The following is a 57,671-nucleotide window of genomic DNA, read 5'->3' as shown; positions in this document are numbered from 1 at the left end:
GCGGCGCTCATCATCGCGGCCGTCGCGATCTACAAGTTCGTTCAAATTCGCGCGCAGACCGATCCGAATGGAATCCGTGTTTCGGGCAATATCGAAATCACCGATGCGGAGGTGAGTTTCAAGATTCCCGGGCGGGTAGAAAAGCGTCTGGTCTCCGAAGGTGAGCGGGTCAAGGCGGGGCAGGTTGTCGCCTTACTGGATCAGGCTGAACTGAGTCGGGAAGTGGCCATTCGAAGGGCGGAAGAGCAGGCCGCACGTGCGTTCCTTGCCGAGCTCGAGGCTGGATCGCGAACCGAGGAAATCGCCCAGGCTGAGGCTGGTGTTCAGAAGGCCCAGGCCCGTCTCGACGAACTGCTTGCAGGTTCTAGACCTCAGGAAGTGGCCGTCGCGACGGCGGCGGCTGAAAAGGCGCAAGCCGATCGCGACCGCCTGAAAACGGATTATGAGCGGCAAAAACAGCTCTACGAAAAGGACGTGATATCCGCCCGCGAGTTTGAGGCCTCCCGGACCGCCTATGAAGTTGCCGCAGGAAAGTTGCAGGAGGATGCGGAGCGCCTGAAGCTTGTCCGGGAGGGGCCCCGCCGGGAAGCGATCGACCAGGCGCGGGCGTCCCTGAATGAGGTCAGGGAACGCTACTCCCTAGTCAAGAAAGGACCTCGACGCGAGGCCATCGATCAGGCACGGGCACGCCTGAAGCAGAGTCAAGAGGCGGTTGCCATGGCCGCGACACGGCTGGGCTATGCGACGCTGCTTTCCCCCCTTGCCGGGGTCGTCCTTTCGGAAAACGTCGAGGCGGGGGAGTATGTTGCCCCGGGTACGCCGATTGTGACCGTAGGGGATTTGGAAAACGTATGGCTTCGCGCCTATATCAACGAGACCGACCTGGGACGGGTGAAAATCGGTCAGAAGGTTCGTGTAACCACCGACACCTATCCGGGCAAGGCGTATGAAGGCCAAATCTCCTTTATCTCTTCCCAGGCTGAATTTACCCCCAAGAATGTACAGACGGAAAAGGAGCGGGTCAAACTGGTGTACCGGGTGAAAGTGGACTTCGCCAATCCCACGATGGAATTGAAGGCCGGCATGCCGGCCGATGCCGTCATCATGACGGGGAAATAGGAGCGGGGCAGGCGATGGAGGTCATCCGGGCGGAGGCCCTGACGAAATCCTTTAACGACTTGACGGCTGTTGAAGACCTCACGTTTACCGTCCAGGAGGGGGAGATATTCGGCCTCGTCGGTCCGGACGGCGCCGGAAAAACAACGACCATGCGCCTGTTGACCGCCATCGTGGATCCCACAGCGGGGGATGCCTGGGTGACCGGCCACCACACTGTAAGGGACGCCGAGGCCATCAAAGAGGACATCGGCTACATGAGCCAGCGGTTCGGCCTTTACCCCGACCTTTCGGTGATGGAGAACATCGATTTTTACGCCGACATCTATGGCGTGTCGCGAAAAGGAAGGGAAGAGAAGGTTGACCGGCTGCTTGCTTTCAGCAACCTGACGCCCTTTAAGAGACGCCTGGCCGGGAACCTTTCCGGCGGAATGAAACAAAAACTCGGTTTGGCCTGCGCCCTGATTCACATCCCCAAGGTGCTCTTTCTGGACGAGCCGACCAACGGGGTCGATCCCGTTTCACGCCGCGACTTCTGGCGGATACTCTATCAACTGCTCCGGGAGAAGGTCACGATCTTCGTCTCCACCGCCTATCTGGACGAGGCAGAACGGTGCAACCGGGTCGGCCTGATCCATAAGGGCAAGCTCCTTGCCCTGGGAACGCCGGGCGAATTAAAAACGCTCATGCAGGGAACGATCGTTGAAATCCGCGCGACCGAGCCCCGCAGGGCCGCGGCTTTGCTTCAGGACCGGTTCCCATCCGGGTCCGTGGGGCTATTCGGCAGCCGCGTTCATGTGGTGACTCACGATCCGGATACGATCATCGCCCTGTCGGCAGAAATCCTTGGCGGGAGCGGGATCAAACTGGCCGGGGCAAGGGCCGTCGAGCCGAGTCTGGAGGATGTTTTCATCTCGGTGGTCGGCGCAAAAGAGGAAAAGGGGTTGACCCATGAGTGAACCGGGGCAAGAAACGGCCGTTGCCGTCAAGGATCTTGAGCGGCGCTTCGGCGGGTTCATCGCGGTGAACCGGGTCAGCTTTCAAGTCCCGCGGGGAGAGATCTTCGGATTTCTCGGCCCCAACGGCGCGGGAAAGTCGACCACGATCCGGATGCTCTGCGGCATCCTCGCCCCCAGCGACGGCGCGGGCACGGTGGCGGGCTTCGACATCCTGACCCAGGCGGAGCAGATCAAATCCCATATCGGCTACATGAGCCAGAAGTTTTCCCTCTACGAGGACCTGACCGTCGAGGAGAATATCGATTTCTACGGCGGGATCTACCGTATCCCCGCAGAGAAAAGGGCTCAGCGAAAGGAGTGGGCCATCGTGATGGCCGGCCTCAAGGAACACCGGCATTCGAAAACCGTCACCCTGTCCGGAGGGTGGAAGCAGAGGCTGGCCTTGGGATGCGCCATTCTCCATGAACCGCCGATCATCTTTCTTGACGAGCCGACTTCCGGCGTGGACCCCATCAGCCGGCGTAAATTCTGGGAATTGATATACCAGCTTTCCGCCAGAGGGGTCACCGTATTCGTCACGACCCATTACATGGACGAGGCGGAGTACTGCGACCGGCTGGGACTGATCTATCGGGGCGAACTGATCGCCAGCGGAACCCCCGAAGCGCTCAAGACGGAACTCATGAAGGAAGACCTGCTGGAGGTCCTCTGCGAAAGGCCTCAAGACGCGATGGCGGATATCGAAAGGATCGACGGCATCAAAGAGGTGGCTCTTTTCGGCAAGGGGCTCCACGTCGTTGTCCAGGACGCCGCAACGGCCATCGCAGCCATCGGCAGGAGGCTCGAGGAACGCGCCTACAGGGTTGAACGGGTCGAACAGATCGTTCCCTCGCTGGAGGACGTTTTTGTCTCTCTGATCGAGGCCCGCGACCGGGCGGAGAAACCCCAGTCGGAGGTGCGCGGATGAAGCCTTTGCGCGTCGCAGCGGTGGCCCGAAAAGAGTTTCTCCATATCCTGCGCGATCCGAGAAGCCTCGCCATGGCCATTGCCATTCCGATGCTCCTCCTGGTCCTTTTCGGGTACGCGCTCACGCTCGACGTGGACAACGTTCCAATGGTCGTCTGGGACCAGAGCGAAACCACGGCCAGCCGGGAGTTCCTCAGCCATTTTCAGGGATCCCGCTATTTTTCCATCCGGGGATACCTTCACGACTACCGGGAGGTGGAAAAAGCCGTCGATTCGGGCCGGGCCCTCGTTGCCGTCATCATTCCGAAGAATTTCGCCGGGCGAATCGCCTCCGGGGCTGGCGCATCCGTCCAGTTGATCGTGGACGGCAGCGACTCGAACACGGCAACCATGGCGGCGGGATATGCGGACGTCGCGGCGCAAACCTACTCGCAGAATATAGCCGTCCAGAAGATTCGGAGAATGGGCGGGCGGGCCCCGGCGACGCCGCTCGAAATGCGGCCGCGGGTCTGGTACAACGCCGACATGGTTTCGAAAAACTACATCATCCCGGGGCTGATCGCCGTGATCATGATGGTGATCGCCGCGCTCCTCACCTCCCTGACGGTGGCCCGTGAATGGGAACGGGGTACGATGGAGCAGCTGATCTCGACGCCCGTCAAGGGTTCCGAACTGATCCTCGGCAAGCTCATCCCCTACTTCATCATCGGGATGTTCGACGTACTCCTCGCCGTTCTGGTGGGAGAATTTCTCTTCCAGGTTCCGTTGCGCGGGAATGTCGCCCTGCTCTTCGGCATGGCGGCGATCTTCCTGGCAGGGGCGCTGTCGATGGGCATGCTGATCAGCATCGTCACCAAGAGCCAACTCCTGGCGAGCCAGCTGGCGATGGTGCTGACCTTTCTGCCGTCGTTCCTGCTGTCCGGCTTCATGTATGAAATCCTGAACATGCCCGCGGTCATCCAGGTCCTGACTTATGTGATCCCGGCCCGGTACTTCGTGAGCCTGCTCAAGGGCATCTACCTCAAAGGCGTCGGATTGGAGGTCCTCGCCCTGGAGGCCGGGTTCCTGGCGCTCTTCGGGGTCGCCTTGACGGTTCTGGCCCATGTGAAATTCAAGAAAAAGCAGGTGTAGTCATGCTCGAACGGATCAAGCACATGCTCATCAAGGAATTCATCCAGATCTTTCGGGATCCGCGGATGAAGGGCGTCATCTTTCTGATGCCCATTATCCAGGCGCTTGTCTTCGGGTATGCCGTGACGACGGATGTCAGACACATCCGTACCGCCGTGTATGACCTCGACAACAGTGTCGCCAGCCGGGAACTCGTGACCCGTTTCGAGCGGTCGGGATATTTCGACATCACCCAATACATCGACCGGGAGAGCCGGATCCGGGAGCTCATGGATCGCGGCCTGGTCAAGGCGGTCCTGCAGATGAACCGCGGCTTCGGAGAAGCGCTTCGCACCGGTGGGACGGCCCGGTTTCAACTGATCCTGGATGGGACCGACTCCAACACGGCGGGGGTCGTTCTTAACTACGGTGCGAAGATCGCCGGACAGTTTTCCGAACAGATTCTGGTCACCCGGCTGACCCGTCTTGCGGGTTCGGGGCAACAGCCGGGCCGGGTCGACCTGCAAACCCGTGCCTGGTTCAATGAAAACCTGGAAAGCCGGAATTTCTATGTACCGGGGGTGATCGCCGTCCTTGTCATGCTCGTTACCCTGATGCTGACCAGCATGGCCGTCGTGCGGGAAAAGGAGATCGGCACCATGGAACAGATCATGGTGACCCCGATTACGCCTCTGGAATTTATCCTCGGGAAAACGGTGCCGTTCGCCCTGATCGGTTTTGCCGATGTCATTATCATCACGCTGATCGGGATTGTTTGGTTCGAGGTGCCGATCCGAGGAAGCCTGGTCCTGCTTTTTCTGGCGACGACGCTTTACCTCATGACGACGCTGGGCGCCGGGCTCCTGATTTCAACGGTCAGTCAAACCCAGCAGCAGGCTATGATGAGCGCCTTCCTCTTTTACTTCCCCGCAGTGCTCCTTTCCGGGTTCATGTTTCCCATCGCCAACATGCCGGAGCCGATCCAGTGGCTGACCTACCTCAATCCGCTGAGGTATTTTCTGGTCATCATCCGCGGCATCTTTCTCAAGGGCGTGGGGATGGGGATTCTCTGGCCGCAAATGGCAGCCCTGGCGGTCCTCGGGGTGGCGACACTCTGGTTCACATCGAAACGGTTCAAAAAATCGCTCGGATAGATTATTGAAGGAGACAGGTATGTATACGCGACTTCTCAGGCCCGGAATGTGGATCGGCGTTGTCCTCATCCTTGCCGGAACGGCTTTGGGGCAGACTGCCGGCTTGTCAACGGCGGAGACACTGAAAATCAAGGGTGATATTGCGGGAACGGCAACGGCGTCAGATTCCGCGACTCTTTCCCGCACGGGTCTTTCTCGGGGAACGGAGATGGGGCAAGCGCTGACCCTCGAAGCCTGCGTGAGGATTGCACTCGACAACAATCCGGCGATACGGGCCGTCCGGGAAGGGGTTTCCGCAGCCAAGGAAGGGGTAGGGGAGGCCAATGCCACCTATTATCCGGAACTGGCCGTGAGCGCCGGGTACAGCCGCTGGGAAAGACATGCCTTTCTGCCGAGTGGCGTGGCGCGGCCGGGAATGCCGACCGTCATCGGTCCCACGGACGACTGGGTCGCCGGATTGAAGGCGCGCTATACCCTTTTCGACAGCGGAGCGCGACGGGCAAAACTGCGGGCGGCCATCTCCGGGCAAGGGTTGGCGGAGGGGGATTTGGCCAGGGTCCGTCAGGACATTGCCTTCGACGTTCACCAATCCTATTATGGCTTCATATCGGCGTTGGAGGCGTTGGCCGTCGCCGAGAAGAACCTGGTCAGGGCAAAGGACCATCTGCGGATTGCCGGAGAGCGCAAGGCGGCCGGCGCCGTTCCGCGGGCGGATGTTGTTCGCGCCCAGGCCCGGGCAGCGGACGAAAAACTGAACCTGGTCAGGGCGGAACATCTGGTTCGAATAGCCCGGGGGAATCTCAACACCGCCATGGGACTTTCGGCGGAAATGCCCATCGACGTGGAGATCCGCAGAGAAACGATTCAATCGTTCGCGGAGACCGACCTCGCCAAGGCCTATGACCGGGCCGTCCGCAATCGCCCGGAGATCCGCACGGCCCAGCGACGGATTGAGATGGCGCAACATGCGGTCGACGGCGCAAAGAGCGCCTTTGGGCCGAAGGTGAGGGTTGAAGGGGGGTACGGCAGGCAGGATGAAAATTTCTTCCCCGATGATAAGGACTGGACGGTGGGCGTCGTCGTCGAATTGCCCATCTTCACCGGTTTCTCAAGGACGCATCGGCTGGGCAGGACAAAAGCGGAACTCCTCAAGGAGGAGGCCGAAGTCCAGCGGTTGATCCGTAATGTCCGGCGTGAGGTGTGGTCGGCAAGCTCGAAAATCACGGAATCATACGAAGAGATTCAGACCGCCGCTGTCCTGGTCAAGGACGCCGAGGAAAGCGTGCGACTGACGGAGGAGCGTTATGCCGCCGGCGCGGGCACCATCACCGAACTTCTGGATACCCAGGCCGCCCTTGCGCGGGCAGGCGCGGCCCGTGTTGAAGCACAATGGAACTACCACATCGCCAAGGCGGCATTCGATCGCTCCATCGGCAGCCTGATTGCAGAGGAAGAAGCGGCACCGCTCCAGTAATGATCTAAGTCGGTAGGCAAGGTTCGCGCCGGCCACTGGGGTGGCCGTCACGCCCCTTGCTCTTTTCCCTTGTCCCCCCTGTCATCCCCCTCAAGGGGGAATTCCCGCCCGCCACCCCATCAGGCGGAAGCAGGGGCCGCGCCAGGGCATTCCTCTGCTCCATCCCTGTCACGGCCCCTGCATTCTCCCTTCCGCGCTCGGGCAAGGGCGTCGCCGGCCATTTCCGCTGCCCCATGTCCGGCACCGCCCTTGCTCATCCTCGCGCGGTGTTTTTCTTTCCATGCCGCATGTCCTCAGCTTTTCCGTTCACCGTTTGCCGCTCCTTCGTTCCACTGATCTGTTCGGTAGGCGGCCAGCGTTGCAGTCGCCGGGGTCGCGCCGCGGCGTCGCTCCCTTCCGGCTTTGTGCACCGCCTGCCGCGCCGTTCTCCCCGGCCCTCCCTCGCGGCTGCCATCGTCCGTCGGGGCCGGGCTGCGCTCCGCCCCTCCGGCCGCTTGGCACCCGCGCCCGTCCGCCCCGGTGGGGCTCCCTCCCTGCCTCCGGGGCAGGCCTGACGACCGCTCACGCGGCGACAGGCCCGCCCCTCCGGCATTTGGTACTTCTCCGTTGCCCGGTCCCGGCAGACCTCGCTGCGCTCGGACTGCCGGTTCTCGGGCGTTGCGGCCGGCTCCGCGACCGCATAAACCCGCGGACGCTCCTCACGGCCGCAATCCGGTGGTGCTCCGGGCCGTCGGCAGACAGACGCTGCGCGCTGACTGCCTCGGCCCTCCGGTTTTCTTCTCTTTGCCCGTTCCCGGAGTGACCTCGCTTCGCTCGGACGCACCGGTTCGCGGGCTTTTGCGCAGTCGGCTCCGCGACCGCATGAAGACGCGGACGCTCCGCTCTCCTGCGCCATGGTGGCCCGCTGGCTGCCTGTCACCTCCTGCGTCGGAGACAGGCAGCCGCGGGCGATCATTTTCTATGTCGGTCGCCGTGACTCGCCCTCCGCTTCGCTCCGGACGAGACACGTCTCCCTGGTTCGCGCCCTCGCCCTCGAAACCGCTGCGCGGATTCCAGGGCGCCGGTCGGTTCCGCCCGTCCGGGCGCTCTAAAAACCCAGGGCAAAAGATGAAACATGCAATCATCGAGGCGTTGTCTTGATAGGGCGGGGCAGGTGCGCTCAATTTGCCGTGGGGGGGATTGGTATCGGCGTCCCGCCTCTTTCCCCGCTCCCGGCGTTTCCGCACCGACTCGGAGACGCCTTGCAGCGGGGCCGGATTAGGATTTGTTCACGAGTCATGAACAGTCAGGATCATAATTTTCACGTGTCGTGTATAACATCACATTTCCTTTGAGTTATCTGGACAATGGTGCTATTTATCACGGTCTGTCTGTATTTGCACGGCGCGGCGCCTCTCTAACAAATTTCCAACCTTTGGAATGGCATTCTCGGTGCCATCGAGACGGAGGGTCCGTAACAGCCTTATGCAAATCGAGCTTCTCGCAGTCAAGCGACCGAAATGCGAAACGACCTGCAAGACGGTGAATCCTGCCTCCGATCATCGGGTCGTTGCCATACCTTTCCCTGGCCTTGCGTTTGCACGTGCCATTGAGTCTTTCGTCAATCGTTTTCTGATACCCTATCGGGCGGCAACGAAAACCGCATCTTTGATTTCGATGCCGCCAAGACGCCGAAGAGAGGGACCGTCGCCGCAAGGACAATGCGGTGGCAAGGGCCTCCCCCGTGCCGCCGATCCGCTCGTTCACGAATCAACTCTCCGTCATCGATGCAAGCTGCCCTCCAGCGGCCCTACTCAGCAGAAAAGCCCTCATCACCAGGCACGGGATACGCTGCAGGGAGACGAAGGCGCTTGATATGATCCAGATCGTCATCGGCGGTGCCTTCAGGGCTGATCCCAGTTGACGGTTGACCATCCTGGCGGTCACGGCAAAAGAAAGTCACCGGAAGGCGCTGATCGCCGGACGGATCACTCCCCCGCTTCCCATCCCGGTTCACGGCGTCGCCAGGTGGAGGCGGGGCCTGCCCCGATCCTATTGAGGTACTGGGACCGGACCGGCGTCGATGGGCCTTTTGGCGGCTACGATCAGCTATCGAGCTTCGTCCTTGAACTTCCTCTCTCCGAACTGGCCCGACTCCTGCCGCAACGATTTGCCGTACGTCTCTACAACCTGGTCCGGAAGCTTTTCTTAATGCCGGAAGGGCCTCGCTTCCCCTGCACGCTCGCCGAGCTTCTGCGCAATGGATCGCTTCTGGCCGAGTTGCGACACCGGCTGACGTCGGTAAACCACCTTTCGGAACTGATCGCCGACCCACCCGCAATCGTGATCGACGAGCGGCAGAAGCTCTTCTTCTACCGAGGCCTCCCTGTCCCGTTGCGCCCGGTTTCGTTCAGCTATATGTTGCTGCTCGCGCAGAGCCCCAAGGAGGTTGTCCCGCGGGAGGAGATCTACAGCCGCCTCTGGCCGGGAGAGCTGGACTACGAAGGGACCAACAAGCCCTACGAAGGACAGGTTTCGGACCACAAGCGCAAGCTCGTCGCCGAGATCAAAAAGGGGATCGCCGGACGAATGGAGATTCGGGAGGGGGAGATGAAGGGGTTGATCGCCACGCGGCCCAAGACGGGATACATGCTGAACTGCGACCGGGAGAACGTCCTGATCCTCCGCAAGAGGGATTATCCCGTGGCTTCCTTCCTGTTCCTACTGGCTTTAGACCGATTCCTCTCCGACTGGCCCGCCTGGCTTCTCGATATGCCGGAGTTGCTATGCCTGTGCTGATGGGATCGCCGTGTTTACAGTTCCATTGAGTTTGGTCATGCGGGATTCTGCCTGTTCACGTACTTGTCGCGGTATTCCGAGAACACGCTGTAGTTGCTTTGTCCACCTGCTTTTCTATTCCTGCCCAGCACGGTCTTGTCAATGCGATCCTGAACATATGCGCAGACATCTTCAAAAAGATGCAGGGGGATCCTGTCCCAGTTGGCGCCGTATCTTCTTTTGATGGCCTGATAGAAAATCGGGTATACGTAGCCTTCCCCCTTCTCTGCCTTGGCGAATTCCTGATAGCGATCAATGAGATGCTTCAGGTAATTCCTCTTTAGGGTATCTCCGCCGATCGCGTCTGCCTGGGGTGGGATCGTGATCTTTCGGTTCGGCTTCCCGTGGAAGTGAATTTCGTTGGCAATCGTTCCCGTATTAATGCTTCCGGTGACGTTCACAATGCGAGTCATATCACCGACCTTTCCGGCGGGGCTTCCCCGGTATTGCAGAATCCGCTTTTGCAGAACGACGTCCGCTTCGGATATCAGACCGGCCGTGATCTTCCCGTGGCAGTTCTTGCAAACATAGATAAGATTCTCGGGGGCATGTGGGTTCGGTATATTCTTGCCGTGAATGTGGTGGAATTCCAATGTGGCCACATTGCTTTCCCCGCAGAAGCCGCAATTACCACCAGCCTCCTGGATAACCTGCTTCTTCGCCCTGGCTGAAATGTCCTTTGTGTTCGGCAACGGATTCCCCTTGTTCAATGGCAGCGGATCTCGGTAGGGCATGTCATTGCGGCCGTTCCTTGGCTTGCTTTGCCCCGTACGAGTGAGCGCGCCCTTGGATCAACGTTATGGCTGCATCAGAGAGTGGTCGTATATGGGAGTACTTTTCCTGACGATCGAGGAACGGCTTCAGATCGACGATCCAAAGAGCCCCTTCTTTGTGGAAAAATTTGTCTTTTCCGACCCCTGTCTTTCCATTGAATGAGGCGATGCTTCGTGTTGAAGCCAAGAGGCCGCGTTTATAACGATCGCTATTTCCCTTTTTCCAGACCTGATAATATCTTGCCAAGGCGTAGTCGTTCCACCATCCTGCAATCGCTCCCGCCACGGGCGGCAATGTGTCGGGACGCTTCGATTCGTTATTTTCATAGACTTGTCCAACATACTTGCCATTGAAGCGGTCTTCAATAAGTGTCTCTCTCCACAGACCGCTTCTCACCTGGTTACTTTTGTCATATTTGAGGCTCAGGGAGAACCCATTTCGCTTTATCGCCCAATCCCTGTTTGTTGGGGTATCTGCCGACTTTCCGAACCACCACAAAACGTCGATCCCGGCTAGCGAATAATCGGACGTTCTCCGATCCAATTCGTCCACGGTTATCGCGGAAAGCTGTATTTCATGGGCGATCCGCCATCCCATCGGGAATTCAGTGATGATGTCGGCCACCCGCATTACTTCGGGGATGGGGATCTCGTATTGGGGGCTGAAATCTGCAAAGTCCTTCATGGTCGTTAGAACCTGCTCGGCGACGTAGTATTTTCCATTGATGTGTTCAGGCGTTTCGGGATTGGATGCGTATGAGGTTGTACATGCCCGGTAATGGTAAAAATGGAATCGCACGCTATAACCGCCGCGCATGATCATTTTAGTGCCACAAAGCTGGCATTGAAACTCCTTACCTTTGAGCGTTTCGCGGGGCTCCGCAAGACGGGTGATGTCGACTCTATCATTTGTCGCTTTATCCAAGGCAATAAATGGCATTGTCAGTCTCATCGTGCGGGCATTAAACGACGCTGTGTACGGCCGTAGCTCATGCTTCCTTCAGACGTCGCTGCTGTGCCTCCATGTAACGACGGAGCGCGGCGTTGATGCTGCTCTGGTAACCCCGTCCCCCGGCCTTGAAGAATTCGACCACGTCCGGATCCAGCCGGAGGGTGATCTGCTTCTTCTTGCCCGGCCAAAGCTTCGCTTCCGTAAAAAAAGCGTCGTCGAGCTCAGGAATGTCGGACAGATCGATATCTCTATCCTTCATGGCCTTAATCTTTGCCCAGTTCGTTTTTGACAGCTTTCTCAAATCTTGTGCGCTCATTTTTCGTTGCCTTTCTCATTGAGATCATACGGATCGTTTCCTGATTTCTCTCAGTGAAGACGAAAACGACGACGATTCCGTTGGACATCATGCCGATCCCGATCCATCGGTCCTCACCGTAATCCTCGCGGTCATCCGATTTTACAAACAACGGATGTTGGAACACCTGCCAGGCGTCGACAAAATCCAGTCCGTGCTTCCGGATGTTCTCCGCGTTCTTCTTATCGTCCCATTCGATTTCCATTGTAGCTACAATAATAACTACATTCGGAGAAAAGTCAAGATGATTTCAGTTCTGCGGATGAGCTCAAGTCAGTGTGGCACTATCCTCTGGTCGGCATATCGACGGGATATCGTCCTGAAAATCAAGTGCGCTGGCTATAATATAATGAAATGGCGAGGGAATCGCGCAGAAACTGCCACTGAAAATATTTTTGACGACCGAAAAAAGACCGGTTTTTTTCCGAAACTTTTCTCATCCCTTTGTGCCACCCTATGGCAAACCGTTTTCGTCTGTAGGCCCCTTTAGGCACGATTCGTTGTTTGCCGCTGTTTCGATGTCACGGTGGTGGGGAAAGATGATGGCCCGGTCCCGGATCCTCAAACCGGAATTCTGGAGCGATGAGAAACTGGCCTTGGTGCCGCGGGAGGCAAGGTTGACCTTCGCGGGTCTCTGGACCTGCTCCGACGACTACGGTGTGACCAAAGGGCACCCGGCCTGGCTTAAAGCGCAGATCTTCCCCTACGACGTAGACCTGACCGTGGAGGATTTCCGGAAGTGGCTGGCCGACCTGGAGCGGATCGGCGTCATCGATCCCTTCATGGCCGACGGCGAATCCTTCTTTTTCATCCGGAACTTTTCCGATCACCAGAAGGTGGACCGGCCAAGCAAGATGCGCAATCCGCCCTGTCCTCGCGACATCCTCGCGCGACCCTCGCGAGTGTCTCGCGATCCACTCGCCACAGACTCGCGAGAGTGTAGCGATGAAACAGAAACTGAAACTGAAACCGAAACAGAAATACAAACTACTACTGCGGCGGCCGATCCGGATCGCCCACCGCTGGAGGAGGGGGAGCAGAGGGATGATGCCGATCTTCCAACTCCCGACGCTGGTCGCTGCCAGCCTAAACCTGCAGCACGGGTACCCAGTCCCGCGGAAGAGGAAATTCGGGAGGAGACGGCCGATCCTCTCACCCCCGAAACTGGTCGCCGCCAGCCTAAACCTGCGGCGCGGGTATCGAGTCCCGCACGGAAAGGCATCGCCTTCGATTACGACGCCGGCCGTTTCGATCAGGTGCCTCCGGATCTGGTCGAGAAGTGGCAACAGGCCTATCCCGCGTGCGATGTGCTCTCAGAACTGCGCCGCATGGAGGCCTGGGCGTCGGCGAACCCGGTGAACCGGAAATCGAACTGGCAGCGGTTCATCGTCAACTGGCTGACCCGGGCCCAGGACCGGGCTGGCCGCGGCGGACCTCGGGGCGGGCCGCCGGAAGGGGAGGGAGGGCTGGATCGATGGTTGAAAAAGTCTTCCACGCATTCGTGAAGGGGCTCTGCTTTTACTACGAACGCCGGGATCCCCGGGAGGAGACGCTTGATCTCTGGTTTCAGGGGGTGAAGCACATCCCCGACGAGCCGGTGGACTGGATGAGCGACCAGATCCGGAGCCGCCACGAGACCTTCCCCCGGAACCTTCCCCTGGTGATGCGGGAGCTCTGGCAGCAGTGGCTGGAGGATCATCCCCAGCGACGGACGTACAGGAACACCGGAGAGGAATGCCCGGATTGCGACGGTCACGGTCTGATCAGCCTCTACCGGAGCGGGAGCCGTTACCTCTTCCGCTGCGGGAGGTGTAAGCGGTCGAACCTTAACGGTGTGCCGGTGAGGCTCCTGATCGATCTGGAGGTACACGGTTATTCTATGACCAGACCAGGGAGGGAGGGGAGGCAGGCTCATGGTTGAACGGAACGATCTTCCGGAACGTCAAGATCCCGAGCAGGGCCCTTCAGCGCATCACCCGACCTGCACGCTTTTCGAGAACTGTCTTGCGCCGCTTTGCCCCCTGGATACTGTGAGCCTCAAAGGGATCTGGTACCCTGACGAGGAGATCTGCCGCTCCCGCTCCCAGGGCGGCCGTCCCTGGATCCGGTCACAGCGCCGGATTGCCAAGGTGGCGAGCCATGGCGCCGGGTACTTCACTATCGAGATGCTCAGCCGCCTGGTCGTCATCCGTAAGGGGATCACCGGCCTCGATCCGGATCTCTCAGAGGAGGCGCAGTTAAGGGCTTGGTTCCATAAACGGCCGGAAAGACGGGAGCCGTCCACGAAAGGCCAAGTTTCCCGGGCCCTCCATCTGAGGAAGTTTAGTTTCCGGAAGAAGGGCAGCCGCAAGAGGGCCGGGGGCGGTTTGAAAAAGGGTCGAGATGGCGTGTCTTAACCCGAACGGGGTGTCGAGACGGCGTCTCTTACGGGAGAAAACTTTTTGCGAGGGGTAACCCCCGTGCGCGGCCGGGGGCTGAGTCTTCCATGAACGAAAAAGTGCCCATTGTTTCCGGACTGACTACCCGGCGTTACTATCGCGTCGACGAGGTGGCCCGGTACTTTGCCGTTTCCGACCGGACCATCTACCGCCTCATCGACATGGGGGAGCTCAAGGCCATTCGTCTCCGGGATTGCGTCCGGATCCCTGTGGAGGAAATCCCGGAATTCGAAGCGCGGCGGCAGGATGATTTTCAGGTGTGACATGACCGGCAAGACACTCATGGAGGGCAAGGCCCAGGGGTATGGCGCTCCCGCGCGCAAGCGCCTCTACACCCTCAAGGAAGGGGCAACCTATCTTGGCCGTTCGGAGTGGGGAATGCGGGAGCTGATCTGGGCGGGCGTCATCCCGGTGGTCAAACCACAGGCGGGCCGCAAGATCTTCCTGGACGTCCAGGACCTGGATCGGTTTGTGGAGTCAAACAAGTCGGTTTATCGCTGATAAACACTTGAATCGTAGGCTCCCCGGTGCTACGCTTTTCCCCATGATGGGGAATCGCCTGAAAGACATTCTGACGAGGGAGGCGGCAGCGGCGCATAGGCGCGTCGGTGACCGGGGCTCTGACCCGCAGCGGGTCAAGAGCAATCGCTCCCGGAAAGGAGAGGCGCATCAGTGGGATGCATCTACAGGCGAGGAAAAAACTACTGGATCAAGTATTACCGGAACGGCAAGCCCTACACCGAGTCCACGCACAGCGACAAAAAGGAGGTCGCCAAAAAACTTCTGATCACGCGGGAAGGGGAGATCGCCCAGGGGCAGTTGCCGGGGATTTATCTGGACAAGGTCACCTTTGATGAACTGGGAAAGGACCTGATCACGGACTACCGGATCAATAAACGCAAGAGTGTGGACCGAGCGGAGTTGGCCGTCAAACACCTGACTGTGGTGTTCGGCGGCGCGAAGGTGGTTAACATCAACACGGCGTCGGTCAAGGCGTACATCGAACGCAGGATGGAGGCGGGGATGGCCAATGCCTCGATCAATCGGGAACTGGCAGCCTTGAAGCGGATGTTCCGCTTAGGTGCCCGCTGCACACCGGCGAAGGTAGGGCTGGTGCCTTACATTCCGATGCTCCGGGAGTCGAACACCCGAAAGGGGTTCTTCGAGCACGGGGATTTCCTGAAGATACGGGACGATCTGCCCGACTATCTGCGGCCCGTCGTCACCTTCGCCTACCATACGGGATGGCGGCGGGGCGAGATCCTCAACCTGACCTGGGACAAGGTGGACCTGGAGCAGGGTATCGTCCGGCTCGATCCCGGCGAGACGAAGAACGACGAGGCCAGGACCGTGTACCTGAACGAGGAACTGGCTGTGGTGATGAAGGCCCAGCACAAGAAGCGGCGGCTGGGCTGCCCTTACGTCTTCCACAACGGGGGGCAGCAGATCCGGAACTTTCAGGATGCCTGGCACCGGGCCTGCAAGCGGCTGGGCATCCAGGTCCGGAATGAGAAGAGCGGCCAGCTGCTGCCGGGCAGACTGTTTCACGATTTTCGCCGGACCGCGGTTCGCAACATGGTCCGGGCCGGTGTGCACGAACGGGTGACGATGGCGATTTCGGGCCACAAAACCCGGTCGGTCTTCGACCGGTACAACATCATCAACCAGGACGACCTGAGAGAGGCCGCCCGCAAGCAGGAAAGCTACTTACGGTTACAAAATGGTTACATTTTAGGCACACCGCCAAACAAAAAGGCCCCCGTCAAAAAGGGCCTCTTTGTAAGCATCTGAAATTATTGGCGGAAGTGCATGGGAATCGAACCCACCTGGGAGGGTACTAGCCCCCCACTCCGGATTTGAAGTCCGGGAAGCCCACCAGCGACCTAAGCACTTCCGTTGCGGTCTATAACACACCTTTTCTCTGATGAAAAGTTAAGATTGCGGATAGCCGGGATCAGCCGCCATCTGCAGCGAATTGTCGAGAGGCTGAACCGTTGCGAACTCGCCCGCTTTGGCCTTGGTGCTTTCGGGAGGCATGATGATAAGACCATTGGCCTGGACCATCGAGGTCAGGATTCCCGAGCCCTGATCGCCGGTTGTTCTGGCGGCATATCCGTCGGCGGTTTGCTCGATAATTGCGCGAATAAAATGGCGCTTGCCCGGTTTCTTGTTTATATCCTCGCTTAAACGCACCTGGATTGTTTTCCGGAAGAGATTTTTGTGCCCCATCATTTTAAGGATGGCGGGACGGGCGAATTGTTCGAAAGAAACCATCGAGGAGACGGGATTTCCCGGAAGGCCGATGATCGGGACATCTTCAAGGGCGCCGAAGGCAAGCGGTTTCCCCGGTTTCATCGCAACCTGCCAGAACTGCATCCGGTTTCCTTCCTGTTTCATAACATTTTTGACGAGGTCGAAATCGCCAACGGAGACGCCCCCGGAGGAGATGATCAGATCGGCCCGCATCGCGGCCCGGAATTTTTCGAGCAAATCCTCGCGCCGATCTTTGGCGATGCCCATCTGCATCGGGATCGCGCCGCATTCCAGAACAAGGGCGGCAAGCGAGTAGCTGTTCGAGCTGACTATTTTCAAGGACGGCGGTTCGTCAATATCCGCGAGCTCATCGCCTGATGAGACGATTGCGATCAGCGGTTTTTGATGCACGAGAACAAACGAGCGCCCCAGCGATGCCAGCATTCCGATATGGGCGGGGGAAAGGATTTCCCCTTTTGCAATAACCTTCTCTCCGAGTTTTACATCCTCGCCGGCAAAGCGGATGTCCCTGCCTGCCTGGACGCTTACGAATATTGCAGCCCGGTCGTTTTCCTTTTCAGTGTCTTCCACCGGGATCACCGCATCAGCTCCCTCGGGAATAAAGGCGCCGGTCATGATCCGTGCGGCCTGTCCCTTCCCGATCGTTTTTTGGGATGCCGATCCGGCGGGAAGCTCCTCGATGACCTCCAGCATGACGGGTTTTTTATCGGAAGCGCCGAAGGTGTCTGCGGAGCGCACCGCGTAGCCGTCCATTGCCGAATTATCCTTCGGCGGAATGTTTCTTCCGGAATAAATATCTTCGCCGATTACCCTGCCCAGGGCGGAGAGAATGTCCGATTTTTCCATTCCCAAAACGGCAACGGAATCCAAAATATTTTGCAGGGCATCTTCAACACTGATCATTTTTCCCATTCCCCTTGATAATTTTGTAAAACGATATCGTAGATACTCTTTGTTTGTCAACAAAAAGCGCATTTGTTTTTGCCGCTTGAATAATAGTCTGAAATAATATAGTGATCGCTCCAATCACATTAAAACTTGATGTTGGTTGAGAAGGACGGGTAAGATAAAATAATGCGTTCCGGGATGGCAGAGTTGTCCTCTTCGGTTGGAAGAGCAGGAAAAATTAAGGCAGCAGATCAATCTTCAAGGAATGACTTTGCGCAAAATAGTGGAAGTTAGAAAAAGGATAATTGATAACTCTCTGCGGGAGTTGATAGAGAGATTGGCCCGCAGGGAGGACAAACTCATTGTGCGAGGTCTGGACGGAGCGGCGCGCGCCTTTGTGACGGCAATGCTCTTCCGGCATCTGGGCTGCCCGATTACGGTAATCCGGCCTGACCAGAAGGAGGCGGAAAAATGCCTCCGGGATTTGACATTTTTCCTGGGAGAAGAGCAGGCGCTTATGCTGCCGCCGTGGGAGCTGGTGACAACGGATATGTTTGCCTTCCAGCGCGAGACGGAACTTGCCCGGATGGAGGCATTGCACCGCTTTGCCTATGGCGGGCCGGCGGTTGTTATCATGCCTGTTTCCGCCTTGATGCAAAAGACCGTTCCGCGCGACGTCCTGGAAGGTTATGTTGAAACGATCTCGATCGGCGACCTGCGCGGGCGCGATGAGCTCACGGCGAAGCTGGGCGAAGGCGGATACGTGCGCGAGTCGCTGGTGGAAGAAAAGGGAGAGTTCAGCGTTCGCGGCGATATTTTGGATATCTTCCCTCCCCACGCGGCGCACCCCCTGCGCCTGGAGTTTTTCGGCGACGAGATAGAATCAATTCGTCTGTTTGACGAAGCAACGCAGCGTTCCATTGAGGAAATTGCCGACTTTACGCTTTTTCCCGCCGCGGAGCTGATCATCACGAAGGAAAGACGCGAGTGCGCCGTCCACGCTATCCGTCGTCGTTCGAATGAGCTGGGGCTTCCCCGGACTACGAAGGAGAAGCTGACCGAGATTATTGCAACCGGCCTCGGTGTTTCTACAAATCCTCTGTTTTATTCACTTTTCTATAACGAATCCGGGGATGAAGGGTCTGGCGACGAGGGGATGGGAACGCTCTTCGACTACCTGCCCCCAGGGGGAATTCTTGTCCTTGACGACCCCCTTACCGGCTCTCTGCTGCAAGAAAAGATCGAAAACGATCTCGACGGGTTTTTCCTGAAGGCGCGCGAGCAGGGGCGGTTCTATCTGGAAAAAGAGGCGGCATATCTGGCAGCGGCGGATGTTTCCGGCAGAAGGCAGGCGATGACGCAGCTCTACCTTGCCGGTCTTGCGCTGGGCGCCGAAGCTGAAGGCAATTTTCCGATCCGGTTTCACCTCGAGGATGATATCTCCGTGGGCAGGCCGGAAGCGCAAAGGGCTGCTGAGGACGAAGGCGTTCTTTTCCCGCTTGCGCAGAAGATGCGCGGGTGGCTGGACGAGGGGAACGCCGTTGCCTTTATCTGCAGCGGGCAGGAGGGCGTTGAGCGGGCGGCGCAGTTGCTGGATAGATACGACGTTCCTACCCGAAAGGCTAAAGGTCTATTCCTCGAGGCGATCGAGGCGGAGAACTCGGTGGGGGCTGTGACCATCATGGAGGGGAGGATCAGTGGTGGATTTCACCTTCCCGAGATGAAACTGATTGTGCTTTCCGAGGAAGAGATATTCGGAAAAAAGGCATTAAGGCGGCCTGCCCGGCGGGTAAGGGAGGGATATTTTCTCAAATCGTTCGGGGAACTTTCCGAAGGGGATTTTGTCGTTCATACCGAACACGGCATCGGTCGTTACCGGGGCTTGCAGAAACTGGCCGCGGGCGGCGTTGAAAACGATTTTCTCCTGATCGAATATCAGGGAAACGATCGGCTCTACATCCCGGTTGACCGGATAGATCAGCTCCAGCGCTATATCGGCGCCGAAGGGTTCGTGCCTAAGGTCGATAAGCTGGGCGGGATATCCTGGGAGACGATGAAGGAAAAGGTTCGGGAGTCGGTTCGCGAGATGGCAGAGGAGCTTGTGGCCATTTACGCCGCCCGCGAGACGATGGAAAGGGAACCTTTTGCCCCGCCGGATCGCCTCTATGAGGAGTTTTGCGCCGCATTTGAATTTGAAGAAACCCCGGACCAGGCAAAGGCGATCGAAGATATCCATCTTGATATGAATGGCGCAAAGCCGATGGATCGGCTGATATGCGGCGACGCCGGGTTCGGAAAAACGGAAGTGGCGATGCGGGCTTCGTTTCGGGCGGCGCTGAACGGCAAACAGGTGGCGATGCTTGTGCCGACGACCATCCTTGCCGAGCAGCATTATCAGACCTTTTCCGGGCGGATGAAAAATTATCCGCTGCGCGTGGAGGTTCTCAACCGCTTCCGGAGCAAGGCGGAACAGAAGGAGATCATAGAAGGTCTGGCCAAGGGGACGGTGGACATCGTAATCGGCACCCACCGCCTTTTGCAGAAGGATGTCAATTTTCGGGATCTGGGACTGGTAATTGTCGATGAGGAGCAGCGGTTCGGGGTTGCCGACAAGGAGAAGCTGAAAAAGCTCCGCAAGCTGGTTGATGTCGTTACCCTCTCGGCCACCCCGATTCCGCGGACGCTGCATCTGTCGCTCGTGGGAATCCGGGATCTTTCGATCATGAACACACCGCCGGAGAGCCGTCTGCCTGTCAAGACTTATGTAATTGAATTCAATGAGGAAATAATTATAGACGCGATCCGCGGGGAGCTTGCCCGCGGCGGCCGGGTCTTTTTTCTCCACGATCGGGTCCGCTCCATCTTTACGATGGCCCGCCTCATCCAGAAGCTTGTTCCCGAGGCAAATATCGGGGTCGTCCACGGGCAGATGAAGCCCTCGGATATCGAGGGCGCGATGAAGCGGTTCATCCGCGGGGAAGACAATGTCCTGGTCTGCACGACGATCATCGGGGCCGGTCTGGATATCCCGTCGGCGAACACGATTATCATCAACCGGGCCGATCGTTTCGGGCTTTCCCAGCTCTACCAGATCCGGGGGCGGGTCGGCCGTTCGAAGGAAGAGGCTTTCGCCTGGCTGCTTGTTCCCCAGGGGGCGATGCTCTCCCGCGACGCCCAGAAGCGGTTGCAGGTCATCATGGACTTTACCGAAGCAGGGTCTGGTTACCGGATTGCCTCCAATGACCTCGAGATCAGAGGCGCGGGGAATATGCTGGGAACGTCTCAGTCCGGGCACGTATCCGCTGTTGGCTACGAGCTTTACACCGAGATGATGGAAAATGCGATCCGGGAGATTAAGGGGGCGCCGGCGCCGGAAGAGGAGCTCCGGCCGGAGATAAATCTGGGCATTCCCGCTTTCATTCCCGAGACCTATATGGCCGACGAGCACCAGCGGCTTGTCTGCTACAAGAAGATTTCGCTCGCTTTGACGGAAGAAGAATTGTATGCAATCCGTCAGGAATTGCGCGATTGTTACGGGAATGTCCCTGCCGAGGTTGACAACCTCATGGGGGTGATTGGAATCCGCAACCTTCTCAAGACGGTAAGGGGAAGGAAAATGGGCTACGATGGCAAGGACATGTCTTTGTTATTGCAGGACAATAGTCCGATTGAGCCAGCCCGGATCATGGAGCTGTACCGCGGCAAGCGTCGGGGGGTGCACCTTACCCCCGACAACAAGTTGACGATCCCCATGCCGGGGATTGCAGGGTCCGAGATATTGTCCCGGGCGCGGGAGTTGATAGGGGAATTGAGGGGATAAGGAGGATAAAAACGGTGCAAGCGAAGATTAATGTTTATGAAACAGGTAAACTGAAGCGTTACTTTTATAATATTTTAATTGCGGTGGTTGTTGTTTTTATTTGCGCGGCGGCGGAAGCCGGGGTAGTCGATCGGATTGTGGCCGTCGTGAATGATGAGGTAATTACCCTTTCTGATTTGAACAGGGCCTTTGAGCCGTTTATGGCGAGGTTTGAAGCCAGCTATCGCGGCAATGAGCGGGATAAAGCTCTGGACGAAGCAAAAAGAAGCATCCTCAACAGTTTGATTGATAATATGCTGATGGAGCAGGAGGCCAAAAAGACGGGGATATCCGTTCAGGATAGAGAGATCGATGCGGCCATAGCGGATATTAAGAAACAGCGTAATTTATCGGAAGATCAGTTCCGGAGGCTTCTTGAACAGGAAATGCTAACGCCGGAGACGTACAGAAAGGATGTCAGGAGGCAACTGATGAGGATGCAGCTTATCGGACGGGACATCAGGTCAAAGGCTGTTGCGACGGAAGGGGAAATTGGCGATTACTATCGCCAACATCGCGAAGAATACGATGGCAAGGAATCCGTCCGGGTCCGGCAGATACTCCTGCTCATCCCCAAGGAAGCGAGCCCCGAGGATAAGGCTAAAATTCGCGCTGATATTGAAGCCATCCGCCAGCGACTGCTCAAGGGAGAATCTTTCGTGGAGTTGTGCGCAAAGTTTTCCCAGGGGCCGGGCGCCGAAGAGGGGGGCGATATCGGCTATATAGAAAAAGGCGCGATTCTTCCCGAGATAGAGTCGGTTGCTTTTGCTCTGCCGCTGAAAAAAATCAGCGACGTCATAGAATCACCCGTTGGTTTTCACATCATCCAGATAACGGATCGCCGGGGGGCAGGCGCCAAAACCATAGAGATCGTTCGTGAGGAAATCAAGGCGAAGTTAGAAAAGGAGAAAATGGAAAAAAGGTTCGAGGAGTGGCTGAAGGAGCTGCGGGAAAAATATAATGTCGAGATCAGGCTGTAATGAATTTTATCAAGGTACGGGGCGCATCCCAGCACAATCTGAAACACATAAATATTGACATTCCCAGGGATTGCTTAGTCGTGATCACCGGGGTGAGCGGTTCAGGTAAGTCTTCCCTGGCGTTTGACACCATTTACGCCGAGGGTCAGCGGCGCTATGTGGAGTCCCTTTCCACCTACGCCCGGCAGTTCATCGGTCAGATGGACAAACCGGATGTGGAGTCCATTGAGGGACTTTCCCCCGCCATTGCGATTGAGCAGCGAATGACCTCCCACAATCCCCGCTCCACCGTGGGGACGGTGACGGAGATTTACGATTATCTGAGGCTGCTTTTTGCCAGGGCGGGCATTCCCCACTGCCCGAAATGCGGTCGGGAGATAAAGGCCCAGACGATTGACGCCATGTTGGAGACTGTTCTTGCTTATCCGGCAAACGCCCGGGTGACGATCTCGGCGCCCCTTGTCCGCGGTCGCAAAGGTGAATTTCAAAAGGAGTTCAAAAAGCTGCTGAAGGACGGCTATACCCGCGTCCGCGTCGATGGGGAGCTCAAGGAACTTTCCGAGGAGATTGCCCTCGACAAGAACCATAAGCACGAAATTGACGTGATCATTGACCGCCTTGTCATCAAGGAGGGAATCAGAGGGAGGCTCCGCGAGTCGCTGGAAGCCGCCGCTGTTCTTGCCGACGGTCTGGTACGCATCGGCCTGGCAGGAGCGAATGATCTCCTCTTCAGCGAGCGCTACGCCTGTCCTGATTGCGGCGTCAGCATGCCGGAGCTGGCCCCGCGGATGTTCTCGTTCAACAGCCCCTATGGGGCGTGTCCCGATTGCGGCGGACTGGGCACCCGGATGTATTTTGATGAAGAGCTTGTCGTTCCTGACCGCAGTCTTTCGATTCGCGAGGGGGCGATTGTCCCCTGGTCGGGGCGTCACTATCTCCATTATTTTAACATGATCGATGCGCTTTCCAGCCATTTTGGATTCGATATCAACACCCCCTTTCAGGATCTGCCGGCGAAAATCGCGGCGATGCTGCTCTACGGTTCCGGGGAAGAAAATATTCGCTTCTACGCCGATCGCGGCGGCCGGCGTTTTTTTCACACCCGGCCGTTCGAGGGGATACTCAATGAGCTCGACCGCAGGTACAAGGAGACCACGTCGCTGCATGTGCGGATGGATCTGTCCCGCTTCATCAACCTCCGGGAGTGTCCCACCTGCCACGGCGCCCGCCTGAAACCGGAGAGCCTTGCGGTGACCGTCGGCGGCAAAAATATTCACGATTTGTGTTGCCTTCCGCTTCGCGAATGCCGGGAGTTTGTGGTGGGTATTCCGTTTTCTCCGCAGGAGCTCCAGATCACCGAGCGGGTGATGAAGGAGATCAAGACGCGACTGGGCTTCCTGCTCGATGTCGGGATGGATTACCTGACCCTGGAACGGGCGGCGGGCAGCCTCTCGGGGGGGGAGGGACAGAGAATCCGTCTTGCCACCCAGATCGGTTCGGGGCTGGTCGGGGTTCTCTACGTGCTGGACGAACCGACCGTCGGTTTGCACCAGAGGGACAATGTCCGCCTGATCGCGACGTTGAAGCGGCTGCGCGATATGGGCAACACCGTCCTTGTCGTCGAGCACGACCGGGACATGATGATGGCCTCGGATCAGATCATCGACATTGGCCCGGGGGCGGGGATGTTCGGGGGCGAGGTCATCTTTCAGGGGACGCCGGAGGAGATCTGCCGTGCAGAAGAGTCGCTGACCGGACAGTACCTTTCCGGCCGGAAATCTATCCCCGTTCCCCAGAAAAGAAGGCCGCTGTCGGGACGTTTTATCGTTCTGGAGGGGGCGAACGAGCATAACCTGAAGAATATCGACATAAGAATCCCGGTCGGCATCTTTACCGCGGTAACCGGGGTTTCCGGTTCCGGGAAAAGCACGATGGTGATCGAGACGCTCTACAAGGCGCTGGCCCGGAGGATCAACCAGGAGCGCATGGGGGGCGGCAAGGTGCGGCGCATCGCCGATTTTGGCGGCATCGAGCGGGTCATCATGATGAACCAGCAGCCGATCGGACGGACGCCGCGTTCCAATCCGGTCACCTATACCGGCATCTTCTCCCATATCCGGGAGCTCTTCACCGGGCTTCCCGAAGCGCGACTCCGAGGCTACAAGGCGGGACGTTTCAGCTTCAATGTCAAGGGCGGGCGCTGCGAGGCGTGCGAGGGGAACGGTCTGATCAAGATCGAGATGCACTTCCTGCCGGATGTCTATGTGACCTGCGATGCTTGCCAGGGCCGGCGTTTCAATCCCGATACCCTCGAGATACGGTACAAGGGCAAGAACATCGCCGAAATCCTCGACATGACCGTCGAGCAGGCGCTCTCTTTTTTCGAGCATATTCCGTCGATCCGCGAGAAGCTTCAGCTTTTGCACGATGTGGGCTTAGGGTACATCCACCTCGGCCAGTCGGCGACGACCCTCTCCGGCGGCGAGGCGCAGCGGATCAAGCTCTCCCGGGAGTTGGGGAAGAGGGCCAACAGCAATACCCTCTACATCCTCGATGAACCGACGATTGGCCTCCATTTTTCCGACATCCAGAAGCTGCTCGACGTTTTGATGCGCCTCGTGGAGATGGGAAATACCATTGTCCTGATCGAACACAACCTCGATATGATCAAGGCTGCCGACTACATCATCGATCTTGGGCCGGAAGGAGGCCCCGGCGGCGGCCGAATCGTTGCCACGGGAACGCCGGAACAGGTTGCAAAAGCAAAAGACTCCCATACCGGCCGGTTTCTGCGCGAATTGCTTGCCTGATTTCTACAGCCCCAGATAGCTCTTGCGCAGGACTTCGTTCTGGAGCAGCTCCTCCGCGGTTCCCTGCGCAATGATCTTTCCTGAGGAGAGCACGTAATTGCGGGTGGACATTTTGAAGACGGTGCTCACCTCCTGCTCCACCAGCAGGATTGTTATTCCCATGCGGTTGATCTCGGATATTTTTTCAAAAACCTCCTGGCGGATCAGCGGCGCCAGCCCGGTGGATGGTTCGTCGATGCAGAGCAGCTCAGGATCGGACATGAAGGCGCGGCCAATAGCCAGCATCTGCTGCTCGCCGCCGGAAAGGGTTCCGGAAATCTGCGTCGCACGTTTTTCGAGAACCGGAAAGAGATCATAAACTTTTTGCAGGATAGCATGAATTTTTTTCTTGTCTTTCTGGAGATACGCGCCCGCCTTTAAATTTTCAAGCACGCTCATTTCCCGAAAGGGACGTCTCCTTTCGGGACACAGAACAAGCCCCCGCTGAACGATAGCGTAGGCGGGAACTTGATCGATGTATTCGCCTTTGAAAGCGATTGTTCCTTCTATGGAGATGTCTCCCGCGGTCGAACGGCGCTTGATCTCCCTTTCCCAGGCGACCAGACCGCTGATCGCCCGAAGCGTTGTGGATTTTCCTGCGCCGTTGGGCCCGACTAAGGCAACCAGTTCCCCTTTTTCAACGGAAAGGCTGACATCATTTACCAAAACGGCCTTATCATACCGCACGCTTAAATGGGAGACTTCGAGGAGCATGGCTATTGTCCTCCCCCTTTCCCCAGATAGGCCTCAATTACCAGCGGATTATTCACCACCTCGTCCGGGGTTCCCTCGGCAAGAATCGAGCCGAAGTTAAGGACGATGATCCGATCCACAATTTTCATAAGTTGCTGCAATTTGTGCTCCACGATGATCATCGCGGGCCCCTCGCTGTGCAGGCGCCCAAAACGTCCGCCCTTGTGGAGCCGGTGGATGGATTTTGCCATCAGCTCCGTCTCGGCCGGACTGAGCCCGCCGAACGGTTCATCCAAGAGCAGCAATTCCGGCTCCGTCGCCACCGCCCGCGCCACTTCCAGCCTCTTCAAGTCCCCCTGCGACAGCGTCGAAGCCTTTTCCAACGCCATATCGGAGATACCCGCGAATTCGAGGGCGTCCATGGCCTTTGCCTCCACAACCTTCACCCACTCCCCTTTTTTCATTACCCGGGGGGAGAGGCAGGAAACCATCACATTGGCGATAATGGGGAGTCGGCGAAACGGCCTCATATTTTGAAAGGTGCCCGCTATTCCCAGGTTGACGATGTCCCAGATCTTCATGCCGATGATCTGTTTCCCTTTGAAAACAACGCTTCCCGCATTAGGTTTCAATATTCCGGTGAGAAGCCGCAGCAGGGTGGTTTTACCGGCGCCATTAGGACCGATGAGGCCGATGATCTCCTTTTTCTCCATCCGCAGCCTGATGTCGTTGACCGCATGCAGACCGCCGAAACTCTTCGTTAATCCTTCCACTTCCAGAAGCGGCACGGTCATCTCAGCACTCCTCGTTTTCCTCTCGCAACTCCCGCCGCGAGACCTTGCCGACATCGGTTTTCGGCAACTCGCCCCGGAACTCGACGATCTTTGGCACCTTGTAATGGGCCAGCCGCTCACGACAAAAATCTACGATCTCCTCCTCCGAAATCTTGCCCCGGGCCTCGCTTTCCAGAACTACGTAGGCCTTGATCAGGTTTCCGAACGCGGGATCAGGAACGCCGACCACGCCGGCGGCCTTGATCTGGGGATGCTGATAGAGGACTTCCTCCACATGCCGGGCGAAGACGGAATAGCCTTTGTATTTGATCAGATCCCGTTTGCGGTCGAAGAAATGAAAATATCCCTCTGCATCCATGCTGACCAGATCCCCGGTGCGCATCCAGACGACCCCATCAATTTCGAACATGATCTCCTGCGTGCTTTCCGGCCTTCTCCAGTAACCCTGCATGATGTTTGGCCCGGATAAAATCATCTCGCCGACCTCGCCGACTGGCATAAATTCAGTCCCCTCCGGATCGATGATTGCCGCCGAGACATTCGGCAGAGGTACCCCGAACGAGCCCTTTTTGAAGCGGTTCATCGGCGAGCTGTGGCTGGCGGACGTGGTTTCCGTCATTCCGTACCCCTCGAGGATATGCGACCCGGTCCTCTTTTCCCAGCCGTCAATCGTTGATTCATGCAGCGTATCGGCCCCGCAGACAATCAGTTTCAGTCGCTTCCAGTTAACCCGGTTGGTTTTTTCATACTCCTTCAGATATTCAAACAGGGTGGGCACCCCATAGAAGCCGGAGGCCTGATAACGCTCCATTGCCGAGAGGATTTCATCAATGTCGGGGGTGGTGAACAACACAAGAGTTGCCCCGGAGGCCAGTCCCGCAATCATTACAACCACCTGTCCGTATATGTGGAACAGCGGCAAAAAGGCCATAATCACCTCTTTCCCCTCTTCAAAGATCGGCCAGAAGGCCCGGGTCTGGGCCTGCAGCGCGACGATGTTCCGATGAGTCAGCATGGCCGCCTTCGGAAGCCCGGTGGTGCCGCCCGTATAGGGCAGCGCCGCAAGGTCTTTCCAAGGGTTAATCGCGACGGCAGGCGGCTCGGGGGAATATTTTTTCAACAAGTCCTGAAATGATTTAACACCCCTTTTTTTGAGCGTTTCTATCGAAAGGCCGGATTTACCGGAAGCGTTCCGGTTGCCGCCGGCGAAGATTTTTTTCAAGGCGGGAAGATACTCGTTAATGCTGGTCAAAATTACCCGTTCCGGGCTGAAGCCTGCCTTGTCAACGTTTTCGAAGAGGATATCCTGGCAGATGACGATTTTTGCCTCGCTGTCCTCGAGCTGGTGTTTCACCTCGATGCTCGTATAGACCGGGCTGATCGGCGTTACCTTGGCGCCCAGCCGCAGCGAGGCAAAATAGGAAATGACGTATTGAGGGCTGTTCAAAAGATGAAGGGCCACGGTGTCTCCCTTTTGGATTCCCATATCCGCCAGGGCGGTGGCCATTCGGTCCACCAGCTCCTTGAGCTCGCGGTAGTTTATCTTTTTACCGTAAAAGATCAAAGCCGGGCGGCTTCCGTATTTTTCAACGATCTCATCGAAGAGACCCGGCACGGAGATCTCGGGAATGTCAATTTGGGCGGGAACTTCTTCCGGATAGCTCTTCAACCACGGTTTGGAAAGATATGCCTCTTTATGGCTCATAATTGCATCCTTTTATATTGTTGAACGGTTATCGCTTTTTATAAAAACAGCAGGATATCTTCCTTTTCTTCCCGGTCAATCCAGCGAAGCATTGCAAATTCGGCATGTTTTCCGGGTGGCGATGCTTTTCACCTTGCAGCGGGGGCACTCCTTTTCGATCTTGTCCCTTATCCAGGGCGCCAGACCCTCCGGCATGTACAGCAGGATCACCAGAACGATGACGGCAAAAATGAGCGTCCGGTATTCGGGCCAGAAACGGACAAACTCCAGAAGCGGAAAAAGGATAAACACCGCCGCCACGGGGCCGTAAATGGTTGCAATACAACCGAAAACACCCCAGATAACCACCGTAAAGGACATGGAAACCTCGAGCGTGGAAGGTCCGGCTATTCTCATGTAATGCGCGTAGAGACCGCCGGCCAGCCCGGCAAAAAAACCGCTCAGGCAGAAGGCCAGCAGCTTGTAGCGGGTGGTGTTGATCCCCGAAGCCTTGACTGCCAGCTCATCTTCGCGGATGGCGTGAAAAATGATGCCGGTATTGGAATCGGTAATTTTCCACATGAGGGAGCACAGGGCAAGCATCAGGACAACATGGATATAGTAATTGCCGACAAGGGAATTGGAGATGCGCTTAAGACCGGAGATTCCCAATTCGCCGCCGGTTAAATCCGGCAGCGCAAAAACGATGCCCATAAGGATTATGGGAAACGCAAGCGTTGTCAGGGCTAGGTAGGTTTTCTTCAACCGCAGGCAGGGTATCCCGACCAGAAGTCCCGCCAGGACCGCGGCCGCGGCGCCGAGGGGCACGCATCCCCAGGGAGGGAGATGGAGGCGAATATTCAAGAGCGCCGATGTGTAGGCGCCGACGCCGAAGAAAAGGGCATGGCCAAAGTTCATCTGACCGGTAAACCCGGACAGTAAATCCCAGCTTGCCGCCAGAATGGCAAAGATGCTGGTCAGGATGATAACCCGGATCATATAAGGGTTCTGGCTTACAAGGGGAATTCCCAGGAGCGTTAAGAAGAAAAGGGCGACAATGATCCGGCTGGGAAGCACCAGCACCTCTTCATGGAACAGCGTATAAAACCTTTTTATTTGCAAACCGACGGTGAACATGCCTACCTTTCTTCCTCAAAAGAAATGCCGAACAGTCCTTCCGGCCGCAGCAGCAGTACCAGGATCATGATAATCAAGGCGACCGACCCTTTCAGAAACGCGCCCTTGGGGATTAGGAAGACCACCAGGGCTTCGGTAAAACCAAGAATATACGAGGCGATAAAGCTTCCCTTGATGCTGCCCAATCCCCCCAGGACGACCACCGCCATCATCATGATCAGGGGTTCCATCCACATGTACGGGCTAAGCACCATCAGGGGCGCGATGACCGCTCCGGTAAAGCCGGCCAGCGCAACCGAAATGCCCATCGTGATCATGGCAAGCAGGCTGTCGTTCATCCCCATCAGATTCGCGACCTCCCGGTCCTCGGCGATAGAACGGATTGCGAGACCAAGCCGGGTCTTCATCAAAAGCAGCCAGAGAATAAACATCAGCAGCAGGGCCACGACGAAACTAAGCACCTGCTGATTGAAGATTTTGACCCCGAACAGGGAAAAGTAGCCCTTAACAAGGGGCGATACGGTAAGATAATCTCCTGTGAAGATCAGCATCATGGCTTCCTGAAAGATCATCGCCAGGGCAATGGTGGCGATCAGCACCGCGGCTTCGTGCTCGCGGATTTTGTCGATCAGGAATGTGTAAACCAGCAAGCCCAGCAGGGTGACGGCAAAGACGGAGAGCAGCATGCCGGGAACGGGGCTTAAGCCGAGGCGGACGCACAGAAAATAGATGCCGTAACCGGCGATCATGTAAAAGGCCGTGTGGGCGATGTTGACAATGCGGGCAACGCCGAAGATCAGCGAAAAACCGATAGAGAGCAGGGCCAGCATGCTGCCTGTGATAAGACCGGTGATAATAATATTCATAGTACCTCGCAGCGCCTTTGAAAAAGGGTTAGAGGACAGACCTCCCCGCCCCCCCGGAGGGGCGGGGCAGGCCGGAAGACAGTGTTATTTTTTCATCCAGGGAGGTATTTTGTAAGGAACGATGCCCTTATAGGTGATCTCGGGCGCGCCGGGGGCGGCAACCCATTTATTGGGCCATACCCCGACAAGTTTGCCGTTCTGCCACTGAACGCCCAGGCTGGTCAGATAACCGGGCCCCCAGGTTAAATCATGGGTGGGGCGGCCCTGGGCGTCTTTTTCGTATTTTACCTTGCCGCTGGGAACGAGGTATTCCCGGTTTTCCAGGTGGGCGACGATCTTGTCGGCATCGAGGCTGCCGACGGCTTCAATGGACGGAACCAGTCCTTCGACGATAGCCGTATGAGTATCTGCCGTATAGGTGGGGACTTCCCCGAAGCGGCTGTAATAACCTTCAACGAAGGGTTTTGTCAGACTATTGTATTCCACATCCCGGACATAGGTATTGGTTGTAAAAACGTAATTACCCATTCCTTTGGTGGCTTCCCAGAAACCATCCTTTTGGGCCTCCACATTAATCCCCACCTGAACTGCCGGAATTTTTAATTCTCCGGCCTGTCGGGCAAACGGAATCCCGACGGAAGAGGAAAAGATGGTAAAAATAAGATTCGCGCCGCTTTTCTGAATGGCGGCCAGTTCTGCCGTGACGTCCGTGGCAACCGCCGAGGGGCGCCATATCCCGACGACGTCCATGCCCATCTTGGGGATGACAACTTGCGCCGCAGCAATCATCGGGTCAACCCATACCGCCTTTTCCGCGACGATTGCCACCTTGACCTTCGGCAATTGCAGCTCTTTTTTCAGGATTGCCCCGACAAACCCCATATGGGCAAAGCTCGTTCTGACCAGATATGAGGAGTTAAACGGGGTTACGCGGAAAAAGTATTTGTAGCGGTTATAGTCTTTCGCCACTCTGGTACAGAGCTCCGGATGGGCGGCCCCGGCGCTCATAAATATTTTTTTGTAGTCCATGGCGATGTCCTGCATTGCCAGCACCGCCTCCGTCCGAAAACCGCCGACGATAAAATCAACCTTGTCGCTGGTGATAAGCCTTTCAATGGCGTTCGTGGCATCGGTCAAACTTAGGAATTCATTGGAGTCGGCCTTTACCAATTCAATCTTCATCTTTTCCTTGCCGACCTGCACGCCGCCTTTGGCGTTGATTTCCTCGGCCCCCATCAAGGCGCCGTTCCAATGTCCCTTGCCCTGAACAAAATTCATCGGTCCGATGACGCCGATCTTGATGGTGCGCGCCCAAACGGGGAATGCCAGTGTGATAACCAGAAACGCCGAGAGTACAATACTCCCTATCCAAGTCATTCTTTTCATTCTGCTTTTCTCCTTTCCATAGTAGGTGTTTGTCTGGAAAAAGCCCCGAAAGAAACACGGTGCATAGTGGCTGTGATAGATGAAGGAAAGATAGAGCGTTTTCCGACGCATATCCGTGGCCTCTGCCGTTTAGATGAGTTGTACATAAAAGCGAAAAAGATGGGTTGCCAGTTACCACTTATTATTTGCGATAGTCAAGCCCTTTTTGGGGAGTTGAAAATATTCTTGACTTTTGGTTGTGAGTTCATCATAACCAAAACGCGAATTTGTTTTTTATGTAGAAGAGCGGCTGTAAGCCAACTGCCTGAAGCAATTACAAAAGGCTCAATTATTAGCACTAATTATTTTATCCCTGTTGCAACAAAATTCAGTCTGTGAGGGAATATCATGAGAAAAACGGTCATTTTCTGTTTTTGCCTGGTCCTTTCATCGTTGTTTTCCTTGGCTCATGCTGAAGGAAAAGCGACCCTTCAGCAGGGGATCGACCAATACCAGCAGGAAAACTATGAAGAGGCGATAGAGCTCTTCACCGAGGTACACCGACAGGAACCGGCCTCATCCCAGGCGGCTTTTTTCCTGGGGATGGCCTATAAACAGGTGCTGGACTATCAAAAAGCTGCCGGCCATTTGCGGGATGCGGTCACCCTCACGCCGCCTGTCAAAGAGGCGCTGGTTGACCTTATTGACACCCTCTACCAGATCGATCAGTTGGACGAGGCCAAGAAATGGATCGGGACGGCGGAGAGCGCCGGCGCTGCTCCTCCCCGCGTGGCTTTCTTGAAAGGCCTCATCCTTGCCAAGGGGAACAACAACCAGGAGGCCGTCGCGGCCTTTGAAAAATCCAAACGGCTGGAGCCGACTCTTGCGCAGGCCGCAGATTTTCAGATAGGGATTATTAACATCAAGGAGAGAAAACTGGAAAAGGCCAAGGCCCGCTTTCAGGCAATCATCCTGCAGGATCCGCTGTCCGATTTGGCTGGCTTTGCCCGCCAGTATCAGGCCATGGTGGAAGAGCGACTCTACCAGGAAAGGCCACTGCATCTGACCGTGGGCGTTATGGGCGGCTATGACACCAACATCGCTTCGAACCCTCTCGATTCTCCGGCGGCAGTAAATGTTACGGACGCGAAAGGGGGGTATCTCTCCTCTAACGTACGCCTGGATTATGCCCCCCGGCTGGAGGAACCCTGGCTTTTCAACGCCCAGTATTCCGCCGCTTCCACGGTATATTCCAAGTTTACCCATTCCCATGATTCGCTGGCCAACAGTTTTTCCGTTGCTCCGGGATACAATTTCGGCCGCTTCGCCTTGAATCTGAACGCGAGTTACACAAACGTCCTGTTGCGGACCGACCCGTACATGTATCTTGACCCGGAAAGGAGCAGCCCGGGCTATAAGAGATATCTGGATTACATTTCAGTAGGACCGGCCTTCCGCTATTTTATGAATCAACAGCATATCCTTGAAGTTTTTATCGGTTACGACAAAAAGAATTACCACCACCAGGCTGTTAATCTGCCCGACGACGAACGGGACACCGTGGGCTTAAGGGAGTACGTCAGTTGGATCTGGCTCTTCAAGGAGAACTCCTTCCTCAATCTCCGTTACGACTTCGCCAGAGAATATGCGGACGGCCGGAAATGGGACAACAACGGCCATCGCCTCACCTTAAATCTCAGTTTGCCTGTCATTTCGGAAGAGATGGGCAAGCGTCTCGGCCCAATCACGCTGCAGCTTACCGGGAGCGCCTATTTTCAGCGGTACAGCTATCAGATAAATTGGCCGCCGTTAGAGACGAGGAGAGACAATGTTTATACCGGCTCCGCAGGCCTGACCTGGAGGTTCTGGAAATACGCCAGTCTGATCGCCCAATATACGAGAACGCAAAGCGACTCGAACGTCTGGATGTACGAATACAACCGCGACCAATATGCGCTTGGTTGCGAGTTCAGGTATTAACAGCACTTGACAAGCAAACAGCGGGAGGTAACACCATGAAAAGAATATCCGTGATCATGTCATTATTGGCCTTATTGACTGTGTTTACCAGCTTCGCTCAGGCAGCTCCAGTCGCCAAGTTTACCAGCATAGAGGGTAATGTCGATGTGACTCCTCCAGGAAAGGCGGCGGTAAAAGCCAATATGGGAGACCCTTTGAATGTGGGGGATATCATCCGCACTAAGAGCAAATCCAAGTGCGAAATCACTTTCATGGACGGGAGCATTCTGCGGCTGGCCGAAAGCAGTCGTTTGCGCGTTACGGAATTTTCTCAGGAAAAAGAAAAAAGGAACGCAACGATTGATCTCTTTCGGGGGAAGGTGCAGAACATTGTCAAAGCGGCGTCTAATCAGTCGAAATACGAGGTTCATACCCCGACCGCCGTTTGCGGCGTCCGCGGCACCCAGTTTTATACCTACTATCAGTCGGGGGTGAGCGGCGCGGTGGTGACGGAGGGGACGGTTTACGCTTACAGTTCCAACAAGCCGGGCGAGGTGCGGATGATCGGCGTCGGTCAGGCGATGGTCGTGAAGGATGCCAATACGCCGCCGGCGGTGCGAAAAGCCACGCCGAAAGAGGTTGAACAGCATCAAAAAGATACCAAACCTGCTGAAAAGGCAAAGGAAGAAGCAAAAAAGGATGAAGAGAAGAAGCCGGAGGCGTTAGCGGCCAAGACGGGAGAAGGAGATAAGGCAGAGGCAAAGCAAGAGGAACAGAAGGAGGAACAGAAACCGGAGGCAAAGGCGGAAGAGAAGCCCGCCGAGACAAAGGCAGAGGAAAAAACGACGCAAGAAACCTCAAATACGGCCGGGGCTAATACGCCCGCGCCGGAGGCGAATAAACCGACGGAAGAGGTCCCCAAGATTATTTCCGCGTCGGATTCCGCGGCTCAGAATGAGCAGTCGGCGATGGTGGATATGATGGGGCGGGCTATGAACGAGACTTCCACGGCTTCGTCATCTCTACAGCCGACCCTTGCCCCAACGCCGGTGACGACGATCCCGGATGTGCCAATTGTGCCGCCATTAGCAGACGCTGCCCCGCCAGTGATAACAGTGACGGCGAATCCGGACAAATTTACAAACGCCAATTCGGCGACATTCATTTTTAAAACGGATGAGAAGGCTGCCATTAAATTTCGTGTTGATGATGGGGGATGGGTTGAAGATACCGAGTACGATACGGAATTTGTCGTCAATCTTCAGACTCTTTCGGAAAAGGCGCACACGCTGATCGTGGAGGCAAGGGATGAGGCGGGGAACACCGCAACGAATGAGTACTCCTGGGCAACGGATTACACGGCGCCAACAATTACGCTTTCGGGAACGCCCGCGGCCCTGAGCAATGCCAAGGCGGCGAACATTGGCGTGGCGGTTGCGGACGCAAGCGCCGTTACAACTACCTACAAACTTGACGAGGTTGCGATCGCGTCATCCGCTTTGACCGGCTTGAGCGAAGGGTCTCACACCCTCGTTGTGACGGCGACGGATGCGGCGGGGAACACCGCCACCACACAACCCTATACATGGACGACGGATTACACGGCGCCGACAATCACTTTTTCGGGAACGCCCGCGGCTGTAACTAGGGAGAATGCGGCGGATATCGGTGTGACGGCGACGGATACGACTGCCGGTGCGGTGACGACCTCTTACACGTTGGACGGCTCAGCGGTTTCCTTGACGAACCTGACCGGCTTGAGTGAGGGATCTCATACTCTGGTTGCGACGGCGACGGACGCGGCGGGGAATGTGGCGACCAAAACTCACAGTTGGACGACGGATTACACCGCGCCGACAATCACGCTTTCGGGAACGCCTGCGGTCCTGACCAATGCCAAGGAGGCGAACGTTGGGGTGACGGTTGCGGACGCAAGCGTCGTTGCAACTAACTACAAGCTTGATGGGGTTGCGATTACATCGACCGCTTTGACCGCCTTGAGCGAGGGGACTCACACCCTCGTTGTGACGGCGATGGATGCGGCGGGAAACTCTGCATCCAAAGAATATGCTTGGGCCACGGATTACACGGCGCCGACAATCACGCTTTCGGGAACGCCCGCGGCGGTAACCAGGGAGAATGCGGCGAATATTGGCGTAACGGCGATGGATACGAATCCCGGTACGGTTACGACCTCCTATATGTTGGACGATTCAGCGGTTTCCTCGACGAATCTGACCGGATTGAGTGAAGGTTCTCATACGCTGGTTGCGACGGCGACGGATGCGGCGGGGAATGTGGCGACCAAAACTTACAGTTGGACGACGGATTACACAGCGCCGACAATTACGCTTTCGGGAACGCCTGCGGTCCTGACCAATGCCAGTGCCGCGAATATCGGCGTGACGACGACGGATACGGCTGCCGGGACGGTGACGACTTCTTACACGTTGGACGGCTCAGCGGTTTCCTCGACGAACCTGACCGGATTGAGTGAAGGTTCTCATACGCTGGTTGCGACGGCGACGGATGCGGCGGGGAACACCGCAACCAAGGAGTATGCGTGGACGATCGACTACACGGTGCCGACAATTACCCTTTCGGGAACGCCGGCTACCCTGACGACTATCAAGGCGGCGAACATCGGCGTGGCAGTGGCGGACGTAAGCGTCGTTAATACCACTTATAAGCTTGACGGTGCTGAGATTACAGCGACCGATTTGACCGCCATGAGCGAGGGCCCCCACACCTTGCTGGTGACGGCGACGGATGCGGTGGGCAATGAGAGTTCAAAAGACGTTTCCTTTACTTTGGACCTTTACTCCCTTGCCGGGGGAATTGCCGGTTCATTAGGGAATGTTTCCGGAACTGCCGCTGGCGATGTAGTGGGAGTCGCCGGAGATAACTGGGGCGGCTGGAATATTGCCATGACAGGCAGTGGAGATTCCACGCCGAACGCGACTTGGGACCTTTTTGCCGGCGGCGGCAATTCGGATGACGGCTACTGGATCAGTATTACCCCAGGAAGCGCGGATTCAGGCGCCAAAACCCTGGCGGGAACCTCGCAGTTGAATTATCTGTCAAAAACGCGGCTTGGGTTCGGCGCCGGAACCGTCACCGGTACCTACGACGACGCCGGCAACTATCAACTCTCCGATATCGGCGTCGGCAGCTATACGCAAAAGCCCCTTAAGTTTGTGAGTTACTTGGAATATGCCTGCCGGTATAAAACGATCTATTCCGAGGCTGCATATACGGAACACATCGGCGATCTGTGGGATGTCCTGATCGGTGGGCCTCAATCCCTCTGGTATGATGCCGACGGCGCAACGATCGGGGCAAGCAAGGCCGGGATGCCTTTTAGAGTCATGGGGACGTACGAGCATGATTCAGAGGCAGACAATCTGGGAAACAACATTTGGTACTCGACAAGCGAGCTGAACAGCTACAACTACCTGACCAGCAACGATACAACCTATGATGACGGAGCCTATCTGGGGTTGATGGGCGGGGTCGAAACGCCCGCATCGGTATCGAACAGGCGGGCGCTCGCGGGGAGGCTGATTGCCCTGTATATAGATCCTGCGGGCAATGCCGGATATCTGAAGGGGAATCTGAGTGGGGATGCATATCCGGAGATAGGCATGTTCGGGATGGATGGTTTGCTCGCGCGCGAGCAGGTCGCGCCGGCAGCGGATGTAGGGGTAAGTGCATCTGCATTAACAAACAATAAGTATTGGGGATACATGAATGCAAACATGGGGGGGAATTTCCAAGATGGTTCCGCCCGGATCGGTTCTTTGGCGGGCAGTTATGATTACAACGACACATTTGCCATCGCCAACTGGGCAACGAACGTGGCCCAGAACTGGGGCATCTACGGACTAACCCTCTACGGCAGCTATGAAACCCCTACGGCAGTTTGGGGGGCGCGCATGGGAGGCGAAGGTGAGTTTGGCGCCTATCCATACACGTCCGCGGGGACTACCGTTCCTCTTCTCGATGGAGATTGGGGCTACTCCCTTTCAACAATTAATGACGGCGCCTGGGCGGATGGCAAAATTTCCGGCACAGTGGACGGAAGATTCCTCACCCACGCAAAATCAGGAACAATATCAGGCGATCTGCTTGGCGCCTACACCAATGGAACGAACATCTGGCAGGCAGTTTCTCTGGGGACGTGGACGGGGACGGAGCTGAGCCATGTAAGTGATGTTTCTTCCGGGCTGATGGCACAGACAAGGCATTATACGGGCAGCTATTCGTATGCCGATGATGGTTATTACTCGTACGATTATTATACCGATAATCATTACGGATATGTTTACTACCGGAGGGCTGATCCGGGGATAACAAGCTATGACGTTACTTACAATCAGGATGGTTCCTGGACAAAAACGATATATAGTTATAGCGTTACTTCCGGTTATACTGCGACGGGAACGGAAACGGGGACATTGACCCCGGGCACCGGTCTTTCCTTCATAGCGACGGCAGAGGATGCCAATTATGTTTCAGCATCGAGCAACAATTATCCATACCAATATAGTGACGGTAATTTGACTGCCCTCCTGGGCGGAACCGATACGCTTTGGACTGCTACTCAGGCGACGCCGGCGAAGCTCGCGATGATGGGGACTTATTCTTCAATGAGCTCGGCGCCGCACCTTTGGGGAGGCGATTATGGATACGGCTATGCTGAGAGCTATGGGGAGAACTACGGCTACGGCTATGCTAACATATCAAGTCGTAATTTCAAGGACGATACCGACACCACGTATGACGGCGGCGCATACAGAGGGTACCTCTCAGGGACTGATATAGACAAGGCGATGGATGCCCGACTCGTTGCGCTTTACATAGACCAGGCGGGGAAGGCAGGTTATCTGCAGGGGGCGCTTGCCGGCAATGCCTATCCGGAGATCGGGATGTTGGCGCTGGACGGGAGCGCCTATCCGACGCAGATGACGTCCGACCTAGGGATTGCCCCTGGGGATATGAGCATTCACTTAATCGAGAGCGGTTATTATTCCTCCTACGATACCGGACTGGCAGGGGCCTTTGACACGGGCGGCAAGATCGTCAGCGACAGCAATTATTATTACTACGGAAGCGGCATTCAGACACTGGCGCTGGTGAATTATGAGCTGAACAAGGCGGAGCCGTGGGGGATCTACCGTCTGGGGATGGGTGGGACCTATGAAGCGCCTGCCACGCCCTGGACATCGTGGGCGGCGAAGGCGGGCGGCAGGGGGAATTTCGGGGCCTACAATGTGGCCAATAATTATTATGGCAGTTACGGTTACACGGACGGCGGATCCTACTCCTACAATTATTATACAGACAACCGTTCAGGGCATGTTGCCTACATGATACCTGATCCAGCGATCACAAGTTATGAGATTACCTACAATCACGATGGCTCTTACATGAAGATCTATTACACCTATGGCGAAGTGCCCGAGATCGGAGGTATCGACTATTATCCGACAGAAGTTGTTACGGGCACAGGGTTTCCTGACGCGGGATTGTCCTCTATAAGGACAGCGGAAGATCCTTTGAACGCCACTCTTGAAAGTGAGAGCAAGAATGGCGTCCATGATCCTGACGAGGGGTACTGGCTGGCGGATATTACGAGCGGCAAGGCGGAGGGGAACAAACTGACGGGGACGGTAAGCGGCAGATTTATAACCAGGACCAAGATGGGCAACGCGTCTGTGACGGCTGGCGCACTTTCCGGCACAGGCATAACAGGCGATCTGCTGGGGACTTACAACACGGCGGACGACACCTGGCAGGCGGTTTCTCTCGGGAACTGGAGCGGAACGCCGCTGGCCTTTGGCGGTGAGGGAGACAATTATTCTTCCGCCTTTTGGCAATACCGGTATCCCGGCTATCCCGCCGATCCTCCTTTGGATTCCCTCACCTACGGCGGGCAGTTGATGAGCCAGGGATTTTTACAGGGTCTGATCGGCGGGACGGAGACGCTGTTCGGGTCCTTCGACGCCGCCCTCGGAAATTATCCGGCCGTAACCTTGGCCGGGATCGGAATCTACGGCAATTCAGAGAAGTTTCCCCTTTTCCTTGCCAGGTTTAATGGGAAAAATATGATAGATGCAACAGTCGCAACCAATGGCAATGCCCTCTTCTTCAGCGGCGTCAATCTTTTCGATGCCGATGGTGTGCCGATGTCGCTCGCCGGCAACATGGGTGGGTTGTACTGGAAAAAGAATCCCGCCGACGGGAAATATGAACTGGGGGTTCTCTCTGTCGGGAGTGGCGCAACGGCAAACCTCTATCCCAACCCCAACCTTGGCTACTCCGTGGGGGAAGCCGGCGCCAATGGCATGTGGGAGCTTGCCCCAGGAACAAAACTGCAGGCCTGTTCCCTTTTCAGCGGGCTTAGTTTCACCGCGGATCCGGTGCTGAGCGACAACGCCATCGGGATTGACACCCCCAACGTATCGGTCGAGATTACCGAAAAAATGGCGGACGGGTCGTGGCATTTATGGAACAGATACATCAAAATCACGAGTATCGACGATCCCGGCAGCTACCGACTGTCGGTAAAGGCTGAACTAACCGGCGGAGGGTACAACAAGGATGTCCCGCCCGAGGTGGGAGCCAGATTCAACCATGTTCTGGGCGACGGCGGCAGATATTATGTCACGGAGATTACCGGGGTTGATCAGAATAATTTGTTTGATGCGAAAACGGTGTCCGCCCGGATTGTCTCGGATGAAACAAATGGCGGTTTCACCAGCATTGACGGCGGCCTCATGAAAGGGTCTTTCGACCCCGTGACGGCCACCTGGCGGGCTGCCGCCCTGATGACGGGGATGGAAACGAAGGCCTTCCTCAATAAGATCAGCAGCATGAATGACGCGCAGAAACAGGCATTTTATGATGCGACGAAAATCCCCGCCTTCACGGTGGGCACGACGGATCTGCGGGGGCAGGGAGGCGGAATAGATATGGGCAGCGCCAGCGATGCCAGCAGGGGAATTGTCAACGCCACGTTCCTTGCCGCCTCTACGGGAGGCCGGCCCCAGCTCTGGGCGTCGGGAAATGTGAACGGCGTCTATACAATAACCCCGGTGGCGGGAAGCACCAGCGTGTCTCTTGCCGGGTACCAGGTCGGGACGGGTACAAGCAATGGAATTTCCGCCAATTTCAATATTCAGAACTGGGGTGCAACGAAGTGGGGCGCCTCGGTGACGAGCGGTTCCGTGCCGGCCAACACAGTAACCAATCCAACAGGATTTACCTATTCCAATGCGCCGACCACCGGTCTCAATTTCCAGGGAGGCGCGGCCGGCAGCATCAACGCAACCAACGGCACCTTCTCCGGCACGGCGGCGGGGGTTGTCAAATAGCGAGGTTGCAGGCCCCGGAGGACGGAAACGCAGCTAAGCAATAGTTATTGATAACAAAATACGAACGCCCCCTGAATCCCTTGGTGAACGAGGGGATTCGGGGGGTGTTCTGCATTTTGGCCGTCGCGAAAATCAGGTTTGCAAATGGCGGCCATCGTGATAAAGGCGGCGCGGATAAGAAAAAGGGGGAGGTTATTGTGGCTACTCTGGTTGGAAAATTTATTGATTCCTATTGTACACACTGTCGGCTGACGTTGGCCCATGTCGTTCTTTTCGAGGTGAACGGGGTGGTTTCCGGGGTTAAGTGCCGGACTTGTGGCTCCGAACATCGTCATCATGGGCCGGCGCCGGTAAAAAAGAAGGAGATTCCCGAGATACGGAGGATAGGGGGACGGCTTGCGCCTGTTCTGAAACCGGTTCGCCCGGAGGCAAACAGGCTGTGGGAGTTAAAAAATGCCGCACTCGGTCAGGATGTGGCCGTCTGGGATTATGGCATGACAGAGCTCTACGAGAAGGGGGACGTCATCGCGCACCCCCACTTTGGCCGCGGCTTTGTCGAGTCAACGACGATGGATAAGATGGAGGTGCTCTTTCGTGAGGGCAGGAAACTCCTGGCGATGAATCGGCCCGTAACGGCACGGGAATGACGGTGCGCCGTCGCAAAGAAGGATGAAAGCGCAGTTTAATGTTCATGAAATCGATTATGAAAATACTGGTTCTGGTGAAACAGACGCCCGCTGTCGAGGCGGATATCAGAATTTCCGAAGATGGTGCTTCTTTGCTGGTGGGAGAAAATGACTGGCGGATGAATCGTTTCGATGAGTTTGCCGTCGAGGAGGCGCTGAGGATACGCGAGGCGCTGCCGGGAAGCTCGGTGGAAGCGGTTTCGGTTGGCCCCCCCCGCGTTGCCGCCGTTTTGCGTCGCGCGCTGGCAATGGGGGCCGACGCGGCGATTCATATTCTTCACGACGAAAATCAGGAACTTTTTCCAAGTGATACGGCCTTTTTGATAGCAGCTTTTGTCCGTGAGCGATGTTATGACCTTATTTTGGCCGGGGTGATGTCGGAGGATGCGATGTACGGGCAGACAGGAGCTATGCTTGCGGAACTGCTGGGCATCCCCTGCGCGACCGCCGTCGTGGAAGAGCGGCTGTTTTCCGAAAATGGCCGTTTGACCGTTGAGCGGGAACTGGAAGGCGGGCTTCGGGAAGGGCTGGAGCTGCCCCTTCCGGCCTTGCTCACAATTCAGTCGGGGATCAACCGTCCGCGTTATCCCGCCCTCTCCCACGTTTTGCGGTCGCGTTCCCAGCCCTTGCTTGTCATCCCGGCTGACACCCTGCCGAAAGCGTCCCGGCGCGAAGAGCTTTTGTGCCTGTCTTGGCCCGCGCCGTCGGGTAAGTCATTCTTTTTGGAAGGAACGGCAGAAGGAAAGGCGGAGCGCCTGGCCGAGATATTCCGCGAACGGGCGTTTTTTTGAAAAATAGCCGAGTGAGGCAATTGCAAAACGTTTTGTCATGCCCGAATGCCTTTATCGGGCATCCATAATTTTGGGCAGTTACAAGCTTGATTATGAACATTAAGCTTCGCTTTCACACTCAGAATCGTTGCGGGAATGACAAGAATGGGGAGTTTTGCAATTATCTCGAGTTTCAAAATTTATCAGGTTGTAAAATGAAGACTCAGGAAATAGTTGTTGTTGCCGAACTTGCCGCCGGTCTCCCCGCTCCGGTCACTATGGAGCTGATCGCTTTTGCGAAAGCCCTCCGTAGCGATCAGACTGCCCCGGTTCGCGTCTTTGTGCTCGGAGAGGGGATTGCAAGGGCCGTCGCCCTGCTTTCCGCAATTCCCGATGTTGCCGTCGTCGGCTTTTCCGGAGCTTCCCTCGCCGCTTACAGCGCGGAGGCGTGGAAGGGCGTTCTGGCCCCGCTTCTCGCTGAGATAAAACCCCGTTTTGTCTGCATTGCCCACAATGCAAATGGCGCTGACTTTGCCCCAGGGCTTGCCGTTCGTCTGGACGCCGGCTGCATCACGGCGGGCGAAAGCGCCCGGGTTGAGGGGGAGGATGTAATCTTCCGACGGTCGCTGCTCAACGGTAAAATAACGGCCGAGGTAATTTCGAGGGCGGAAACGACAGTGATCACCCTTCTTCCCGGGGCGTTTCGTTGCCGGGGCGCTGGCGAGGCAACACAGAAGCCGGAGGGTGTGTTGAGCGAGGAGCGGTTGCTTGCGGTGCAGGCAAAGATCATTCCCGTTCCGGAGATGGCGCTTGCGAGCCGCCCCCTTGGCCTTTTGTCAGCGCCGGAGCAGGATGCCGACCTTGCCGCTGCGGAGGTGGTTGTTTCCGCCGGGCGGGGCATTGGAAAAGAGGAGAATCTCTCCCTTGTCCGCGATCTGGCGTCGCTTTTTTCCCGTTCCGCTGTCGGTGGCTCCCGAACGGTGTGCGATGCGGGCTGGCTTTCCACCCGCCTGCAGATTGGGCAGACCGGAAGGACCGTAACGCCCCGCCTCTATATCGCCTGCGGAATTTCCGGCGCCCTTCAGCACCTGGCGGGGATGCGCGGCTCGCAGTTTATAGTCGCCGTCAACAGCGATCCCCGCGCCGCCATCTTCCAGGCGGCGGATGTCTGCATCGTTGAGGATCTGCTGCTCTTCCTTCCGCTCTTGATCAATGCCTGCAAAAGGCAAAAGCGCAATAAGGACATTTCATGACAACTGCTCCCACTTCAGTTAAATCGAAGATTTTTCCATTATTTTTTTTGGCGGGGATGTTTTTTGCCAATTTTGTCTCCCGCCTTATCTCTGCGCCACTGATGCCGGTGATTGAGAAGGAACTGGGTTTTGGTCACTCCAGCGCCGGATTTTTCTTTCTGATGCTTGCCATTGGTTATTCGATTGGGCTTATGGTTTCCGGGCTGGTCTCTTCGCGGTTGACACATCGACGCACCATTTCTCTGTCCGCAATTATCACCGGTTGCGCGTTGCTGGTGATCGCCGCCAGTCGCGAGTTGTGGATGATCCGCGGAGGATTGTTTCTTGTCGGGATATTTACCGGTCTTTATCTCCCCTCCGGAATCACAACAGTCACCTCGTCATTTGAGTCAAGGCACTGGGGCAAGGCGCTTGCCGTCCACGAATTTGCCCCGATCCTTGCCTTCATTACCGTTCCGCTTCTGGCCGAAGGCCTGCTTTTGATACTGCCCTGGAGGGTTATCCTTGTCTTTATCGGGATTGCCGTAATGGTCATGGGTTTGATTTTCCCCCGTTTTTCTCTGGGCGGCAACTTCAAAGGAGACGCCCCGACGTTTGGCAACATCCGCCTGGTAGTTGGCAATAGGGATTTCTGGAGGATGGTTCCCCTTTTTTGTGCGGCGCTTACCATCAACGTCGGCATCTACAATATGCTGCCGCTTTATTTGACGGCGGAAAGGGGGATGGACAGGGATGCAGCGAACACTTTGGCGGGGCTGTCCCGGTTGTCTGCCATCCCGGTGGCCCTTTTTACCGGCTGGATAGTCGATCGTTTCGGCGCCAAGCCGACGATGGCCCTGGTAATTTTCTTTAACGGACTGGTGGTGATCCTCCTGGGCATCATTCCGGGAAGATGGGTTGCCCTAATGGTTTTTCTGCAGCCGGTGCTTGCGGGGGGCTTCTTTCCGGCAGGATTTGCCGCGCTCTCGCGGATAGTCCCCGTAACCGCCCGCAGTCTGGCTGTCGCTATTACGGTATTCATTGCCAATCTGGTCGGCGCCGGGCTGGTCCCTGTTTTTCTGGGAATATTCGGCGATGCGGGCAAGTTTGGACTGGCCTTTATTATTGTCGGCTGCGCCGTGCTGGCGAGCCTTTTGCTTATTGCCCGCCTGGATATTAAGGAGGAATAAGCGCCGGCAATTTATCTTTGCAGTTATGCGCAGACGCCCCTTGGTCCATCCGGACTGGGATGGGATAAGGGCTTGATTTTCATAGGTGATTCATTGCAATGGGTTTAATAAAAGCGAGGTTAGGATGGAAACAATGAATGGAGAAAACTGGCGGAAAGAGTTGATTGTGCGGCCGGTCGGGGTTGTTCGCAGTGCCTTGAAGGCGCCGCTGAAAAGGGGCGTGGACGATACGGCCAAGCTGCAGGAGCAGGGGGAAGAAATACGCAAGCAGATGCGGCAAATCGAGGCCCTTGTCTCCGAGCTGGCGATCGATCCTGGGCTGGAAGGATTGCTGGACGGCATAGAGGAATTTTCCCATATTGTGGTTCTTTACTGGCCCCATCTCCTGGCAGAGAAAAAGCGGACACTTGTCCACGTTCACCCGATGGGGTTGAAGGAATTTCCCGAAACCGGGATATTTGCCACCCGCAGCCCCGCCCGTCCCAACCCTGTTCTGGTGTCAACGGCAGAACTGCTGGAGCGTGACGGCAATGTTTTGAGGGTGAAGGGGCTCGAAGCGGTTGACGGCAGCCCGATAATAGACATAAAACCATACGCGGGGATCTATCCGGAGATCAAAGAGCCGCGCTTCCCCGAATGGTTGCGGTTTGTCTTCAAGCTAAGGTCCTGTCCACAAATAACCTGAACATCTTGCATCTCATCTTTGGGCCATCTTTGGCTGTGGCTCAATCACAAAATCCTCAACGTAGCGCTGCTACGTTTGCGGTTTTGTTCAATCGCCGCAACCAAATCCAGCCCAAATCTGAGCGCAATCTTGCCCAGGTTATTTGCGGACAGGCCCTTAGGCAAAGCGCTATCTGAGAAGAGGGATGGATGTGATGACGGAAAGCGCAAAAAAGCCGTTTTTTTATTTTTCAGGCTTGCTTTTCAGTGTCACGATATCTATATTGCCTCACAGGAATAAGGCAAAAGGGAAAACAAAAAATTATGAAAGGACAAAATAAATGAGTGAAGAAAACAGCCAGGGAGCGGACAGTCTCAAGTCGCTTACAGAATCAATGGAGCTCAATACCAGCTTGAATAAGATAAAGCATAAGATAATGGTGCTTTCCGGGAAGGGCGGGGTCGGCAAGAGCACGGTCGCCGCCAACATCGCGGTGGCGCTGGCAATGGAAGGGCAGAAGGTGGGCCTGCTGGATACCGATTTTCACGGGCCGAGCATCCCGACCCTGTTGAAGCTTGAGGGCGTTGTTCCGGAGGTGAAGGGGGAAAAGATGCTGCCGGTTCCGTACGGCGAGAACCTGTCGGTCATGTCTATAGGCTTCCTTATCCCGAACAAGGATGATGCGGTAATCTGGCGGGGGCCGATGAAGATGGGCGTCATCAAACAGCTTTTGACTGACGTGGAATGGGGAAACCTGGATTACCTGATAGTGGATTTCCCGCCGGGGACAGGCGATGAGCCTCTGTCGGTCGCGCAGCTTATCCCGGGCATTGACGGCGCCGTCATTGTTACGACCCCGCAGAATCTATCCCTGAACGACGTCAGAAAATGCATAAGTTTCTGCAGGCAGGTAAAGGTTCCGGTGACCGGAGTCGTCGAAAATATGAGCGGGCTCATCTGTCCGCACTGCAACAAGCTTATCAACGTCTTCAAGACCGGGGGCGGAGAAAAGATGGCTCACGAAATGGGTGTGCCGTTTTTGGGAACCATCCCGCTTGATCCGCGCATCGTCGAGACCTCGGACAACGGGGAACCGTTTGTTTCTCATTTTGGCGAAACTGAAGCGGCGAAGGCTTTCCGCGGCGTAGTGAAGCCGATTCTGGCAATGAACGGCAAAACATCTTAGCAGCTTTGGCCGCTTCTGCAAAGCGCCAGGAAGCGGCTTTGGCAAGGTAGTGTTTTCGGCAGTCGGAGATCATCATTGATCGCCGGCTGCCAGTTTAAACTGCCGCCCGGTCTGATTATTGCAATCGCCCGGGCGGTTTTTTTGTCAAAAATCTCCCGATTAAATCGTTCGCCGTCTCCAGTTGACGATAAAGATTCCCAGCGAAACCAGCGGCAGGCCAACCATCAAAGAAGGGGTCAATTCTTCATTGAGGAAGATTACCCCGAAGAGCACCCCGAAAAGAGGGGTGAAAAATGTAAAGGCGGAAAGCCTGCTTACCGAATACTGGTGGATGAGTTTGAACCAGATCAGGTAGGAGATGAAGGCGACGATAAACGACTGAAAAAAGAGGGCCAGGATGATGAAAAAGTCGATTTTGTAAATCCATCTGGGCTCCAGAATGAGGCTCACTATGAAGAGAATAGGGATTGAGAAGACGAGCTGATACAGGAAGGTGTTGATAGGCTCGACCTTTTGGGCCATGAATTTCTTGATGTACAAGGTGGTTGCCCCCCAAAAAAAACCGGCGGTGATCTCTAAAATGTCTCCGAAAAGCATTGAAGGGCCGGCGGTTTTCGGTTTTCCCCAGAAAACGGCGAAAACGCCGGCAAAGGCCAGCAGCAGCCCGGCGGTTTTTAAAAAGGTGAGACGATCCCCCTTGAGCAGGAAATGGGCGCCGGCGGCTACCACGAAGGGGCTCAGATAAACGAAGAGCACCGAACGGACCGCATCGGTGTAGAGCATCCCAAAATAAACGCACGCAAATTCGAGTCCGAACAGCAGCCCCACCATGAACCCATGAAAAAGTCTGATGTCGGTGTGGAACAGCGTTTCTTTTTTCCGAATGCAGTAGAGAACCCCAAAGATCGAGGCGATGACTGACCTGATGGCCGAGGAAAAAACTGGCGATATTCCCTGGTTTGTATATTTGATGACAGGGTAATTCAAACCCCACAGCAGCGTCAGGGCGAGCAGAATGGCGATGGCCTTAATATCCAGATATTCCTTGTTTTCCATAATATTTTTAGTTGCGTTTCATCAAGAGTTGCACCGCCTTGTCCAAGCCGTCCAAGGTAAGCTCGAACATGGGGAAGATGTTGGCGATTTTACCGATCGTCCAGGTATAGCTCCAGCTCGATTCCTCCTGGGGGTTCAGCCAGACGGAGTGGCGAAAGGTGCGGGCGAGCAGATTCAGCCGCTCCTCGCTGCTGCGGTTTTCATGCTGGTCGATATAGAGGGCGCCGTTTGCCCAGGAAAGCTCCGAGGGGGCCATCGCCGCGTCGCCGACGATAATCAGCCTGGTCTCCGGATCGAGCCGCGCGAGCTCCTCGATCGACTCCGGCCGGAGGTGGCGCTGGGGGTCTGACCAGACATGGCTGTAGATGGTGTTGTGAAAAAAGTAGATCTTCAGCTCCTTGAACTGGGAGCGGGCATAGGTGAATAATGTCTGGATGATCTCGATATAGGGGTCCATCGACCACCCGCCGTTGTCGATCATCAGCACGATTTTCAGCCGGTCGGTCAGACGGCGGTCGAAGACAAGGGTTATCTCACCGCCGTTTCTCATTGTTTCGTAGATGGTTTTATCAACGTTGACGACGTCGCGCGGTCCGTGGGGAAGCATCATCCGGAGCTTCTTGAGGGCCTCATTCATCTGCAGCTCGGTTATCGGGCCTTCCTGATTATAATCCTTATAGCGCCGCTCCATCGCCACTTTTATCGCGGATTTGTTCCGGGAAACCCCGCCTACGCGCATTCCGCCCGGGTGATATCCGGAGTGCCCCACGGGTGAGAACCCGCCCGTGCCTATCCATTTGCGGCCGCCGTGATGGGCCTCCGTCTGCTCCTTCAGGCGGTCCATGAAGTACTTGAGCAGTTCCTCCGGCGTAAAACGCTTTAGCTCCTTTTCATCGATGCCGAGCATATCGGCGAGTTCCCTGGGGTTTTTGAGCCATTCTTCAAGAAGCGCCTTCATGACCTCGTTAATTTCGGCGTCTTCTCCTTCCGGCATAGCCACTCCCTTGAAATAGTTGGAGAATACCTGGTCGTAGATGTCGAAATAGCGTTCGCTTTTGATGAGAATGGAACGGGCCGCGGTGTAGAAATCGTCAATGGTGTCGATCAGGCCGAGGGAAAGCGCCTTGTGCAGGCGCAAAAAGGAGGTGGGGGAGACCGGCGCCCCCTTTTCCTTAAGCATATAAAAGAAATTGATAAACAATTAATTTCCCCTGTAAATTATTATCTATGGAGGTAATTGCAAAACTCTCGATTCTGTCATTCCCGCCCCCGCGGGGGTAAACTCTGGGTGGGCAAGCGAAGCTTTCGGGAATGACAAAATGTTCTGCAATTTCCTTATTTGTCGATATTTATTTTTACTTTTTCGTTTTCCCCGTCTGCTGGAGGGCAATGTTCAAATCCATACTCTTTTTGAAGAGAATGCCGAGATACGGGAGATCCTTGCCCCTTTCGAGGTTGTCGATATTGAAATCAGGGTCCAGCTTGAGGGCGCGCACCCAGTTTATCAGTTCCCGCGTGGCCGGTTTCTTCTCGATTCCCCGCAGTTCCCGGAGGCGGTAGAAGGTCGTAAGCGCCGCCCTTGCCAGCCCTTCGGAGAGAGCAGGGAAATGAACGTTGAGAATCATCCGCATCATATCTGGATCGGGGAAGGCGATATGATGGAAATTGCAGCGCCCGAGGAAGGGATCGGAGAGATCCTTTTTGGCGTTGGAGGTGATGATGATTACCGGGCGGTTCCGGGCGGTGATGGTTTTGTCTATCTCCATGATGTCAAACTGCATCTGGTCGAGGACGTCGAGCATATCGTCCTGGAAGTCCGTGTCGGCCTTGTCGATTTCGTCGATCAGGAGCACCGTCCTGTTTTCGGCGACGAAGGCCTGGCCGATCTTGCCCATTCGGATATACTCCCCGATATCGCTGACATCCCGCTTGGAATCGCCGAAGCGGCTGTCGTTTAAGCGGGTCAGCGTGTCGTACAGGTAAAGCGCGTCGAGGAGCTTCATGCTTGATTTGACGTTCAGGACGATCAGCGGCATGCCGAGGTTTTCGGCGATCGCGTGGGCGAGCATCGTTTTTCCGGTACCCGGTTCGCCCTTCAGCAAGAGCGGCATTTCCAGCGCCATTGAAACATTGACGATCTTGGCAAGTTCGTCGTCAAGTACGTATTTTGACGAGCCTTTGAATTGTTGGTCATTATCCATATTTTATTGTCTGCCTCCTTTAAAAGATCGGTATCTTTATAATATTTCATTCTGTAATGCCAATGATTTTTAGCTGTCAGCGGTCTGCGAAAAGTGAAAATTACAATGCTATTGTAACTACTCAGGTTGTTTAGACTGTAGTCTGTCAGGACTGCGCAAAGAACGAATCAATGACCCCAACCCGCCTAAACGCCTACGGACTATACACCTGAGCAGTTACATTTAATTTTCATATGAACGGGAATTGGGAAGTCTTTTCGGCAGGTCGCCGAAAATTTCCAGAGGCACCTTGTTGGCAAGTGGTTGGGTTCTTCCGTTGTCAAGGGCGAAAAGTTCCTCGCCGATCGTCCAGGCGTAAAGCTTTTTTGCGTCATTAATCAGCGGCTTCTCGGGGACGCCGTAGGTGCGCAACTGCATATCTTCGTCGGAGAGGCCGACGCAGCCGTGAGAGGCCGGCCGGCCGGGCAAATCGCGGGCGTGAAGCCAATATAAAATGTTTTCTTTATCGATATGAAAAAGCAGAGCGTAGTCCATCGGGTACTGCTGTGTTCCTGTGGCGGTTTTGTAAAGCGACGAGGTGTGCTTCCGATGGTACGCATTAATGCTGAACATTCCGACCGGGGTAAGGTGCCCCTCCATTCCGGTTGCCGCCGGCATCGAAAAAACGAGGCGGCCATATTCGTAGGCCCCGATCCATTGCTCCGTTATGTTCAGCAGGATGTATTTTGCGTGCGTTTTTGCCTTTTCATATTGGGCGGGCATCGGGGTGTAATCTTTAATCTTATCTATGTTTTCAGGGACTTTTATCGTCATGCCGGGGTAAACGTGGCGGCGGTCTATCCGGTTGAAGCGGGCAATGGCGAGCCAGTCTTTGCCGAAGAGCCTCTCCAAACTGTCCTGCGGCCGGACAAAGTGTCCCTGCCAGCCTATTTCCTTGATGCTGGGATATTCGTACCGGCTCAGATCCTCGTTGGCCTTGTCCTCCGGCGAGGCGGCCGGATTGGAGATCGTTTTCGGATCAAAAATTGCGACGGCGAAGATTATGGCAAATGCGATGAGCAGACGGAATAATGTGGGCAAATAATTAATATGGTTATCGGTGGAATTCAATAAGGTCTTCAGACGCCCCAACGCGGGGTTTAATGTGTGCAGAAATTTTATTATAGATGCCTTCATGCCGCCCCCGGTAGCATGAAAGGAACAACGATTCAAGAGGAATGTAGGGGAGGTTCGCGAACCGCCCTTACAACAATTCATGGTTTCTGGTCGGACCAATATGGTCACTAAAGAATAAATGGAGCAATGATATTGATGAGATGCCTGTCATGGTTTTTGATCGGGAAGGCTATGGCGCCGATTTCTTTTTTGCCGTCAAGAACGAGGGAATCGATTTTGTGACATGGGATAAGTTTGTGGATACGCAAAAGCTTGATGCCTTCGCCGCCGCTCAGTTTAACGAAGAGCTTAAGGTAAATAGTAATCAATATCTGATATTTGAGGATGAAAAAGGTTTTACTGCGATTCTTGACAATAAAGAGGAAATAAGTTTCAGCTTGCCGCCTTCCTGGAAGATTGCAGTGATGTGGTCTCTTTCGCGAAGAACTACAGGGCCGTTCATTTCAAGCTTGACTATGTGAACGCAAAAGGCGATATCTCCAACTACTACCCGGATTTTATGGTCAAACTGTCGGACAAGCGGATTGTCATTGTCGAAACCAAAGGGCAGGAAGAAACGGACGTGCCGCTGAAGATGGCGCGGCTCGCGCAATGGTGGAAAGATGTTAACCGGGTGCAGACAGATGTGAAGTGCGACTTCGTTTATGTGGACGAAGAAAATTTTGAAAAATACAAGCCGTCGTCATTTCGGCAATTGCAAGAGGTCTTCACGGAATACAACGAGAAAGGATGAAGCAGGAGGGTGATATGGAACTATCCGTATTTATCGCAAAAATCACCGCGGTAATATATCTGTCGGCTGCGCTGGGCGGGTTTTTAAGCAGAGATTATTATCGGAGGCTCGCGGAGGACATTTACAAAAACGCGGGACTAACCTATCTGACAGGGTTTATGGCGGTTATAGTCGGGTTCCTGGTCGTGCATTATCACAATTTTTGGAAACCAGACTGGACTGTCCTGATCACGATTATTGGCTGGATAGCCCTTGTTAAAGGCGTTTTCCTCATCGTTTTTCCCGGATTCATCAAGCGGTTGTCCGAATCCCTCAGCACGACAGAGAGAGCCCTGCAGCTTTATCCGTACGTGGCGCTCCTGCTCGGGCTTTTGTTTGGCTATTTTGGATTTGTGCGGGAAAACGTTTAATCTCTCAGGGTAAATTACCCGCCGCTTGCGGCGAAAAAGGAAAATTATCCCGAAAAGATACCCCGCTGCTTGCGGCGGGGTAGTTAATTCATAGGCTATCTCCGATGGAGCTCATGGCGTGCCGCGGCGCTGGATGCTATTCGTTATTGCACCCTATCAAGAATAGAAACGAGAGGATTTATGGACATCAAGGTACTGCTCACCGTGTTTTCTTCCGTTTTCATCGCCGAACTTGGCGACAAAACTCAATTGGCAACACTGCTTTTTGCCGCGGACAAGGATGTAAGTAAGTTGACAGTTTTCATTGGGGCTTCGCTGGCCCTTGTCGTTGCCTCCGGAATCGGGGTGCTGGCCGGTGGTTTTATAAATCAGTATGTCAACGAAAAATATCTGAGTTATCTTGCTGGAACTGGTTTCATCGTCATCGGCATCTGGACGCTTTTAAAAGCATGAAGGTAAGGATTTCATGCTGCCGCCACGCACTCGGGGAGAATCATTCCTGAAGTCCGCCGCCTTTGGCTTTCTCAATGGTCTTCACAAAATCATCCACATTCTTGACCGGGTTGCGGTTGGCCGTCTGAATAACGTCGCCGACCTGGGGCATGACTTCTGCTCTTATGTTATCAATAATGTTGGATATTATGTCCTGCTTGTTCTGCATGCCTTCGGTTCTCGATCAAGTTTTATTGACAAGAAAAGGGCGCCTGTGATAGATGCCACGCCAATGATTGAAATGTAACATAGCTTCAGGCTTGAATCAAAAGGGAACAATTTGATGAAAATGGCTTCTTTAAAGACCGCGATCGTGGTTGCTGCTCTTATTGCCCTTGTCGGCTCTATGAGTTTCTTCACCAACACCGAGGAGGCGCCGCAACCCCAAAATCAGGAGTTCCGCGAAATCAGCGGCAAGATCAAAAAGGGCGAAACGCTCTTTGACATCTTCAAAACATACAAACTCGATATCAGTGAGTTGTACAAAATACGCGAGGCCTCTGCGAACATCCACCGATTGCGGGAACTATATCCGGGCCGCCCCTACAAGATTGTCCTCGGCGAGGGTTCGCAGATTCATTCCTTCGCTTACGGGATCGATGACGACTCATTTCTGAACATCAACCGCACGAACGAGGGATACCGCGCCGAAAAAGTCCCCGTCCTTTATGAAAAGAGAATCCTTCATCTCGGGGGAACGATTAAGGACAATCTGATCGCTTCCCTGGGCGAGGGGGATGAAAATCTTCTTTTGGCCCTTCAACTCTCCGACATCTTTGCTTGGGACATCGATTTTACGACCGATCTAAGAAAGAACGATTCATTCAAAATCGTTGTTGAAGGACTCTACCGTGATGGCCAATTCAAAAAATTTGGGGCGATTCTTGCTTCCGAGTTCACAAGCACCGGCACCGTCTATCGGGCTTATGCCTTTGAACAGAATGGTAAAATACATTATTATGACGAAGACGGAAAATCCCTCCAAAAGAGCTTCTTGAAGTCGCCGCTTAGTTTCAGGCGCATCAGCTCAGGTTTTTCCGGGGGACGGTATCATCCGATTTTGAAAATCCGTCGTCCCCATCAAGGCATCGATTATGCGGCGGCAAAGGGAACACCCGTTTCCGCTGCCGGTGACGGAAAGGTCTTCTTTGCCGGGTGCAAGGGACAATACGGAAAACTGGTAATCATCAGACATCGAAACGGCTACGACACCTATTACGGGCATTTATCGAAGATCGGCAAGGGCGTAAAGAGCGGTGCGCAGGTAAGCCAAGGCAAGGTTATCGGATATGTCGGCGCGACCGGGCTTGCCACAGGTCCCCACCTGCATTACGAAATGAGGATCGACGACCGGCCGATCAATCCAATGTCGCTGAAGATTCCGCGCAGCGCATCGATATCCGAACCAATGCGGGTCGCCTTCCACCAATTAACCAAGCGGATGAATTCAGAACTCGCTTCCATCAACCCCTCAAATCCTGTCGCCGCCAATGATGGGAAAATGGGTGGAAGTCAAAAAGAAGGATAGGCCTTCATTACGAGGGAGGCCAGAGGAGGGTGGCGCGGATGCAGCCGCCCTTGGTGCGGATGATTTGTTTGCCGAAGGTGATAGCAACCCCGACTTCGGAGCAGTAGTTGATATTGCGGGTGCTCTCCTTTGCCAACTGATCGTTCCAGCGATAGAGTCCCATTGTGTAGTATTCCTCGGTTCCGGCGTCGGTCTGGGCGGAGAATCCGGAGAAACGCCAGGGCAGCGCGAAGCGCATTGCAACCGGGTGGCCGGTTACGGAGTTGATGAAGTCTATCCGCCCATTTTGCCAGGCCCAGAGCAGGAGTGTGGAGCTGCCCCGTTCGGTTGTGACCTTGACGGGGCGGATAAATGCGCTCAAAAAAATCAGGACGAAAAGCAGCAGCGCCCCTGCAATCTTCGCCCAACCAATTCTGCGCATAAAACCGCCGGTAACAATCTTTTAACGCATGTTTATGCTTAAGCAATTAAGCAACCCGCGCCCTTTTAAAGCGCTGAGTCGTTGCTGAAGAGGCGCAGGGAAAAACATGCCGAAAGCGGCAGTCCGGGAGAAATGTCCAGACGCCGCTTCCGGCAAGAAATCAGCGAGGCGTTATTTTATAGCGCCCTTTTCCTTGTAATATTTCAATGCGCCCGGATCATAGGGGATGACTCCGCCATACGACTTTGTCGCATTGCCGAGATTTGTGTCCTTCGCTGCCTTGACCGCAGTTTGCAACTGGCCGACATTTTCAAACAGCGCCTTCGTGATCGCGTAGGAGTATTTTTCCGGCAGGCTTTCCGGCCCCATGAACAGATTCCAGAAAACCAGCGTATTGACGTCTTTGTCCGTATTGTAAACCTTCTTGGGAATGGCGCCCGATTCCATTACCCCGGCAAACCGCTTGAGCAGCTCTTTGACCAGTTCGCTCTTGGGATCCATGTCAACGAATTCGATCTTTTTACCCTTGCGCGCCAGGGTTGTGGACAGTTCGACAACCGAACCCGTCGGCAGGCCGCCGGACCAGAAATAGGCGTCAATCGTCCCCTGGGAAAGCGCTTCCGCCGACTCTGCGGCCCCCAGACGCTCTTGTTTGGCGAAGTCTGAAGCTTTTATCCCGGCTGTTTCCAGTACCAGAAATGCCTCAACTTCGGTGCCGGATCCGGGTGCCGCGGTGGAGACCCGTTTCCCTTTTAGATCGGCAACGGTTTTTATCCCTGACCCAGAGGCAGTGATCAGATGAAGATAATTGGGATACATTGTCCACAGGATGCGGGTTTCTTTTGCCGGTTGATCCGCGAAACGCTTATGCTTGCCGGTATAGGCAAGATATGCGGAATCGGGAAGAATCAGGCCCATGTAGTAGGTGTTTTTGGAAGGGTCGGTGCGGCGCTGAATAAGAAGGAGGTTATCAACCGAGGCGGCTGTCTGAATGGCGGTCGCGTCAACCCCGGCGTGTTTAGTCAGGATTTCGGCAACGGTTGTCCCGTAGTAGAAATAAACCCCGCCCATGCCGCCTGTGGTGATGATGATTTTGGGCTTTTCCTCGGCGAACGCGGTTCCCGCCGATAACAGAAAAACAGCCAACATAATACCGATGATCTTCTTCATTTTCATACCTCCATAGTTAATGATTTGCTTTCTAAAAAACGCCATTTCTTACGCCTCGCCGCCGGATATATCGGAATTAAGCGGCGCTTTGGTTTTACTGATGAGAAAAAACCAGATCAAGACCGGCAGGGCCGCCAGATCGAACCAGTAATTGGGGATGAACAGCCCCACCGAAAATATTCCCAGGACCCAGGATTCCCATTTGCGTAGCGGACGGCGGGCGTATCCGGCCGTTGCGGCGGCCATCGCGATTGCCCCGACTGACACTTCTGCCAGACGGATGAGAAAGCCCGATATCGCCATTGTTGCGCTGGTGGTGGTCCACATGGGGATAATCAACAGGGATGTGCCCTGATAGGTCAGGATGAAGGAAAAACCCAGCAGGTATTTGGGAAGCGCGACCTTTGCGGCGTAAATACCGGTTTTAAGTGGATCGGTCAGGAAAACCGAGGCCGAAGCATATGCGGAAAGCGCCACAGGCGGCGTAACGTCGGCGAGGATGGCGTAGTACATAAGAAACATATGCGCAGAAAGCAGCGCGGCCTGCTGCGGAATGCCATTTGCCATTGCTATACTCAGAATGGCCGGCGCTGTCAGGGACGATGCCACCACATAAGAGGCCGTAGGCGGGATTCCCATTCCGAGAATCAGCGTGAAGACGGCCGTAAAAATCGAGGCGACAAGGATGCTTGTTCCGGAAATCATCGACAGGAGCTGGGCAAATTTGTTGGAGAGGCCGGTCATTACCATCAAGGTCAAAATCAGGTTTGCGCAGACAACCGCCGAACCAATCGGAATCAATGAAGAAAATCCTTTTGCCAGTCCGTCTAACAGCACCTTCGGGCTTTTGGGACGAATCGTCCGGTCCATATAAACCAGAACTACGAAGAGAAAAATCGCCAGAACGACGGCGAGACTGATTGAATATCCCCAGTAGATAAAGCCCACGATGATTAAAAGGGGCAGAAAGATATACGAATAACGCCGGAAATATCCCCAGCCGTAGTTTTCGTCATGGACGATCGGTTTGAGTCCCATCTTCTTGACGTAAAAATAGTTGTAGGCGAGAATCGCGATCAGATAGAGCAACATGGGGCCGATCGCCATGATGCATACCCACAGGTAGGGAATGGAGAGGATCTCCACCATGACAAAGGCGAGCGATCCCAGCACCGGCGGGGTGATCATCGCGATTGTGCCGGAAGTGGCGGCGATTCCGGCGGCCGTGTACTTGTCATATCCGCTTTTTTCGTACATCGGTTTGCTGATCGTCGAAACGAACTGGGTGTCGGCGGCGCCCGAGCCGCTGAACATGCCCATGAAAACCGAGGCGATCGCCGTGACGATTCCGGGGCCGTCCGCCCGGCCGCGGGAGGCGAGCGAGGCGATATTGCCGATTATTTTTCCCAGGTTCAAAACCCCGATAATTCCGCCCATGATCGTGAAATAAACGAGATATTTCGCCGATACGCCGGTAATCATCCCGAAAAGTCCGGCCTCCGTCTCGCTGTAGAGCTTGGCGAGCAGCAGGTCGAAGCCGAAAACGGCGTGGGAAAAGATGCCCCCCATCAGATCCCCGTGAAGGTTGTAGAGAAGAAAGGTGAGTACCAGGCACGGCAGGATAGCCCCGATGTAGCGGTACACCTGGCCGAGCAGCAGCAGCGTAAGTCCGAAGCTCAGCACCAGATCCCATGCTTCGGGAATCATGGCCCGCTCAATGATGTCATGAAAATAAACAACATGATAGACATAGGGAATGATCACCAGCAGCGCCGCCAGCTTGTCGGCTATTTTCCTGGAACGGGGATAAAGGGTCGGCAGCACCGCCGCCATCCAGAAGATTGTCGCGGCAATGTTTAATTTAACATCCAGACCAATTTTCCAGAAGGAATACAACGGAAAGGCGGCCATGAGCGCA

The 57,671-nt window shown here is 55.5% G+C and carries 52 protein-coding genes and 1 tRNA gene (1 of these 53 running past the window's edge); 31 read left to right on the top strand and 22 right to left on the bottom strand.

Going from position 1 to position 57,671, the window contains the following annotated elements; translation table 11 throughout:
• The 6 genes in view from M0P74_11285 to M0P74_11260 are tightly spaced (at most 19 nt apart) and all read left to right on the top strand, a layout consistent with a single transcriptional unit that may run on beyond the window.
• On the top strand, nt 1-1,119 hold the 3' portion of the coding sequence (locus M0P74_11285; protein MCK9364163.1) for an efflux RND transporter periplasmic adaptor subunit. Its footprint begins 30 nt before the window's first position; only the last 1,119 of its 1,149 coding nucleotides appear in the window; its start codon lies off the left edge, out of view; it ends in the stop codon at nt 1,117-1,119.
• A 14-nt stretch (nt 1,120-1,133) separates the two neighbouring features.
• The gene (locus tag M0P74_11280) at nt 1,134-2,075 is read left to right on the top strand and encodes an ABC transporter ATP-binding protein (GenBank protein MCK9364162.1); all 942 of its coding nucleotides are present in this window, start codon (nt 1,134-1,136) and stop codon (nt 2,073-2,075) included.
• A complete protein-coding gene (locus M0P74_11275; GenBank protein ID MCK9364161.1) occupies nt 2,068-3,042 on the top strand; it encodes an ABC transporter ATP-binding protein in 975 nt (324 codons plus the stop codon). The genes M0P74_11280 and M0P74_11275 overlap by 8 nt, the downstream gene beginning before the upstream one ends.
• On the top strand, nt 3,039-4,172 hold the full coding sequence (locus M0P74_11270; GenBank protein MCK9364160.1) for an ABC transporter permease: 1,134 nt from the start codon (nt 3,039-3,041) through the stop codon (nt 4,170-4,172). Before M0P74_11275 ends, M0P74_11270 begins: the two co-directional genes overlap by 4 nt.
• 2 nt (nt 4,173-4,174) lie before the next feature.
• Complete coding sequence (locus M0P74_11265; protein ID MCK9364159.1) at nt 4,175-5,305, top strand: ABC transporter permease; 1,131 nt, start codon at nt 4,175-4,177, stop codon at nt 5,303-5,305.
• Between the two features lie 19 nt (nt 5,306-5,324).
• The gene (locus M0P74_11260) at nt 5,325-6,779 is read left to right on the top strand and encodes a TolC family protein (protein ID MCK9364158.1); all 1,455 of its coding nucleotides are present in this window, start codon (nt 5,325-5,327) and stop codon (nt 6,777-6,779) included.
• A gap of 253 nt (nt 6,780-7,032) precedes the next feature.
• On the opposite strand, the gene M0P74_11255 is transcribed toward M0P74_11260, so the two are convergent.
• Nucleotides 7,033-7,344 carry a hypothetical protein gene (locus tag M0P74_11255; protein ID MCK9364157.1) on the bottom strand — a complete coding sequence of 104 codons (312 nt, stop codon included), beginning with the start codon at nt 7,342-7,344 and terminating at the stop codon, nt 7,033-7,035.
• Nucleotides 7,345-7,477: 133 nt separating this feature from the next.
• Nucleotides 7,478-8,005, bottom strand: coding sequence for a hypothetical protein (locus M0P74_11250; protein ID MCK9364156.1), 528 nt, complete (start codon nt 8,003-8,005; stop codon nt 7,478-7,480).
• Between the two features lie 238 nt (nt 8,006-8,243).
• Here M0P74_11250 and M0P74_11245 point away from each other — a divergent pair, with 238 nt between their 5' ends.
• Together M0P74_11245 and M0P74_11240 are read left to right on the top strand one after the other, a co-directional pair.
• Nucleotides 8,244-8,633, top strand: a complete 390-nt coding sequence (locus M0P74_11245; protein MCK9364155.1) for a hypothetical protein — start codon at nt 8,244-8,246, stop codon at nt 8,631-8,633.
• Between the two features lie 45 nt (nt 8,634-8,678).
• Nucleotides 8,679-9,557: a hypothetical protein gene (locus tag M0P74_11240; protein ID MCK9364154.1), complete on the top strand. Its 879-nt coding sequence runs from the start codon at nt 8,679-8,681 to the stop codon at nt 9,555-9,557.
• A 35-nt stretch (nt 9,558-9,592) separates the two neighbouring features.
• Here M0P74_11240 and M0P74_11235 read toward each other — a convergent pair whose 3' ends face one another.
• Genes M0P74_11235 through M0P74_11220 form a run of 4 tightly spaced genes read right to left on the bottom strand, consistent with a single transcriptional unit; the run spans nt 9,593 to nt 11,881 of the window.
• Nucleotides 9,593-10,288, bottom strand: a complete 696-nt coding sequence (locus M0P74_11235) for an HNH endonuclease (protein ID MCK9364153.1) — start codon at nt 10,286-10,288, stop codon at nt 9,593-9,595.
• 43 nt (nt 10,289-10,331) lie between these two features.
• Nucleotides 10,332-11,309 (bottom strand): hypothetical protein, encoded by a 978-nt coding sequence (locus M0P74_11230; GenBank protein ID MCK9364152.1) that lies wholly within the window; start codon nt 11,307-11,309, stop codon nt 10,332-10,334.
• A gap of 49 nt (nt 11,310-11,358) precedes the next feature.
• Nucleotides 11,359-11,580 (bottom strand): BrnA antitoxin family protein, encoded by a 222-nt coding sequence (locus M0P74_11225; GenBank protein MCK9364151.1) that lies wholly within the window; start codon nt 11,578-11,580, stop codon nt 11,359-11,361.
• A 4-nt stretch (nt 11,581-11,584) separates the two neighbouring features.
• Entirely contained in the window at nt 11,585-11,881 is a 297-nt protein-coding gene (locus M0P74_11220; protein ID MCK9364150.1) for a BrnT family toxin, read from the bottom strand.
• A gap of 334 nt (nt 11,882-12,215) precedes the next feature.
• Between M0P74_11220 and M0P74_11215 the strand changes: the two genes are divergently transcribed.
• The 6 genes from M0P74_11215 (at nt 12,216) to M0P74_11190 (ending at nt 15,905) form a co-directional block, all read left to right on the top strand.
• Nucleotides 12,216-13,181 carry a hypothetical protein gene (locus M0P74_11215; GenBank protein ID MCK9364149.1) on the top strand — a complete coding sequence of 322 codons (966 nt, stop codon included), beginning with the start codon at nt 12,216-12,218 and terminating at the stop codon, nt 13,179-13,181.
• Nucleotides 13,151-13,597 carry a hypothetical protein gene (locus M0P74_11210; GenBank protein MCK9364148.1) on the top strand — a complete coding sequence of 149 codons (447 nt, stop codon included), beginning with the start codon at nt 13,151-13,153 and terminating at the stop codon, nt 13,595-13,597. Before M0P74_11215 ends, M0P74_11210 begins: the two co-directional genes overlap by 31 nt.
• Entirely contained in the window at nt 13,590-14,072 is a 483-nt protein-coding gene (locus M0P74_11205; protein MCK9364147.1) for a hypothetical protein, read from the top strand. The genes M0P74_11210 and M0P74_11205 overlap by 8 nt, the downstream gene beginning before the upstream one ends.
• A gap of 89 nt (nt 14,073-14,161) precedes the next feature.
• Entirely contained in the window at nt 14,162-14,377 is a 216-nt protein-coding gene (locus M0P74_11200; protein MCK9364146.1) for a helix-turn-helix domain-containing protein, read from the top strand.
• Complete coding sequence (locus M0P74_11195) at nt 14,361-14,615, top strand: helix-turn-helix domain-containing protein (protein MCK9364145.1); 255 nt, start codon at nt 14,361-14,363, stop codon at nt 14,613-14,615. The genes M0P74_11200 and M0P74_11195 overlap by 17 nt, the downstream gene beginning before the upstream one ends.
• A gap of 171 nt (nt 14,616-14,786) precedes the next feature.
• A complete protein-coding gene (locus M0P74_11190; GenBank protein MCK9364144.1) occupies nt 14,787-15,905 on the top strand; it encodes a site-specific integrase in 1,119 nt (372 codons plus the stop codon).
• Nucleotides 15,906-15,911: 6 nt separating this feature from the next.
• Here M0P74_11190 and M0P74_11185 read toward each other — a convergent pair.
• Both M0P74_11185 and M0P74_11180 read right to left on the bottom strand, forming a co-directional pair.
• Nucleotides 15,912-16,009: transfer RNA gene (locus M0P74_11185), tRNA-Sec, on the bottom strand.
• Nucleotides 16,010-16,046: 37 nt separating this feature from the next.
• Nucleotides 16,047-17,291 (bottom strand): molybdopterin molybdotransferase MoeA, encoded by a 1,245-nt coding sequence (locus M0P74_11180; GenBank protein ID MCK9364143.1) that lies wholly within the window; start codon nt 17,289-17,291, stop codon nt 16,047-16,049.
• 250 nt (nt 17,292-17,541) lie between these two features.
• On the opposite strand from M0P74_11180, the gene mfd reads away from it, so the two are divergent.
• Genes mfd through uvrA form a run of 3 tightly spaced genes read left to right on the top strand, consistent with a single transcriptional unit; the run spans nt 17,542 to nt 24,925 of the window.
• Nucleotides 17,542-21,096 (top strand): transcription-repair coupling factor, encoded by a 3,555-nt coding sequence (gene mfd / locus M0P74_11175; protein MCK9364142.1) that lies wholly within the window; start codon nt 17,542-17,544, stop codon nt 21,094-21,096.
• A gap of 14 nt (nt 21,097-21,110) precedes the next feature.
• On the top strand, nt 21,111-22,115 hold the full coding sequence (locus M0P74_11170) for a SurA N-terminal domain-containing protein (GenBank protein MCK9364141.1): 1,005 nt from the start codon (nt 21,111-21,113) through the stop codon (nt 22,113-22,115).
• Nucleotides 22,115-24,925: an excinuclease ABC subunit UvrA gene (gene uvrA / locus M0P74_11165; GenBank protein MCK9364140.1), complete on the top strand. Its 2,811-nt coding sequence runs from the start codon at nt 22,115-22,117 to the stop codon at nt 24,923-24,925. The genes M0P74_11170 and uvrA overlap by 1 nt, the downstream gene beginning before the upstream one ends.
• Before the next feature lie 3 nt (nt 24,926-24,928).
• On the opposite strand, the gene M0P74_11160 is transcribed toward uvrA, so the two are convergent.
• The 6 genes from M0P74_11160 to M0P74_11135 all read right to left on the bottom strand — a co-directional run bounded on the left by M0P74_11160 (nt 24,929) and on the right by M0P74_11135 (nt 31,524).
• On the bottom strand, nt 24,929-25,678 hold the full coding sequence (locus tag M0P74_11160) for an ABC transporter ATP-binding protein (GenBank protein ID MCK9364139.1): 750 nt from the start codon (nt 25,676-25,678) through the stop codon (nt 24,929-24,931).
• A 2-nt stretch (nt 25,679-25,680) separates the two neighbouring features.
• Entirely contained in the window at nt 25,681-26,451 is a 771-nt protein-coding gene (locus M0P74_11155; protein ID MCK9364138.1) for an ABC transporter ATP-binding protein, read from the bottom strand.
• Between the two features lies 1 nt (nt 26,452).
• Nucleotides 26,453-28,156, bottom strand: coding sequence for an AMP-binding protein (locus M0P74_11150; GenBank protein MCK9364137.1), 1,704 nt, complete (start codon nt 28,154-28,156; stop codon nt 26,453-26,455).
• A 75-nt stretch (nt 28,157-28,231) separates the two neighbouring features.
• Nucleotides 28,232-29,272, bottom strand: a complete 1,041-nt coding sequence (locus M0P74_11145) for a hypothetical protein (GenBank protein ID MCK9364136.1) — start codon at nt 29,270-29,272, stop codon at nt 28,232-28,234.
• 2 nt (nt 29,273-29,274) lie between these two features.
• On the bottom strand, nt 29,275-30,138 hold the full coding sequence (locus M0P74_11140; GenBank protein MCK9364135.1) for a branched-chain amino acid ABC transporter permease: 864 nt from the start codon (nt 30,136-30,138) through the stop codon (nt 29,275-29,277).
• 84 nt (nt 30,139-30,222) lie between these two features.
• On the bottom strand, nt 30,223-31,524 hold the full coding sequence (locus tag M0P74_11135) for an ABC transporter substrate-binding protein (GenBank protein MCK9364134.1): 1,302 nt from the start codon (nt 31,522-31,524) through the stop codon (nt 30,223-30,225).
• Nucleotides 31,525-31,590: 66 nt separating this feature from the next.
• Here M0P74_11135 and M0P74_11130 point away from each other — a divergent pair, with 66 nt between their 5' ends.
• From M0P74_11130 to M0P74_11090, 9 genes are all read left to right on the top strand, one after another.
• Nucleotides 31,591-31,902 carry a hypothetical protein gene (locus M0P74_11130; protein ID MCK9364133.1) on the top strand — a complete coding sequence of 104 codons (312 nt, stop codon included), beginning with the start codon at nt 31,591-31,593 and terminating at the stop codon, nt 31,900-31,902.
• A 9-nt stretch (nt 31,903-31,911) separates the two neighbouring features.
• Complete coding sequence (locus M0P74_11125) at nt 31,912-33,483, top strand: tetratricopeptide repeat protein (protein ID MCK9364132.1); 1,572 nt, start codon at nt 31,912-31,914, stop codon at nt 33,481-33,483.
• Nucleotides 33,484-33,518: 35 nt separating this feature from the next.
• Nucleotides 33,519-40,838, top strand: coding sequence for an Ig-like domain-containing protein (locus M0P74_11120; GenBank protein ID MCK9364131.1), 7,320 nt, complete (start codon nt 33,519-33,521; stop codon nt 40,836-40,838).
• A 104-nt stretch (nt 40,839-40,942) separates the two neighbouring features.
• Nucleotides 40,943-41,485, top strand: coding sequence for a hypothetical protein (locus M0P74_11115; GenBank protein MCK9364130.1), 543 nt, complete (start codon nt 40,943-40,945; stop codon nt 41,483-41,485).
• Nucleotides 41,486-41,541: 56 nt separating this feature from the next.
• Nucleotides 41,542-42,315 carry an electron transfer flavoprotein subunit beta/FixA family protein gene (locus M0P74_11110; protein ID MCK9364129.1) on the top strand — a complete coding sequence of 258 codons (774 nt, stop codon included), beginning with the start codon at nt 41,542-41,544 and terminating at the stop codon, nt 42,313-42,315.
• 194 nt (nt 42,316-42,509) lie between these two features.
• Nucleotides 42,510-43,547, top strand: a complete 1,038-nt coding sequence (locus M0P74_11105; GenBank protein MCK9364128.1) for an electron transfer flavoprotein subunit alpha/FixB family protein — start codon at nt 42,510-42,512, stop codon at nt 43,545-43,547.
• Nucleotides 43,548-43,603: 56 nt separating this feature from the next.
• Nucleotides 43,604-44,716 (top strand): MFS transporter, encoded by a 1,113-nt coding sequence (locus tag M0P74_11100; protein ID MCK9364127.1) that lies wholly within the window; start codon nt 43,604-43,606, stop codon nt 44,714-44,716.
• 124 nt (nt 44,717-44,840) lie between these two features.
• A complete protein-coding gene (gene tsaA, locus M0P74_11095) occupies nt 44,841-45,401 on the top strand; it encodes a tRNA (N6-threonylcarbamoyladenosine(37)-N6)-methyltransferase TrmO (protein MCK9364126.1) in 561 nt (186 codons plus the stop codon).
• Nucleotides 45,402-45,720: 319 nt separating this feature from the next.
• The gene (locus tag M0P74_11090) at nt 45,721-46,566 is read left to right on the top strand and encodes an Mrp/NBP35 family ATP-binding protein (GenBank protein MCK9364125.1); all 846 of its coding nucleotides are present in this window, start codon (nt 45,721-45,723) and stop codon (nt 46,564-46,566) included.
• Nucleotides 46,567-46,725: 159 nt separating this feature from the next.
• On the opposite strand, the gene M0P74_11085 is transcribed toward M0P74_11090, so the two are convergent.
• The 4 genes from M0P74_11085 to M0P74_11070 form a co-directional block, all read right to left on the bottom strand.
• Nucleotides 46,726-47,622, bottom strand: a complete 897-nt coding sequence (locus M0P74_11085) for a DMT family transporter (GenBank protein ID MCK9364124.1) — start codon at nt 47,620-47,622, stop codon at nt 46,726-46,728.
• Between the two features lie 7 nt (nt 47,623-47,629).
• A complete protein-coding gene (locus M0P74_11080; protein MCK9364123.1) occupies nt 47,630-48,823 on the bottom strand; it encodes a hypothetical protein in 1,194 nt (397 codons plus the stop codon).
• A 154-nt stretch (nt 48,824-48,977) separates the two neighbouring features.
• A complete protein-coding gene (locus M0P74_11075; protein ID MCK9364122.1) occupies nt 48,978-49,823 on the bottom strand; it encodes a MoxR family ATPase in 846 nt (281 codons plus the stop codon).
• Between the two features lie 222 nt (nt 49,824-50,045).
• Nucleotides 50,046-50,999, bottom strand: coding sequence for a L,D-transpeptidase family protein (locus M0P74_11070; GenBank protein MCK9364121.1), 954 nt, complete (start codon nt 50,997-50,999; stop codon nt 50,046-50,048).
• Nucleotides 51,000-51,148: 149 nt separating this feature from the next.
• Here M0P74_11070 and M0P74_11065 point away from each other — a divergent pair, with 149 nt between their 5' ends.
• The 4 genes from M0P74_11065 to M0P74_11050 all read left to right on the top strand — a co-directional run bounded on the left by M0P74_11065 (nt 51,149) and on the right by M0P74_11050 (nt 52,595).
• A complete protein-coding gene (locus M0P74_11065; GenBank protein MCK9364120.1) occupies nt 51,149-51,460 on the top strand; it encodes a hypothetical protein in 312 nt (103 codons plus the stop codon).
• Nucleotides 51,457-51,732, top strand: coding sequence for a hypothetical protein (locus M0P74_11060; GenBank protein MCK9364119.1), 276 nt, complete (start codon nt 51,457-51,459; stop codon nt 51,730-51,732). Before M0P74_11065 ends, M0P74_11060 begins: the two co-directional genes overlap by 4 nt.
• 14 nt (nt 51,733-51,746) lie before the next feature.
• A complete protein-coding gene (locus M0P74_11055) occupies nt 51,747-52,142 on the top strand; it encodes a hypothetical protein (GenBank protein MCK9364118.1) in 396 nt (131 codons plus the stop codon).
• Between the two features lie 180 nt (nt 52,143-52,322).
• Nucleotides 52,323-52,595 (top strand): TMEM165/GDT1 family protein, encoded by a 273-nt coding sequence (locus tag M0P74_11050; GenBank protein MCK9364117.1) that lies wholly within the window; start codon nt 52,323-52,325, stop codon nt 52,593-52,595.
• A gap of 40 nt (nt 52,596-52,635) precedes the next feature.
• Here M0P74_11050 and M0P74_11045 read toward each other — a convergent pair whose 3' ends face one another.
• Nucleotides 52,636-52,803, bottom strand: coding sequence for a hypothetical protein (locus M0P74_11045; protein MCK9364116.1), 168 nt, complete (start codon nt 52,801-52,803; stop codon nt 52,636-52,638).
• 120 nt (nt 52,804-52,923) lie between these two features.
• Here M0P74_11045 and M0P74_11040 point away from each other — a divergent pair, with 120 nt between their 5' ends.
• A complete protein-coding gene (locus tag M0P74_11040; GenBank protein MCK9364115.1) occupies nt 52,924-54,162 on the top strand; it encodes a M23 family metallopeptidase in 1,239 nt (412 codons plus the stop codon).
• A 7-nt stretch (nt 54,163-54,169) separates the two neighbouring features.
• On the opposite strand, the gene M0P74_11035 is transcribed toward M0P74_11040, so the two are convergent.
• The 3 genes from M0P74_11035 to M0P74_11025 all read right to left on the bottom strand — a co-directional run.
• Nucleotides 54,170-54,583 carry a hypothetical protein gene (locus M0P74_11035; GenBank protein MCK9364114.1) on the bottom strand — a complete coding sequence of 138 codons (414 nt, stop codon included), beginning with the start codon at nt 54,581-54,583 and terminating at the stop codon, nt 54,170-54,172.
• A 171-nt stretch (nt 54,584-54,754) separates the two neighbouring features.
• The gene (locus tag M0P74_11030) at nt 54,755-55,753 is read right to left on the bottom strand and encodes a TAXI family TRAP transporter solute-binding subunit (protein MCK9364113.1); all 999 of its coding nucleotides are present in this window, start codon (nt 55,751-55,753) and stop codon (nt 54,755-54,757) included.
• 48 nt (nt 55,754-55,801) lie between these two features.
• Nucleotides 55,802-57,671, bottom strand: a 1,870-nt coding sequence (locus M0P74_11025) for a TRAP transporter fused permease subunit (GenBank protein MCK9364112.1), incomplete at its 5' end; no start/stop codon positions are given.

This window comes from Syntrophales bacterium (assembly GCA_023229765.1).
Lineage (GTDB): Bacteria > Desulfobacterota > Syntrophia > Syntrophales > UBA5619 > DYTH01.
The sequence above is the reverse complement of the archived record's forward strand: the minus strand, read 5'-3'. Positions and strand labels throughout refer to the sequence as shown.

Bases quoted from the DNA above. Each gene is read 5' to 3' on its own strand.
- M0P74_11125 (MCK9364132.1), top strand. From the start codon at position 31,912: ATGAGAAAAACGGTCATTTTCTGTTTTTGCCTGGTCCTTTCATCGTTG.
- M0P74_11035 (MCK9364114.1), bottom strand. From the start codon at position 54,583: ATGCGCAGAATTGGTTGGGCGAAGATTGCAGGGGCGCTGCTGCTTTTC.
- M0P74_11040 (MCK9364115.1), top strand. From the start codon at position 52,924: ATGGCTTCTTTAAAGACCGCGATCGTGGTTGCTGCTCTTATTGCCCTT.
- M0P74_11200 (MCK9364146.1), top strand. From the start codon at position 14,162: ATGAACGAAAAAGTGCCCATTGTTTCCGGACTGACTACCCGGCGTTAC.
- M0P74_11195 (MCK9364145.1), top strand. From the start codon at position 14,361: ATGATTTTCAGGTGTGACATGACCGGCAAGACACTCATGGAGGGCAAG.
- M0P74_11090 (MCK9364125.1), top strand. From the start codon at position 45,721: ATGAGTGAAGAAAACAGCCAGGGAGCGGACAGTCTCAAGTCGCTTACA.
- M0P74_11265 (MCK9364159.1), top strand. From the start codon at position 4,175: ATGCTCGAACGGATCAAGCACATGCTCATCAAGGAATTCATCCAGATC.
- tsaA (MCK9364126.1), top strand. From the start codon at position 44,841: ATGGAAACAATGAATGGAGAAAACTGGCGGAAAGAGTTGATTGTGCGG.
- M0P74_11085 (MCK9364124.1), bottom strand. From the start codon at position 47,622: ATGGAAAACAAGGAATATCTGGATATTAAGGCCATCGCCATTCTGCTC.
- M0P74_11245 (MCK9364155.1), top strand. From the start codon at position 8,244: ATGCAAATCGAGCTTCTCGCAGTCAAGCGACCGAAATGCGAAACGACC.
- M0P74_11270 (MCK9364160.1), top strand. From the start codon at position 3,039: ATGAAGCCTTTGCGCGTCGCAGCGGTGGCCCGAAAAGAGTTTCTCCAT.
- M0P74_11030 (MCK9364113.1), bottom strand. From the start codon at position 55,753: ATGAAGAAGATCATCGGTATTATGTTGGCTGTTTTTCTGTTATCGGCG.
- M0P74_11225 (MCK9364151.1), bottom strand. From the start codon at position 11,580: ATGAAGGATAGAGATATCGATCTGTCCGACATTCCTGAGCTCGACGAC.
- uvrA (MCK9364140.1), top strand. From the start codon at position 22,115: ATGAATTTTATCAAGGTACGGGGCGCATCCCAGCACAATCTGAAACAC.
- M0P74_11050 (MCK9364117.1), top strand. From the start codon at position 52,323: ATGGACATCAAGGTACTGCTCACCGTGTTTTCTTCCGTTTTCATCGCC.
- M0P74_11215 (MCK9364149.1), top strand. From the start codon at position 12,216: ATGATGGCCCGGTCCCGGATCCTCAAACCGGAATTCTGGAGCGATGAG.
- M0P74_11055 (MCK9364118.1), top strand. From the start codon at position 51,747: ATGGAACTATCCGTATTTATCGCAAAAATCACCGCGGTAATATATCTG.
- M0P74_11135 (MCK9364134.1), bottom strand. From the start codon at position 31,524: ATGAAAAGAATGACTTGGATAGGGAGTATTGTACTCTCGGCGTTTCTG.
- mfd (MCK9364142.1), top strand. From the start codon at position 17,542: ATGACTTTGCGCAAAATAGTGGAAGTTAGAAAAAGGATAATTGATAAC.
- M0P74_11075 (MCK9364122.1), bottom strand. From the start codon at position 49,823: ATGGATAATGACCAACAATTCAAAGGCTCGTCAAAATACGTACTTGAC.
- M0P74_11105 (MCK9364128.1), top strand. From the start codon at position 42,510: ATGAAGACTCAGGAAATAGTTGTTGTTGCCGAACTTGCCGCCGGTCTC.
- M0P74_11045 (MCK9364116.1), bottom strand. From the start codon at position 52,803: ATGCAGAACAAGCAGGACATAATATCCAACATTATTGATAACATAAGA.
- M0P74_11150 (MCK9364137.1), bottom strand. From the start codon at position 28,156: ATGAGCCATAAAGAGGCATATCTTTCCAAACCGTGGTTGAAGAGCTAT.
- M0P74_11230 (MCK9364152.1), bottom strand. From the start codon at position 11,309: ATGCCATTTATTGCCTTGGATAAAGCGACAAATGATAGAGTCGACATC.
- M0P74_11100 (MCK9364127.1), top strand. From the start codon at position 43,604: ATGTTTTTTGCCAATTTTGTCTCCCGCCTTATCTCTGCGCCACTGATG.
- M0P74_11260 (MCK9364158.1), top strand. From the start codon at position 5,325: ATGTATACGCGACTTCTCAGGCCCGGAATGTGGATCGGCGTTGTCCTC.
- M0P74_11210 (MCK9364148.1), top strand. From the start codon at position 13,151: ATGGTTGAAAAAGTCTTCCACGCATTCGTGAAGGGGCTCTGCTTTTAC.
- M0P74_11155 (MCK9364138.1), bottom strand. From the start codon at position 26,451: ATGACCGTGCCGCTTCTGGAAGTGGAAGGATTAACGAAGAGTTTCGGC.
- M0P74_11140 (MCK9364135.1), bottom strand. From the start codon at position 30,138: ATGAATATTATTATCACCGGTCTTATCACAGGCAGCATGCTGGCCCTG.
- M0P74_11145 (MCK9364136.1), bottom strand. From the start codon at position 29,272: ATGTTCACCGTCGGTTTGCAAATAAAAAGGTTTTATACGCTGTTCCAT.
- M0P74_11180 (MCK9364143.1), bottom strand. From the start codon at position 17,291: ATGATCAGTGTTGAAGATGCCCTGCAAAATATTTTGGATTCCGTTGCC.
- M0P74_11280 (MCK9364162.1), top strand. From the start codon at position 1,134: ATGGAGGTCATCCGGGCGGAGGCCCTGACGAAATCCTTTAACGACTTG.
- M0P74_11275 (MCK9364161.1), top strand. From the start codon at position 2,068: ATGAGTGAACCGGGGCAAGAAACGGCCGTTGCCGTCAAGGATCTTGAG.
- M0P74_11070 (MCK9364121.1), bottom strand. From the start codon at position 50,999: ATGAAGGCATCTATAATAAAATTTCTGCACACATTAAACCCCGCGTTG.
- M0P74_11065 (MCK9364120.1), top strand. From the start codon at position 51,149: ATGGTTTTTGATCGGGAAGGCTATGGCGCCGATTTCTTTTTTGCCGTC.
- M0P74_11110 (MCK9364129.1), top strand. From the start codon at position 41,542: ATGAAAATACTGGTTCTGGTGAAACAGACGCCCGCTGTCGAGGCGGAT.
- M0P74_11205 (MCK9364147.1), top strand. From the start codon at position 13,590: ATGGTTGAACGGAACGATCTTCCGGAACGTCAAGATCCCGAGCAGGGC.
- M0P74_11160 (MCK9364139.1), bottom strand. From the start codon at position 25,678: ATGCTCCTCGAAGTCTCCCATTTAAGCGTGCGGTATGATAAGGCCGTT.
- M0P74_11120 (MCK9364131.1), top strand. From the start codon at position 33,519: ATGAAAAGAATATCCGTGATCATGTCATTATTGGCCTTATTGACTGTG.
- M0P74_11220 (MCK9364150.1), bottom strand. From the start codon at position 11,881: ATGGAAATCGAATGGGACGATAAGAAGAACGCGGAGAACATCCGGAAG.